At 63.0% G+C, this 57,671-nt stretch carries 54 protein-coding genes (2 of these 54 running past the window's edge); 33 read left to right on the forward strand and 21 right to left on the reverse strand.

Going from position 1 to position 57,671, the window contains the following annotated elements:
* The 3 genes from MF609_RS15250 to MF609_RS15260 form a co-directional block, all read right to left on the reverse strand.
* Positions 1-16, reverse strand: partial view of a tyrosine-type recombinase/integrase gene (locus MF609_RS15250; RefSeq protein ID WP_021224415.1) — the 5' portion only. 1,334 nt of this gene lie to the left of the window's left edge; 16 of the gene's 1,350 nt are visible here — the first part of the coding sequence; its start codon is at positions 14-16; the stop codon falls past the left edge of the window.
* A gap of 157 nt (positions 17-173) precedes the next feature.
* Positions 174-914 (reverse strand): ArdC family protein, encoded by a 741-nt coding sequence (locus tag MF609_RS15255; protein WP_242417100.1) that lies wholly within the window; start codon positions 912-914, stop codon positions 174-176.
* Between the two features lie 88 nt (positions 915-1,002).
* Entirely contained in the window at positions 1,003-3,270 is a 2,268-nt protein-coding gene (locus MF609_RS15260; RefSeq protein WP_066773340.1) for a ParB/RepB/Spo0J family partition protein, read from the reverse strand.
* Between the two features lie 189 nt (positions 3,271-3,459).
* On the opposite strand from MF609_RS15260, the gene MF609_RS15265 reads away from it, so the two are divergent.
* On the forward strand, positions 3,460-3,957 hold the full coding sequence (locus MF609_RS15265; protein ID WP_066773338.1) for a Ros/MucR family transcriptional regulator: 498 nt from the start codon (positions 3,460-3,462) through the stop codon (positions 3,955-3,957).
* A gap of 44 nt (positions 3,958-4,001) precedes the next feature.
* Here MF609_RS15265 and MF609_RS15270 read toward each other — a convergent pair whose 3' ends face one another.
* Genes MF609_RS15270 through MF609_RS15280 form a run of 3 tightly spaced genes read right to left on the reverse strand, consistent with a single transcriptional unit; the run spans position 4,002 to position 9,355 of the window.
* Positions 4,002-8,219 (reverse strand): strawberry notch-like NTP hydrolase domain-containing protein, encoded by a 4,218-nt coding sequence (locus MF609_RS15270; protein ID WP_066773335.1) that lies wholly within the window; start codon positions 8,217-8,219, stop codon positions 4,002-4,004.
* A gap of 36 nt (positions 8,220-8,255) precedes the next feature.
* Complete coding sequence (locus MF609_RS15275; protein ID WP_066773332.1) at positions 8,256-9,116, reverse strand: DUF7146 domain-containing protein; 861 nt, start codon at positions 9,114-9,116, stop codon at positions 8,256-8,258.
* Positions 9,113-9,355, reverse strand: a complete 243-nt coding sequence (locus tag MF609_RS15280) for a hypothetical protein (protein WP_066773330.1) — start codon at positions 9,353-9,355, stop codon at positions 9,113-9,115. Before MF609_RS15280 ends, MF609_RS15275 begins: the two co-directional genes overlap by 4 nt.
* A gap of 241 nt (positions 9,356-9,596) precedes the next feature.
* On the opposite strand from MF609_RS15280, the gene MF609_RS15285 reads away from it, so the two are divergent.
* On the forward strand, positions 9,597-9,866 hold the full coding sequence (locus MF609_RS15285) for a hypothetical protein (protein ID WP_066773327.1): 270 nt from the start codon (positions 9,597-9,599) through the stop codon (positions 9,864-9,866).
* A 40-nt stretch (positions 9,867-9,906) separates the two neighbouring features.
* Here the strand turns inward: MF609_RS15285 and MF609_RS15290 are convergent, their stop codons facing one another.
* Positions 9,907-11,199, reverse strand: a complete 1,293-nt coding sequence (locus tag MF609_RS15290) for a hypothetical protein (protein ID WP_066773324.1) — start codon at positions 11,197-11,199, stop codon at positions 9,907-9,909.
* Between the two features lie 27 nt (positions 11,200-11,226).
* On the opposite strand from MF609_RS15290, the gene MF609_RS15295 reads away from it, so the two are divergent.
* On the forward strand, positions 11,227-12,201 hold the full coding sequence (locus tag MF609_RS15295) for a lytic transglycosylase domain-containing protein (protein ID WP_231728698.1): 975 nt from the start codon (positions 11,227-11,229) through the stop codon (positions 12,199-12,201).
* 145 nt (positions 12,202-12,346) lie between these two features.
* Here the strand turns inward: MF609_RS15295 and MF609_RS15300 are convergent, their stop codons facing one another.
* The 4 genes from MF609_RS15300 to MF609_RS15315 form a co-directional block, all read right to left on the reverse strand.
* Positions 12,347-13,165: a helix-turn-helix domain-containing protein gene (locus tag MF609_RS15300; protein WP_082731323.1), complete on the reverse strand. Its 819-nt coding sequence runs from the start codon at positions 13,163-13,165 to the stop codon at positions 12,347-12,349.
* A 446-nt stretch (positions 13,166-13,611) separates the two neighbouring features.
* Complete coding sequence (locus tag MF609_RS15305) at positions 13,612-14,469, reverse strand: replication initiator protein A (RefSeq protein ID WP_066773312.1); 858 nt, start codon at positions 14,467-14,469, stop codon at positions 13,612-13,614.
* Positions 14,470-15,047: 578 nt separating this feature from the next.
* Positions 15,048-15,488, reverse strand: coding sequence for a hypothetical protein (locus tag MF609_RS15310; protein ID WP_066773310.1), 441 nt, complete (start codon positions 15,486-15,488; stop codon positions 15,048-15,050).
* A 179-nt stretch (positions 15,489-15,667) separates the two neighbouring features.
* Positions 15,668-16,129 carry a hypothetical protein gene (locus MF609_RS15315; protein ID WP_066773308.1) on the reverse strand — a complete coding sequence of 154 codons (462 nt, stop codon included), beginning with the start codon at positions 16,127-16,129 and terminating at the stop codon, positions 15,668-15,670.
* A 419-nt stretch (positions 16,130-16,548) separates the two neighbouring features.
* On the opposite strand from MF609_RS15315, the gene MF609_RS15320 reads away from it, so the two are divergent.
* The 20 genes from MF609_RS15320 to MF609_RS15415 all read left to right on the forward strand — a co-directional run bounded on the left by MF609_RS15320 (position 16,549) and on the right by MF609_RS15415 (position 36,102).
* Positions 16,549-16,869: a TrbC/VirB2 family protein gene (locus MF609_RS15320; protein ID WP_066708110.1), complete on the forward strand. Its 321-nt coding sequence runs from the start codon at positions 16,549-16,551 to the stop codon at positions 16,867-16,869.
* 59 nt (positions 16,870-16,928) lie between these two features.
* Complete coding sequence (traL, locus tag MF609_RS15325) at positions 16,929-17,219, forward strand: type IV conjugative transfer system protein TraL (RefSeq protein WP_066773306.1); 291 nt, start codon at positions 16,929-16,931, stop codon at positions 17,217-17,219.
* Between the two features lies 1 nt (position 17,220).
* Positions 17,221-17,793, forward strand: coding sequence for a type IV conjugative transfer system protein TraE (locus MF609_RS15330; protein ID WP_066773304.1), 573 nt, complete (start codon positions 17,221-17,223; stop codon positions 17,791-17,793).
* A gap of 59 nt (positions 17,794-17,852) precedes the next feature.
* Positions 17,853-18,608: a type-F conjugative transfer system secretin TraK gene (locus MF609_RS15335; RefSeq protein ID WP_066773423.1), complete on the forward strand. Its 756-nt coding sequence runs from the start codon at positions 17,853-17,855 to the stop codon at positions 18,606-18,608.
* Between the two features lie 3 nt (positions 18,609-18,611).
* Positions 18,612-19,955: a TraB/VirB10 family protein gene (locus MF609_RS15340; RefSeq protein WP_066773302.1), complete on the forward strand. Its 1,344-nt coding sequence runs from the start codon at positions 18,612-18,614 to the stop codon at positions 19,953-19,955.
* The gene (locus MF609_RS15345) at positions 19,942-20,814 is read left to right on the forward strand and encodes a DsbC family protein (protein WP_066773299.1); all 873 of its coding nucleotides are present in this window, start codon (positions 19,942-19,944) and stop codon (positions 20,812-20,814) included. The genes MF609_RS15340 and MF609_RS15345 overlap by 14 nt, the downstream gene beginning before the upstream one ends.
* On the forward strand, positions 20,811-21,833 hold the full coding sequence (locus MF609_RS15350; RefSeq protein ID WP_183937302.1) for a conjugal transfer protein: 1,023 nt from the start codon (positions 20,811-20,813) through the stop codon (positions 21,831-21,833). Before MF609_RS15345 ends, MF609_RS15350 begins: the two co-directional genes overlap by 4 nt.
* Positions 21,830-24,409 carry a type IV secretion system protein TraC gene (gene traC / locus MF609_RS15355; RefSeq protein ID WP_066773547.1) on the forward strand — a complete coding sequence of 860 codons (2,580 nt, stop codon included), beginning with the start codon at positions 21,830-21,832 and terminating at the stop codon, positions 24,407-24,409. The genes MF609_RS15350 and traC overlap by 4 nt, the downstream gene beginning before the upstream one ends.
* 5 nt (positions 24,410-24,414) lie before the next feature.
* On the forward strand, positions 24,415-24,774 hold the full coding sequence (locus MF609_RS15360; protein ID WP_066773545.1) for a hypothetical protein: 360 nt from the start codon (positions 24,415-24,417) through the stop codon (positions 24,772-24,774).
* A complete protein-coding gene (locus MF609_RS15365) occupies positions 24,771-25,472 on the forward strand; it encodes a TrbI F-type domain-containing protein (RefSeq protein ID WP_082731337.1) in 702 nt (233 codons plus the stop codon). The genes MF609_RS15360 and MF609_RS15365 overlap by 4 nt, the downstream gene beginning before the upstream one ends.
* Complete coding sequence (locus MF609_RS15370; protein ID WP_394427582.1) at positions 25,453-26,004, forward strand: S26 family signal peptidase; 552 nt, start codon at positions 25,453-25,455, stop codon at positions 26,002-26,004. The genes MF609_RS15365 and MF609_RS15370 overlap by 20 nt, the downstream gene beginning before the upstream one ends.
* Positions 26,001-26,639: a type-F conjugative transfer system protein TraW gene (traW, locus tag MF609_RS15375; RefSeq protein WP_066773540.1), complete on the forward strand. Its 639-nt coding sequence runs from the start codon at positions 26,001-26,003 to the stop codon at positions 26,637-26,639. The genes MF609_RS15370 and traW overlap by 4 nt, the downstream gene beginning before the upstream one ends.
* Complete coding sequence (locus MF609_RS15380) at positions 26,639-26,917, forward strand: hypothetical protein (RefSeq protein ID WP_066773532.1); 279 nt, start codon at positions 26,639-26,641, stop codon at positions 26,915-26,917. The genes traW and MF609_RS15380 overlap by 1 nt, the downstream gene beginning before the upstream one ends.
* 32 nt (positions 26,918-26,949) lie before the next feature.
* A complete protein-coding gene (traU, locus tag MF609_RS15385) occupies positions 26,950-27,930 on the forward strand; it encodes a conjugal transfer pilus assembly protein TraU (protein WP_231728706.1) in 981 nt (326 codons plus the stop codon).
* Between the two features lie 12 nt (positions 27,931-27,942).
* Positions 27,943-28,686: a type-F conjugative transfer system pilin assembly protein TrbC gene (gene trbC, locus MF609_RS15390; RefSeq protein WP_066773518.1), complete on the forward strand. Its 744-nt coding sequence runs from the start codon at positions 27,943-27,945 to the stop codon at positions 28,684-28,686.
* Positions 28,687-30,480: a conjugal transfer protein TraN gene (locus MF609_RS15395; protein ID WP_066773516.1), complete on the forward strand. Its 1,794-nt coding sequence runs from the start codon at positions 28,687-28,689 to the stop codon at positions 30,478-30,480.
* 34 nt (positions 30,481-30,514) lie between these two features.
* Complete coding sequence (locus tag MF609_RS15400) at positions 30,515-30,865, forward strand: hypothetical protein (RefSeq protein WP_066708155.1); 351 nt, start codon at positions 30,515-30,517, stop codon at positions 30,863-30,865.
* Complete coding sequence (locus MF609_RS15405) at positions 30,846-31,760, forward strand: conjugal transfer protein TraF (RefSeq protein WP_231728705.1); 915 nt, start codon at positions 30,846-30,848, stop codon at positions 31,758-31,760. Before MF609_RS15400 ends, MF609_RS15405 begins: the two co-directional genes overlap by 20 nt.
* Positions 31,761-31,852: 92 nt before the next feature.
* On the forward strand, positions 31,853-33,235 hold the full coding sequence (locus MF609_RS15410) for a conjugal transfer protein TraH (RefSeq protein WP_066773556.1): 1,383 nt from the start codon (positions 31,853-31,855) through the stop codon (positions 33,233-33,235).
* Positions 33,236-33,246: 11 nt separating this feature from the next.
* Positions 33,247-36,102 (forward strand): conjugal transfer protein TraG N-terminal domain-containing protein, encoded by a 2,856-nt coding sequence (locus tag MF609_RS15415; RefSeq protein ID WP_066773513.1) that lies wholly within the window; start codon positions 33,247-33,249, stop codon positions 36,100-36,102.
* Positions 36,103-36,105: 3 nt separating this feature from the next.
* On the opposite strand, the gene MF609_RS15420 is transcribed toward MF609_RS15415, so the two are convergent.
* Complete coding sequence (locus tag MF609_RS15420) at positions 36,106-36,297, reverse strand: hypothetical protein (RefSeq protein ID WP_156442303.1); 192 nt, start codon at positions 36,295-36,297, stop codon at positions 36,106-36,108.
* Positions 36,298-36,496: 199 nt separating this feature from the next.
* On the opposite strand from MF609_RS15420, the gene MF609_RS15425 reads away from it, so the two are divergent.
* Positions 36,497-36,664, forward strand: a complete 168-nt coding sequence (locus tag MF609_RS15425) for a hypothetical protein (protein WP_242417101.1) — start codon at positions 36,497-36,499, stop codon at positions 36,662-36,664.
* 491 nt (positions 36,665-37,155) lie between these two features.
* Entirely contained in the window at positions 37,156-37,353 is a 198-nt protein-coding gene (locus MF609_RS15430; protein WP_082731336.1) for a helix-turn-helix transcriptional regulator, read from the forward strand.
* Here the strand turns inward: MF609_RS15430 and MF609_RS15435 are convergent.
* Positions 37,350-37,613, reverse strand: a complete 264-nt coding sequence (locus tag MF609_RS15435; protein WP_066773505.1) for a hypothetical protein — start codon at positions 37,611-37,613, stop codon at positions 37,350-37,352. The genes MF609_RS15430 and MF609_RS15435 overlap by 4 nt on opposite strands.
* 85 nt (positions 37,614-37,698) lie before the next feature.
* Between MF609_RS15435 and MF609_RS15440 the strand changes: the two genes are divergently transcribed.
* Positions 37,699-37,905, forward strand: a complete 207-nt coding sequence (locus MF609_RS15440; protein ID WP_066773553.1) for a helix-hairpin-helix domain-containing protein — start codon at positions 37,699-37,701, stop codon at positions 37,903-37,905.
* A gap of 240 nt (positions 37,906-38,145) precedes the next feature.
* On the opposite strand, the gene MF609_RS15445 is transcribed toward MF609_RS15440, so the two are convergent.
* The 4 genes from MF609_RS15445 to MF609_RS15460 are packed head-to-tail and all read right to left on the reverse strand — an operon-like array spanning position 38,146 to position 44,166.
* The gene (locus tag MF609_RS15445) at positions 38,146-38,433 is read right to left on the reverse strand and encodes a hypothetical protein (RefSeq protein WP_058745473.1); all 288 of its coding nucleotides are present in this window, start codon (positions 38,431-38,433) and stop codon (positions 38,146-38,148) included.
* A 3-nt stretch (positions 38,434-38,436) separates the two neighbouring features.
* Entirely contained in the window at positions 38,437-41,700 is a 3,264-nt protein-coding gene (locus MF609_RS15450; RefSeq protein ID WP_066773501.1) for an error-prone DNA polymerase, read from the reverse strand.
* Positions 41,697-43,490 carry a DNA polymerase Y family protein gene (locus MF609_RS15455; RefSeq protein WP_242417102.1) on the reverse strand — a complete coding sequence of 598 codons (1,794 nt, stop codon included), beginning with the start codon at positions 43,488-43,490 and terminating at the stop codon, positions 41,697-41,699. The genes MF609_RS15450 and MF609_RS15455 overlap by 4 nt, the downstream gene beginning before the upstream one ends.
* A complete protein-coding gene (locus tag MF609_RS15460; RefSeq protein ID WP_183937299.1) occupies positions 43,405-44,166 on the reverse strand; it encodes an ImuA family protein in 762 nt (253 codons plus the stop codon). The genes MF609_RS15455 and MF609_RS15460 overlap by 86 nt, the downstream gene beginning before the upstream one ends.
* A gap of 86 nt (positions 44,167-44,252) precedes the next feature.
* On the opposite strand from MF609_RS15460, the gene MF609_RS15465 reads away from it, so the two are divergent.
* Positions 44,253-44,780 (forward strand): hypothetical protein, encoded by a 528-nt coding sequence (locus MF609_RS15465; protein WP_242417103.1) that lies wholly within the window; start codon positions 44,253-44,255, stop codon positions 44,778-44,780.
* Here MF609_RS15465 and MF609_RS15470 read toward each other — a convergent pair.
* Complete coding sequence (locus MF609_RS15470) at positions 44,777-44,953, reverse strand: hypothetical protein (protein WP_156442302.1); 177 nt, start codon at positions 44,951-44,953, stop codon at positions 44,777-44,779. The genes MF609_RS15465 and MF609_RS15470 overlap by 4 nt on opposite strands.
* Positions 44,954-44,994: 41 nt before the next feature.
* Between MF609_RS15470 and MF609_RS15475 the strand changes: the two genes are divergently transcribed.
* Together MF609_RS15475 and MF609_RS15480 are read left to right on the forward strand one after the other, a co-directional pair.
* A complete protein-coding gene (locus MF609_RS15475; protein WP_066773491.1) occupies positions 44,995-45,264 on the forward strand; it encodes an HU family DNA-binding protein in 270 nt (89 codons plus the stop codon).
* A gap of 45 nt (positions 45,265-45,309) precedes the next feature.
* Entirely contained in the window at positions 45,310-45,933 is a 624-nt protein-coding gene (locus MF609_RS15480) for an SOS response-associated peptidase (RefSeq protein ID WP_082731335.1), read from the forward strand.
* A 49-nt stretch (positions 45,934-45,982) separates the two neighbouring features.
* Here the strand turns inward: MF609_RS15480 and MF609_RS15485 are convergent, their stop codons facing one another.
* The 3 genes from MF609_RS15485 to MF609_RS15495 all read right to left on the reverse strand — a co-directional run bounded on the left by MF609_RS15485 (position 45,983) and on the right by MF609_RS15495 (position 51,372).
* Complete coding sequence (locus tag MF609_RS15485; protein ID WP_242417104.1) at positions 45,983-46,402, reverse strand: hypothetical protein; 420 nt, start codon at positions 46,400-46,402, stop codon at positions 45,983-45,985.
* 454 nt (positions 46,403-46,856) lie between these two features.
* Positions 46,857-49,343, reverse strand: a complete 2,487-nt coding sequence (locus tag MF609_RS15490; protein WP_184116618.1) for a DEAD/DEAH box helicase — start codon at positions 49,341-49,343, stop codon at positions 46,857-46,859.
* Between the two features lie 562 nt (positions 49,344-49,905).
* Complete coding sequence (locus MF609_RS15495) at positions 49,906-51,372, reverse strand: benzaldehyde dehydrogenase (protein ID WP_022676122.1); 1,467 nt, start codon at positions 51,370-51,372, stop codon at positions 49,906-49,908.
* 321 nt (positions 51,373-51,693) lie between these two features.
* On the opposite strand from MF609_RS15495, the gene MF609_RS15500 reads away from it, so the two are divergent.
* From MF609_RS15500 to MF609_RS15515, 4 genes are all read left to right on the forward strand, one after another.
* Positions 51,694-53,418 carry a GMC family oxidoreductase gene (locus MF609_RS15500; protein WP_066667186.1) on the forward strand — a complete coding sequence of 575 codons (1,725 nt, stop codon included), beginning with the start codon at positions 51,694-51,696 and terminating at the stop codon, positions 53,416-53,418.
* A 32-nt stretch (positions 53,419-53,450) separates the two neighbouring features.
* Complete coding sequence (locus MF609_RS15505) at positions 53,451-54,359, forward strand: transporter (protein WP_066667187.1); 909 nt, start codon at positions 53,451-53,453, stop codon at positions 54,357-54,359.
* A gap of 642 nt (positions 54,360-55,001) precedes the next feature.
* A complete protein-coding gene (locus tag MF609_RS15510) occupies positions 55,002-57,497 on the forward strand; it encodes a TonB-dependent receptor (RefSeq protein WP_183937294.1) in 2,496 nt (831 codons plus the stop codon).
* Between the two features lie 67 nt (positions 57,498-57,564).
* Positions 57,565-57,671, forward strand: partial view of a DMT family transporter gene (locus MF609_RS15515; protein ID WP_066667189.1) — the 5' portion only. The gene runs 739 nt beyond the window's last position; only the first 107 of its 846 coding nucleotides appear in the window; its start codon is at positions 57,565-57,567; the stop codon falls past the right edge of the window.

The raw sequence follows: 57,671 nt of genomic DNA on the forward strand, positions 1-57,671 counted from the left end.
CAGTAATGATCGACACCGGCGCGAAGCCCTCCCCCCGGACCCCCCACCCGGAAGCTGACCTTCACACCGATGCGCGCTATGGCCCGGCAGCTATCAGGCTGGCCTCCGCCAGCTCTTGGGTCAGCGCTACGGCCAGCCTGATTACTGCCTACCGTGGGCGTCCATCGCCGACCTTACTGCAATGTTGCGGACGGCGCAGACTGTCCAGATAATGCAACCAGCTCTTCGAGCGCGTAAGCCTTGTCACCAAATTTCTTCCCGAATGTTCGATCCAAGCGAGACTGATGCCCGGTCCAGTGAGCGTGCTCATGTGCGAGGATAGAGGCATGAGCGTCGGCGGACCTGAAGCTGCCGGCGTGCGGCATCTGGATGAAGTCGAAAGTCGGGCTGAAGAAGGCTCGGTCGCCGCCCCGACGCACTCGCGACGGTATCGCCGAGAAGAAGGCGTCGATGCGATCCTGTCGCGCCGACAACAGCGCAGGGGTCGGTGGGACCGGCCGGGCATAGAAGTAGCTCGGGAGGCCCTCGATCTCGTCGGCATTGAAGACGGTGTACGAGCGCAGGAATCGGATCAGCTTGTCGGCCGACAGGCCGAGCAGGTTCGGTTGCGCCTTCTTGCGGAAGGTGGAGCTGTAAACAGAGAACGATGGCTGCGCCTCACGGCGGACCAGTCCGCCAAGCTCCTCGGCCTGACGCGCCGTCATCCAGTAGCGGCTTTTGAAGCCGAGGAAGTCGGCCATCGCCCATAGCCAGATCGAGTTGATTCCGAGGTACGGAGTCCCTTCGTGGCGCAGCGGGCGCCCACCTTCTCCGGTCACCGACCACGGACGCTGCCATGGAACGGTGCCGGCCTCGAGCTTGGCGATGATGGTGTCGGTAATTGCGGCCGCGATGTCGCGAGTGCCTGCGGGCATGGCACGGCTCCTCGAATGGACGTGAAAAGAAGCTGCCGACGCTGCGGTGAGGCAGCGCCGGCAGCGAGGTTGCCCAGCGGGTGCGCTGTTACTCGGCCGCGACCAGGTGGTCGGTCGTGTCGTCGTTCTGGTTATCCGGGTGCGGGACCTCACCCGTGACACTGCCGTCGTCGGCCTCGGCGGTCTCGTCATCCTCGGTGGGTTCACCGTCCCCGTCGGCGATCAGTGCGCCAAGATCGTCGTCTTCGCCTTCGCCGTCGGCGTCGCCGATGAGCCCCGCAAGCTCGTCCTGGCCATCGTCCGCGGCCAGCTCGTTCGACGGCTTGTCATTGAACCGCATCGCCGAGGGCACCCAGGCGAGCGCCTTGTCCTTGATCTCGGTTTCGACGATCGCGTCACCGGCGAACAGCTTCTGGCACGACGCCGAGATGTCCGGCTTCTTGCTGCTCGCGTGACGGCTCGTCAGCGCAGGACCGCCGACCTCGTCGAGGAGCGACAACAGCGCGCCCTTGGGAACGCGGTCGAAGAAATTCTCCGACGTGGGACGCCACCAACTGGCAACGTCGATCTCGAGGATCGTGGCGAGGCGGTTCTGGAGCGGGATCTGCTGGGTGGCGCCGTAGCCTTCCTTCGCCTCGAACGACGTCGCGACGATCCACGCCATCCAGGCCGCCTTCGTCTCGTCGGCCAGCACTCGGAACGCCTCGAAGCGAGCGACCTTGTCGGTTGCCTCGGTCCAGGTCGCATCCAGACTGTCGTGGACCTCGGCGAGATAATCTCGCGCACGCGAGTTGGGCACGTTATTCGCCAATACCGGATCCTGCGGCAGCGCGGCGCGGATCGTCGTGCCGTTGCCGGTGCCGCGATGGCTGCGTGCTTCGATCATGGCGAAGATCATATAGTCCAGCGCGAGACCGGGGTTCGCCTGCAATGCCGCGCCGAGCACGTCGCGACGCTGGATGGCGAGCTGATCGAGGAGCACCTGGCTCATCTGCTTGCCGCCGGGGGCGGCGCGGTCGGGCTCGACGATCGCGGTGGTGCTGCCCCGGAAGCTCGACCGTCCAGTGCCCTCCTCGATGCGGAAGGTCGGGGTCTGGATACCACGCGGCGTGACCTCGCCATCGTCATCGCTGGTCGCGTCACCGTGCTCACCATCAGCCTCGCCAGCGACGTCATCGATCGCATCGGGCTCGACCATCGTGACCGTCAGAGGCGTCTCGCTGTAGAAGGTGTCGTCGAGCACCATCTCGCCCGCGTGCGACAGCGTGAGGAACGTGCCGACACGCGACGCGAGTTCGGGAGGCATCATTACCGGCCGATTTTCGAGGGCATGCAGTTCCGCAGCGAGCGCGTCGTACTGCTCCTCGATCGCGATGTACGCCTCGTCAGCCAACGTGCCGCTTTCGAGCTGCTCCTGCAGCGGCTCCAGCAACGCCTCGATCTCGACGGCGCGGGCGCCCTGCTCCTCGGTCATCGGCTCGGTCGGCAGGGCCACCGGATAGAGGCCGCGGGCGGCATCGTAGGTGCTGTTCGATGCGACCGGTCGGATCCAAGCCAGGCCGCGCTCGTCGCCGATGCGCTTCGCTTCGGCTTCCATCTTCTCGGCCGCGAGCTTCTGGACGATTTCGGGGTTCGACCAGCGATCGTCACCCTCGCTGAAGAGCTCGCGCTCGATGATACCGCCGGCGGCTTCGTAGGCGTCCGCGCCGACAAGCAATGCGACCGGATCGTTGCTGCGCATGTCGTCGTTGGCGATCATGCGACGGATCATGTCGGCGTTGTAGTAGCTGCTGTTGCCGTAGGTATTCCAGACCTTCAGCTGGCGGTCATGGCTGGCCGTCGAGCCGTATGCCTTGGCCATCTCGAGGCTGATCTTCTCGTCGGCGAGCGCATCGAAGATCGGCTCGGCGAGGTCGGCAAGCCGCAGGCGCCCTTCCACGAAGCGGCGGGTCACGCCGAACCGACGGGCAATACCATCGATGTCGCCGCCCTGAGATTGAATGATCTGGAAGCCGCGGCACTCGTCAGCCGGGTTCATCGCGTCGCGCTGGAAATTCTCGACCAGCGAGACTTCGGACAGTTCGCTCTCGGGGCCCGTCATCAGCTTGACCGGCACATCATAGTCGTCGGCGTTGATCTCGCCACGTTCGACCAGGAGCATCAGGCCCCGGTAGCGGCTTTCGCCGGCAACGATGCCGAAGTGACCGCGCGGCTTCTTCAGCGGCGTCACGATGAGGTTCTGGAGGATGCCGCGTGCGGAGATGCTCGCGGCGAAGCTCTCGGCCTTGTCGGCACGACGCTTACGGACATTGACGTCGGAGGGGACGAGCTTCGACAGCTTGACGGACTGGATCATGGGAAATCACCCTTATTGCTGAGCATCCGACATTCTCGCCGGACACCTTCTCCCTCCCCCTTCTCTCCCTGGCTCCGGCTGCTTCGGAACGTGACATGTTCCTGGCCCGTTCAGTGTTGCCGCGTGGGCGCTCCGGGCTATGAAGGTGACGTCGCGCCCGCGACCTTCCCCTGACTATCGGGATCCAAGATGAGCGAAGATACGAACCCCGTCGAACTGGCGACCGAGCTGACGATCGCGTGGCTATCAAACCCGAATACACGGACCTCGGCCGACGACGTTCCAGCTTTCCTGAAAGCGATGCACGAAGCGGTCGCGACACTAGGCGCCGGCCCGAATGAGGCGACCGCCGAGCCTGCTGCCGCTGAATATACGCCGGCTGTATCGGTGCGGAAGTCGCTGGCGAGCAAGGACCACATCGTCAGCATGATCGATGGAAAGCCGTACAAGACGCTGCGCCGTCATCTTGCGGGTCACGGCTTGACCCCGGATGATTATCGTCAGCGTTACGGGCTGAAGGCCGATTATCCGATGGTCGCGGAAGCCTACAGCGAAGCCCGTCGGGATATGGCCAAGAAGATCGGTCTCGGACGCAAGCCTGGTCAGAAGCCGGGTGCTGCAGCGGCCGAGGCCCCGGTCAGCAAGCCGCGCCGGACCAAGAAGGCTGCGGAAGCGGCCGAAGCCTGATTGGGTGGCCGGTCCGCCCGTCAGGGGTAGGATCGGCCAACCCTTCATGCCACCTTGAGGAGCTTCTCGAGGATCGTGCTGGCCTCGCCGACCGGTACGAACACGCGCGTCCGATAGGCGATGATCTCCGTGAAGCATCCCAGCGCCTTGAGGTAGGCAAGTTGCTGAGCTGGAGCGCGCTCGATCTCGATCCGCTGCGCACCGTTCACGAAAGAACGGCGGATCGTCATCTCGAACGGCCGAACCACGTCGACGCTGCGGCCCGACAGGACCGAATGTGCGATTGCCTCGACAGGCAGGTCCTCGCTCTTCGCGATCCCCAGCTTGGTGTAGAGCTGGACGACGTGTTGGTCGAACACGAGGCGGCCCAGCCACGAGTTGCCTTGTCCGTCGACGATACGGTTCACCGCGAGATGATCGGACGGGAGTGCCGACCAGATTGGCAGAAGCAGGCCCGTCGCGAGGCGGATCGTCTCGACCTCGGTCTGCCCTGCCAGTTCGGCGACCTCTTCGGCCCACTTGGTCTCGAACGTGGCGCGATCGATCACGTCCCAAGCGGACTCGAGCAGGTCGGTCTCGCCGATATATTCACGCCGGCACGGGCGCTGCAGTTCGAGCCGAGGGATCGGCTGCCCCTGTTCGTCCATCCACGGGCGAGCGTGTAGCTGCAACGCGACTTTGCCCGACCGCCCGTTCATGACAAAGGCCGCATCGCCGGCCCACTGCGCCGTTGTGAGGATGCGCTCCAAGGAAATCGGCGTCTTTTTGCGTGCGATCTCGATGGTGAGGAGATGGGACGTCGCGCCCGAAAGCGGGTCGGTGCGCAGCAGCGTATCATCGACGACGGTAGCGGTGTCCGCGGTGATGGTTTCAACGCCAACGTCGAGCGTGCCCGCTTCCCGGGCTGCAGCGACACGCGTTTCGACGAGCGAGAGGAACTCGTCGAAGATCACGTTCTGCAATCCGATCGGCAGGGCCAGGAGGCGATTGAGCCAGCGCTGGATAGGCGGCAGCTCTTCCTTCAGGCACCCGTCGCTGTCGTAGAGCTCAAGCCCGGTGCGCGCGCAGAAGTCGTCAAGAGTCGTGCTGGTCAGCTTACCTTTGTCGAGGAGGTGGAACCACGTAACGAGCGCGTCCTTGGCGTATTCGCTCTCGAGGTTGTCAGCCGGGTCGAAAAGGTTCTGCCCGCCGGTCTGGCGCTGCCCACGTGTCAGCGCGCCGAGGCTATCGAGCCGTCGTGCGATCGTCGAGGTGAAGCGGAGCTCACCCTTGCAGTCTGTCGTGACCGGTCGAAATAGCGGGGTCGAGGCTTGATGGGTGCGATGCGTGCGTCCGAGCCCCTGGATCGCTCGATCAGCGCGCCAGCCCGGCTCCAGAAGGAAGTGAACGCGCTGCTCTTGGTTCTTGGCGTCGAGGCTGGCGTGATAGGATCGTCCCGTCCCTCCAGCGTCGGAAAAGACCAGCACGCGCTTCGTGCCGGTCATGAAGGCCGCAGCCTCAACCTGGCTCGACCGAGCTGATCGGGTTTCGACCTTCTGGCGCCCCTCGGAGGTGCAAACGAGCCGTTTGGATCGGCCTGTCACTTCGGCGACGTGGTCGGTGCCGAAGTGCTCGATCAAGGCGTCGAGCGCGGACTTGATCGGCGGAAGCCCGCAGATGTGTTCGAGCATGGCTTCACGGGCGGCGATGGCGTCGGGATTGTAGACCGGATTGCCAGCCTCGTCTGCCATCGGCCGCGACCGCGCGGTGCCGGTATCGTCGGTATAGGTTTCCATCTGGCGCGTCGGGAACGCTCGCTGCAGATAGTCGGCGATATACTCGGTGGGCGACAGGTCGATCGTGGGATCGGCGCGCTCCTCTGCCGACATCTGGTTGAGCCGGCGATCGAGGATCGCTTCGGCGGTGGTCACCAGCTGAAGCACGACCGATTGCCCAGCCTTCAGGTGCTGTTCCACCGCGGCGATGACCGTCGGGAGTTTCATCGCGAGAAGGACCTGACCGAAGAACCGCTGCTTGCAGGATTCGAGGCGCGACCGGGCGGCCGCTTTTGCGCCGCTGTTGAGCGTCCCGCCTTCGAGGCCGTCGACGACGTTGGTAAACTCGAGCGCCGCCTCCATGTTCTGATGGATCACGCTCCAGGCCTGCGCATAGGTGTCGTAGATCTCGATCTGCAGCGGCGTCAGCTCGTGCTTGAGGACGTCGTATTCGACGCCTGCGAAGCTGAGCGCCCTAGCCGTGTAGAGCCCGAGCGCTTTCAGATCGCGGGCAACGAGCTCCATGGCAGCGATGCCACCTTTCCGGATCTCGGCGATGAACGTCTCGCGACCGGCGAACGCCGTCTCCGGCCCCCACAAGCCAAGCCGGACCGCATAGGCGAGATTGTTCACGTCGGATGCGCCCGTCGCGGACGCGTACAGAACGCGGGCGTCCGGGAGATGGTTCTGCAAAAGGACGCCGCAGATACCCTGCTGCGACCCATCCTTCTTGCCGAGCGCACCCTCGCCGCCCGCTACGCCGCCCATCTCGTGGGCCTCGTCAAATGCGATGACACCGTCGAAATCAGGCCCCGCCCAGTCTAGGATCTGCTGCAGGCGGCTGCTCTCGGTCCGCATCGAGCGCAGCGTCGGATAGGTGACGAACAGGACGCCCTCTTCGAGGCGGATCGCCTCGTCGATCTTCCAGTTAGAGACCGGCTGCACATCGCCCGCCATACCGCCCAGGGCGGACCAATCGCGCCGCGCATCCTCAAGGAGCGGCTCGTTCTTGGTCACCCAGATGTGGCGTCTGCGGCCCTGCAGCCAGCTGTCGAGAATGCACGCGGCCACCTGTCGCCCCTTACCCGCGCCGGTTCCATCGCCGAGGAAGAAGCCTTTCCGGTAGCTGCGGCCGTCCTCGTTCAGGGTGAGGCCAACGCCCTCCTTGTCTGGCTTGAACATCCCCGGGAGCATCTGCGACCATGCGTGTCCGGCATAAATCACGGTCTCGAGCTGCGACGAGGACAGCATCCGCTCCGAGACGGTGCGCTCGGGAAGGTGCGGGATATGGGCAGGGACCGGTGCCGGGATCGAGCCCATCGCGACCGATTCTACCAGCGCCGTCGGGTGCTCGCCGGCCGCGTCGAAGATGATCCGGCTCGGACGATAGGGAAGATACACTCCGACCTGGTCTGCGAGCGGTGCCGGAGCTGACAGGGTCGTATAGCCGACCGGCAGAACGGCGTTACGAACCGGCTTGTGGTAGGTGCGTGCCACGGCCGGCTTCGCGGTGCGTGCGGCACCGAAGAGACTTACCGCGGCAGCGGGAGCCCTCGCGCTCCGTGCTTCCGACACCAGCTCGGCTCGGGCAGGCATCTCAACCACGTCGAGGAAGTCGAGGACGGAACGACGCTGGATGACGGTGTGCGACGTACCCCCTGCCACCTTGTCGATGACGTAGAGCCGCACCGCGATGTCGGTGCCATGCTTGCGGTAGCAGCTTTCGAGCCGCAGCGACGTGCGGACGGTGCAGCCGGTGAGCACCGCTTCATAGGCAGCTTTCAGTTGCGCGCTCGGCGCGAACCAATCGGGCATGATCGCGACAATCCGACCACCCATCGAAACGCGGCGGATTGCCGCCTGCAGATGGCGGAGTGCCGCGAGATTGTCGGCGCCGCGGCCAATGCTGCGCGAGAACGGCGGGTTCATCAGAACGACGGTAGGCCGTTCCAACGAGGCATGGAGGCTCACGAGCGCAGCCCCATCGTGGCCGGTGATGATGGCATTCGGGAAGACGCTGGCGAGGCGTTCTCGACGGCGCGGATCGATCTCGTTCAGTTGCAGGCCGGCATGATGCGGCACCTGAACCGCAAGCAGCCCATTGCCGGCGCTCGGTTCCAGCACGATGTCGTCCGGTCCGATCGCGGCCATGACCGCTGCGAGCGCGCCGATATCGATCGGCGTCGAAAACTGCTGCAGCTCGATCTGCTCCTCGCTGCGCACGGTTTGCGTCGGGAGCCGTTCCATCAACGCTGCGGCATGCGTCACGCCGGCGATGTCAGCCAGTGGATAGGGCTGCTTGGCGACGTGCAGCGCCAAAGCGTGTTCCAGCATCTCGAAGCTGTCGCGCTGGGTCCAACGGCCCTCCGCGTCGGTGCCTCCGAACGCAGCCGTCATGGCGTTGTTGAGCGCGCGCCGCGTGATCGGCTCGCCAGACGCCAGTGCGAGCGCGATCGTGAGCGCGGCCGGTCGGTCGGTGACAGGCGGCAAGTCGAGGAGGTCGGACATGGAAGGCTCCCTTGGTCATGCTGCCATTCCGGCAGCTCACCGCCTCCCTCCCCCTCCCCTCTCTTTCGCCTCGAGCACCTCCGCCCAATCCTTGTAGGGCGCCGGCGGAAAGTCCGGCACGACGGTCAGGGTGTCGGACGCATATTGTTCGATGCTGCGCGCCACAGCGCGTCGCCCAGCGAGATCGCGATCCGCAGCCAGGATCAGCCGGGTGACCGACGATGGAATGGCCAGAAGGTCGAGTCGTCGTGACCCGAACGAAGACCAACAGGGGAGGCCACGCAGTCGCGACCATGCTTGGGCACTCTCGAAACCCTCTGCGAGCCCTATCGTCGAGGCCAGACCACCGCCACGCCACGCGCCATTGCCGAGGGTCCCGAGCGTCTGCTTCTCGGTGTAGGCGCTCGTTGCGGGATCGATGAAAATCCTTTGGAAAGCGACCAGGCGGTCAGCTTCGCGAACGGCGACGAGCAGTGCTGGCTTGAACACGGTGAGCGGCTTCGGCCCGAGTGGGCAGCGCGGGTGAAAGCGAATGTCGGTCGGCAGCGGTAGCAGGAAGCGCGACGCGAGATAGCGCTCCGCGCAGGTTCCTGGCACGCCACGAGCCTCATTCCATAATCGCTCGATATTGGCGGTGCCTCCTGCGCGGGTCACCTTGGGTGGCTCATAGCGCTGGCCTAGCGGTATGCGGTCGAGCTCGCGCAGGATGTCGGCAGGGTCGCAACCCGCAAAGCAGGTCACAAGGATGCCTCGATCGCCTTGTCGGAGTGACAGGCTTGGCGTCTTGTCCGTATGCGCTGGGCAGCGGCACGTCGCGACGTTCCGGTGCCAAGTTCCCCCGAGCGCGCCGACGAGGTCGACCAGCTTCTGTGACGGACGATTGGCGATCAGGGTCATGCCGGATCCCCCTCGCGTCGCATCGTCTTCGTCAGGCGCGCGATCACATATGCAGCGTCCCGCGCGGCGAAATAGCTGTCGATCGCGTCGTCGTCGTGGAGGGGGACGACATCGGCGTTCGGTTCGGACCGGCTCCGTACATAAGCCGCTAGGGCCGTGCGGGCCGATCGTTCACTGGGATGCACGTCGGTTTGATCGCGACCGTCGACGTCGCGGATGAAGAGCAGGAAGCGTTCCATGGCGAGCGGACCTCGTACCTGGCCGCCTGTACCGGCGAACCATTACCGCAAGGGAATGTCGGGCCACCCGAGCAGCCCATCCTTTCTCCCCCCCTCCGCTCTTCCTCTACCCCTGTTAAATCAGGGCTGATTTCGTATCCGTCCCGTTTACCCAGCGCTAAGCCCAGCCAAGTAGGGTGCTCTAGGAACTAGAATCGATCCGTGCTTGTTTGTCGACGCACGGCCTTAAAAAGAGGTGTGGATGTCTCAGTTTTCGCCAGTCGAGATCGCGAACTGGGTCGCCATCTATCTGGCGGCAGGAATCTGCTGCGGAATCGCCATGGTCATGTCAGTTTCGGTGACGCTTCACGAGATGTGGCAGGCCAAGGTCTGGCAAGATGCCCGCACGATCCGCGGTGCGGCTCTGCTGCTTCCGAAGACATGGTGGCGCTGGCAGAAGCTCTACCTACTTTCCACGCCCGTTACACTTGGCATAGTCTGTTACTTCGCCGCGACGATGAACTGGGGTTGATCCTCAGAGCCTGCAATTATTTAGCGGTCCAACGAGGCTTTTAGAGCCTCATCGCATTGGCGATTTGAATGCCCGCAGCATCGTCCTCGATATCACTCGGGCGTAATGTGAGCAGATCGCCCAGGTGGCGCATGCGCGGGTGGGTCACCGCCTTTGCGGCGAGATAATCGTCGTTGTCGAACCCCATCGCTTCCACAACGAGCGTGCGCAGCTCCCCGGTTTCGCGGGATCTCCCCTCGAGGACGAAGTCCGGACGACATGGGCCATCTGGTGTCATGGTATCGAAGAGCGGCTTTCCGATCGCCAGATCAATTGACTGCGAACGGAGAAGCCGTTGGGCTTCCAAGATCCGCTTGAGGGTTTTCCGCTCGAAATCCGACTCCACCGGAACGAACAGCCGGCCATTGTAAATCGGCTGTGCGTACCCCCGCAGCGGCGCATACCCATGGGCCTCCGGGTACTCGCCGGCGACAACCAGCACGAGGAACGGGCCGCTGATCCTGTTACCCCGCACCGATGGTGACTGAACCCGATTAGCGATTTCCACGGGAGGACCATCGGGCACGTAGATTTTGTGCCCTTGGATCGCGGTCGCATAGAGCAGGACGAAGCCTTGCGGCGCATGCGCCTTTGGCCAGTTTTCCGCGAGGCGTCGCAGCGTTGCATACACGACCTTGGCCTCGAGCGGCCGGGCGTGCGTCCAGATGGCGCGGCCTAACTCGATGCCGGGAGCAATCTCGATCTTTCCCGCCGCGCCGAGGATGGCGGCAAAGGCCTCCTTGATCGACCACTCCGGACCTGCGCCGATCGGCGGGACGCTGTTGGATCCGGCCGTGTCCATTAGCCGCCATAGAAGGCGAGCCAGCCGCGGCGTCGACGCGTTTCGCGTCCGATCGTCGTTGCTGTCTTCTTCCGGCCGTTGCGAGAGCTTCTCCGGCGCGGGCCTGAGCACCTCGAAAAAGCCAGCAGGCGGGTCGGTGGGCGTGTTGGGGGACCGGATCTCGGTGATCCGGTTGGTCACCTGGTCGCGGAAGAACGGGCAGTCTGCGCGATGCTCGGGACGTTTCTCGCTGGTCAGACGTCGAAGATAGTAGGTCTCCGCCTCGGACAGGAACGCGGGTGTGAGGATCGGTGGGGCCGCCTCCGCTCCAAGGCAATTGCAGGCGATCCAGCGGTGACCGATGCGCGCGTTCTGAACGAGCGTGATGCCGGCCTGCTCGTCGTGGAAGGTGCCTTTGCCCACGTACCAGCGTACCAGCGCCTCCCGCAGCGGCTGCGGAAGCTTGATGCGATTTGGACCTTTTCCGTCAGTGTCTCGATGGATCAACCACATGCTCGAAGAGCCTTTGGGCGACGTTTCTTGACCAGTTTCGCCCTCGGCCCCGGTCTTGACAAGGGCAAATCTCTTGATCTCCACTCTTTTAAACAGGGGGTCGAGGAGGTTTTTGTGCAGAAGTTTTACGCCGGTGTGGCGATCGCGAGCGTGGCGCTGGCCACATCTGCTTCGGCCGCGCCTGAAAAGCGCGGCAAGGTTCGGCGCGTTGAGCTGATCTCGATGACCACCGCGTCGGCGCTGCCAATGGCGGAGGGTGATGGCGGACCCGCCGATGACCTCCCAGCACCTGACCTCCCGCCTGAGTTCAAGGTGCACGATCTAAGCCGCCGCTACGTTGAGTTTCGGATGAAGCAGGAGCTCGCGTCGATCTTTCCCGAGGTCAGCGTATCCGACAGCCTGGCCCCGGCTGTAGCGGCGACGTCCTCCATCAGCGTGCCCGATTGGATGAAACCGGGCGTCGGATCGTTTACGGCGCCAGCCTTCGTTCCCGGCTGTGCTCCGCTCGCGTATCGGCCGTCAGGGTTTCTCTCGCGCGAGGCCGAAAGTCGGCGGGCAATTTACTATGGCATGATGAGCTCGATCGCCTGCGAACACGGCATTCCAACTGGGCTCTTCGACGCGATGATAATTCGCGAGAGCCGCTACAATCCAACAGCTCTATCGCCGAAAAACGCCTTCGGCTTCGCGCAGCTGATGCCCGGCACTGCGATGGGGCTCGGCGTGAACCGGTTCGATCCCTACCAGAACATGCGTGGCGGTGCCCGATACCTCCGCCAGCAGCTCGATAAGTTCGGCCGCGTGCAGCTCGCGCTCGCTGCCTATAATGCCGGTCCTGGCCGAGTGCGCGGGGGTCTCGTCCCCCGGATCACCGAAACGCAGGCCTATGTAACCGACATCATCGCCAATTGGTCGAGATTGACCGCAGCGCCTGGGTCACAAGCACTTCGTTCGACCTTGCCACAACCTGCCTATCGCTCGGTCGCACTCGCGCAATTCTGACATCTCAGCGTTCGCGCCCTGCCGATGATCGACGCCAGAAAACGCATGCTCCTTTCGGGAGCAATGCGACGGCGTAGCCGGCGCTCCGACAGTCAGTCTTCGGGCCGCCGTCGAGATGCGCGTTGCGGTTTCGTTGCTCTCGCCGTCAGGCGTGAACGCCTTGGCCGGCTAGGCCAAGTCTTTCTGAGCTAATGATATATGAATCTAGGAGCGGTTGCAGGCCAGGTTGGCACTCGCTCTCTTTGGCATCGATCGCGGCGCCGAGGCGCGCGAGAACCTTGCCTAGTTGGCCGTCGACCGTCGCCAACGCATATTCCCGACGCGACAGTGAGCTGAGCATCGCGGCCGTCTGCTCGATCCGCTCGGCTTCCTGCTGGACGACATCCGCGGGCAAAGGAGCCGGACGCAGCCAGCGCGGAAGGTGAGCCTCGATCCAGGCCGGCATGAGCATGCGGTACGCATTGCTGGTTTGCTTATAGCGTGGTCCAACGCCGTCGATCTCGACGCGTTTGAAGCGACGCTGGGCAAGAACGAAGCCGAGTTCGGTCAGAAGCGCAAGTGCGCGGATGACGGTGCGGCGTCCGATACCGACAGTCTCGGCCAGATACTCGAGGGTGGGGTACACACGGCCTGCTTGGACTCGCGCGATCCTGAGCAATGCCTCGAGGACCGCCAGCGTGTTACGGCTGAAGCGCAGGATAGCGGCCTCCCGCGGTGTCGGCTCTCGTTCTTCGTGCGCGATCCTTGCGCGCAGGTTCGCCCGTCCCGCGCTCAGCGCCGCAGCGCGCTTGTAGATCCGGTCGGTTTCACCTTTGCTGGGACGCGAAAAGAAGGCGTCTTCGAACGTACCAGCCTCGATGCTGTCGCGCCGCACGGGCGCCCCAGTGCGGTGGGTTGCGCCAGATCGCGACGGCTTCCGCTTGAAGCGGGCACCGCCGAGCACGGCCAGAGCCGCCTCTGCCATTGTTATTGCAGCCAATTTCCTGCCCTCACATTGGGCCGGGACCGGGGCAAAACTCGTCCGTGGCGCGAAGCGCGCAACCCTTGAACCGAAGCTCGGAAACCAGTATATCTTGAGCGTTCAACGGCTCTTTCGATGCTTGCCGGCATCGGACATAGCGGTCTCAGGGTGCCCGGCCTCGTGCCGGGCATTCGTTTATGTGGTCACAGCCATTCCCAATTTTTCCAGGCCGCGGACTGCGACCCAGGCGGCCGCATAGTGGCGCACGATAGCCATTCGCGAAACACGCGTGATTCGTGCTTTCGACAACATTAGGCGGCTAATGTTCGTGCTTTTGAAAACACGTAGGCTGCCCCGTCCCGCGCCACGGGACAACAATTCGTGCTTTTGGAAACGCGAGAAGTTGGTGGCGCCGTGTTTGGAGTCGGCTTTCGTCGAATCGAAAACGTCTATGACGAGAGGCGCTTCACCGTGCTCTCTGGAATGATTTTGACGAGGTATTCGCGGACTGTTCGCCCGGCTGCCGTCACCGTTCCGAGACCTTGATCCTCGATCTCAAATCGAAAGCCTGGGATCGGGTCCTCTTTGATGGTTTTCGTAAGTGCGAATTTGAATTGGCGCGAGGATCCTTGGTAGCCCATCTGCAGCCGCAGATCCTCAAGCGGAATGGTAGTCTGACCGTCAACGCACAGCGATCGGGCAACCTCATAGAGTCGACGTTCGACCGGGCCGAGCTGGAAGTAGGTGGATGCGTATTCGAGGACCTGGCGGTCGACCATGATAGCCCGATACAGCCAGTCACAGAGGCGAATTTTGACCGCCTTCAGGCGCTTCACGCCACCTTCGCCCTTGCTGTATTGCAGCTTGGCCTCTTGTAGCCACGAGAAAAAGCCCTCCTCGCCTTCCCCGCCTGCTTCGATGTTGGTCTTGATCTGTGTGCCTTGAAGTCGCTCAAGAGCCTCAGACAATCTTGTGTAGGACCTAGCCGACTTGTTGACGCCGGTGACGCTGAAAAGGTCGTTCGCACTGAAGCTGAACTCCTGCCCAATGGCCTTCCCTGCCTCTACCTTGGAAACCATTAGGCTGGCGATATAGAGCAGGATTTCCTTGTCGTAGATCGTGGCCACCCCTTTTGGTCCCGGCCCGATTTCGATCGAGATGTCACCCTTTTTATAGGTAAGCGGTTGCATCCAGGCCTTCTTCGCCAACGCGAAGAACGGCCATGCCATGAGTGACCGCTCTCCGCGGACTGGTCCGTGGAGAGGACTGTCGAGCAGAAAAAGCTCGCCCTGTTCTTGCTCCGCCATTGTCAACTTACCTTCATGTGTCTCGGCATTCGCCGAGGAGAGCGGATCGGGTTCAGCCGGGATCCCCAGTGACCTCGACGCTCTCGTGTTTTTGATAATTCGCTTCCGGCGCTCTCGCGTTTTTGAAAGCACGAAAATTCGGCCGCTGGCGTTTCCGAAAGCACGAAATCCGACCCCAAAACCGGCTTTCTAGGCCCTGTTTCTGCCGATTTCGGACAGGTCCAGGCCGCCCGGCCGCCCTTCTTCGTGCTTTTGAAAACGCGAGAGGCTGTGTCGGTGTAGCGGTCGGTAAGGGGGGTCTGGATTACGGAAGCGTAAGCCATGCCTTGCCGTAGCACCGTGTCGGCTTCGGCTCAAACGGCATCATCCCCGTTTGCTGATGCACACGGTCCTCCAGCCCGCGTTCAACCTCCCCCTCCCCTTCCGATCCCGGGGGGCGTCAGATGCTCTAGGAGCCCTAAGGGACGCGAGATGGCAGGGCGGCGGGAGGTCTGTCCGGGACGGCGTGGCGGTGGTGACAGCGCCAAAAAAAAGGCACCTGAAGCGGTGCCCAATCCATCATTTCAGTCGAGGTGCCGTTAGAGCCCGTCGGCCTCTCTCTTTCGCAGCCGGAGCCCCTTGCGCTCAGCTAGGTCCGCATACCCTCGCTCGAAAGTCTCACATACCAGCTGCTGGATCTGCTGGCCGTGCTCACCCTTCACGTCGCTTAGATCCAAGCCGCCGATCGCGGACACAGCGTTCGCCAATCTCGGCGCCAATCCGCCGAACATCGTCGCGAGGAATGACGTCAGGCCTGCGGCCTCCTCGCGATCGTCACCCGACATGCAGCCGAGCAGCTCGGTCCCGAAGAACGCTTCTGACTGCGTGATGCCGAGCGCGGCGCAGATCGCCTGGGCCTCGTCCACGCGCATCGGCCGGCGCTTGGCCGTGTCCGAATGCAGGATGCAGTGGAGCCTCGTCCGCTTCATCATCGGCGTTGAAGCCTCGAGCACGCGGAACGTGACCCGCAATTCCTTCATCCTCGCGAGGAGGAAGTCGGCAAGTTCTGGCTTGGCGCTGCTACTGCTTTCGCCAGAATTGTAAGGATTAGACGCTCCCACCTCAGGGCACTCCCCACCCGCTAGCTTCGACTCAGGTACGCCCGAAAATGACAGAATGGCAACCCTGCCGTTAACGTTAATTTCATGTTTCCGAGGTGCTACCTGATTGGAATCACGTTCGTTTCGGTTCTTTTTGCCGCAGCTCGAAAGGCCTGGGCGTCCTCAACGTCCAGCCCCAGCTTATTAATCACCTCCGTCGTGTTCTCCTCAACGATGAAGTCGAAGAGGACCAGTGAAACGGCGGACGCAAAACTTACCGATGATCCGATAACCTCTTGAAGGTCTGGGATCGAACCGTCGATCGCCTCAGCGCTGCTTTCGAGGATCGTCAGTGATAGGCCGACATCGCCATCAGTTGGGATGATCCGCAGATGCTCCTTCAACGAGCCTGGTCGGTAGGTATCCTTGATTTGGGCGGCCGAGGAAGATCGATCGTTGACCACGTCGTTGATCGAAAGAAGTCTCTTCTTCTTGTTCGAGAAAAGGCGGATGCTTTCGGTTACGAGCCGAAAGAACGTTTCCGAGATCTTTAGATCGAAGGCGCGTTCACCCGCCGTCATCTTAGAAGAAGTCCTCACCTTGATAGCACACCCTGAAAAATACCGTCTCCGCGGCGTTTTAGCACCATCGAGTCCGCGTTGTGTAACACAATCAAAGAGCGGAGTCGCATCGCGGGATTAAGGCCTTCGCGCCGCTGTCCTCGCACGCGGACGCGTGTCCGCCAATACGGACAGCTGTCCGCTATTACGGACAGGCGTTCGTAAACGCGGACAGATGTTCGTGGGGGCGGACAAGTCGTCCCGAAGCGCGGGACAAGAGCCTGATTGGTAAGCTGGCAAAGCTCATTTCGTCGCAATCGCAGAAAAAACTTACGGCAACCTTACCAGTTCCTAAACGCGCCGATTGCGCGAATTTTTTTCCCGGTCGAGCCTTTGGTTGGGCGCGCTGAAATGCGCTCAATCAAAGGAGACCTTTCGTCATGAAGACCATGCTCAAGATGGGCCGTCGCGTCGAGACGGCCGCACTGGCCACCCTCGGCGTCGCAGCGGCTGCGGCCGTGATGGCCTCGCCCGCCTTCGCGGGTGCCGACGGCACGTTCGATACCGCGCTGAACGCCTTCACCGGCTTCCTCGAGGGTTCGGGCGGCAAGATCATCACCGTGCTGTCGCTGGCCGGCGGTGTCGTCGGTCTGGCCTCGGGCCGCTTCTCGCTCGGCCAGGTCGCGATCCCGGTGGGCGTGGGCGTCGGCGCCGGCACCGGCGTTCCGATCGTCACCTCGACCGTCACCGCCACCATCTAACTCGATCCGGCACCGGCGGAGATAGCAGCTCCGCCGGCGTCGTCACTGAAGGTGGCGTGATGTCAGCCGATAAGTACGTGATCCCATCGCACTTGGACGACCCTGAGCTTATCGGCTTTTGGACGTTGGACGAGTTCCTAGCGATGGTCATCCCCTTCACGTGGGGGATCCTGTCCCAACACATCGTCATCGGGATCGGCTTCGCCGTCCTGGGCTGGTGGGCACTCCGTAAGGCCAAGGCGGGACGGGCGACATCTTGGTTGATCCACCTGGCATACTGGCACCTCCCCGGCGGCTTTCCGTCTCTCAGGGCCACGCCACCTTCCTATCTCCGACTGATGGTGGGCTGACATGGACTATTCCTACCAGCACGCGCAGAGCCAGCGTGTCCTTCGCCAGCGCAATCTTCTCGGCATCGCCGCCCTTGTGCTGGCAGGCGCCGTCGCACTCCTCCTCCTCATGTCCGCGACCCGTAGTCGTGAGATCGTCCTGCAGCCGGTCCTCGGATCGCCGGTGACGGTCTCCAGCAGCGGCGTGTCGCGCGAATATCTCGAGCTCGTCACCCGCGACACGGCGGTCCTGACGCTGAACCGATCGCCCGGCAGCCTCGACTATTGGATGAAGTCGGTCCTCGCGATCGTCTCCCCGAGAGCGCAGGGCACGATCAAGGCCGACCTGCTGAAGATCGTCAACGAGCAGCGCAATTCGAGCATGAGCCAATTCTTCACGCTCGAGGGCATGGAGATCGACGCCAAGCACCTGCAGTCTACCGTGACCGGCAAGCTCAGCACGGTGGTCGGCCAGAAGATCGTGTCGAGCGAGCCGCGCACCTTCATCTACGACTGGGAGTATTCGGGCATGAGCCTGAAGCTGGTCGGATTCAGCATGGCGCAGCCGAAGGGCCGCCTGGGAGGCTCGCTGTGACGGACGCATTCTACGCCTTCGGCAGCGCTGCACTCGGCACGGTGCTCGCCTCGCGCACAATGTGCTGGCTCAGCCGCATCGCCGGCGCGGCGCTCATCGCAGTCGCGGTCTTTGTCTTTGCCGCGCCTGCCTTCGCAGCCAGCGACCAGACGCTGATGGTCGCGGACGGCGCGCAGGTGTCGTGCACCGCGTCGGCCAAGGATCTGACGCGCATCAGCCTCGTCGGCGACGAGTTTGCCGGTGTCTCGAAGATCAACACGGGCAACCCGTCGGACGACTTCTCGGTCGTAAACGAGCCAGTTCGCGGCGACATCTACCTGTCCGTTCCTGAGGGCTTCAACCGCCAGACGCTCTCCTTCTTCGGCACTTCGAAGCGCGGCTATGTCTACAAGTTCGCCTGCCGCATCGCGGGCGACCAGGCGGTGCAGGTGTTCCTCTCGAACCCCGCGATCGCCAAGGCCGACGCGGCCGAGGCGGCACCGACCAAGGTCGCCGCTGCGTCGACTCCTGAGGACGCGGCGGTGTCGTTGGTGCAGGCGATGTACGCGAACAAGTCGGTCGATGGCTACGAGCTGCGCCAGCGCTCTTTGAAGCCGGTCTACGTCGGCGACCTCAAGGTCCAGATGATCTCGGAATATCGCGGCGAGGCACTGACGGGTCGCGTTCTGCGGATCGAGAACAAGGGCACGCAGGAAAAAGTCCTGACCGAGGCACAGGTCGCGCCCGCCAGCGCCCTCGCCGTGTCGATCGCCGAGCCCAAACTCGCACCGGGTCGGGTCACGACCGCCTACCTCGTCTCGCGGAACGGAAACTAAGCCATGGCCATCAAGGACATCTTCTCGCGGTCGCGTAAGCCGCTCGACGGCCCCGAGGCCGCTCCAGAGACGGACGGCGTATCGCCGATCGCGTCCGAGCTCGACGGCAACAACGAGACCAAGAAGAAGCAGCGCATGCTTCTCGCAAGCGTCGGCGCGGTCGGCCTCGTTGCCTCGTCGTTCTGGATCTTCGGCGGCTCGGACAACGCCCGCAAGGTCGACCCCGACAAGCCCGAGCAGGTGAAGGTGTCGGTCGGCGACATGGCGAACAGGACCCTCTCCGAGCAGGAGTGGATGGCGCTGTCGGAGAACCGCTTCCAGTCAGCCGAGAACCAGCTGAAGAGCGTCGACGGCACCAACGCCCGTGTGGCGCAGCTTTCGCAGCAGATCGACGCGTTGAAGGCGCAGAACCAGTCGATGTCGTCGGACGGCCAGCGTGTCGTCTCGGCCTATCAGGCCGAGAACGAGCAGCTGCGCAGGCAGGTGAACGAGCGCGCGGCCGCCCCGCCGCCTGTCCCGGCCGGTCCGCAGGCGATGTACGGCCCGGGCAGCGCTGCGGTGTACGGCCGCGGCGCGGGGGCGCCGCCTGCCGGTCCCGATCTCTCCGCGCCTCGCCTGAGCGAAGTGAAGATGGTCTCGTTCAGCTCGACCGATCGCGGCACTGCGTCCAAGATCGCCAAGGGCAGCACGGTCTACACCGACAGCCCCAACTACCTGCCCGCGAACAGCTTCGCGACCGCCAAGGTCATCGTCGGCGTCGACGCCGCGGCGGGCGTGAACAGCCAGACCGACCCGCTGCCGGTCGTGCTGCGCATCACTGGGCCGGCGCGCTCCGTGCTCCAGAACGGCAAGCTGCTCACCACCAAGATCCAGGGCTGCCTCATCAACGGCGCCGCGCGCGGCGAGCTGTCGAGCGAGAAGGTCTACATCAAGCTGCAGAAGATGACCTGCCCGCAGCCGGGCGGCCGCTATGCCGAGTCCGAGGTGAAGGGCTTCATCGCATTCGGCGGCAAGACCGGCGTGCGGGGTCGCGTCGTCAGCCGCGAGGGATCGCTGGTGAGCCAAGCCTTCATCGCCGGCCTCGTCGGCGGGATCGGGCGCGGCTTCGCGGCCAACACCAACATTGCGCTGCAGCCCGGCAACGTCGTGCTCGCCAACGGCAAGCGCCAGCAGCTCGGGCTCGGCGACATCGCGCAGGGCGGCGTCGGCAACGGCATCGGCGAGGCGGGCGACATGGTCTCCAAGTATCTGATCGAGCGCGCCGAGCAGTACCAGCCCGTCATTGAGATGCCGACGGGTGTCGACGTCGAAATCGTCTTCCTGGAGGGTGTGTATGTCCGCAATTGATTACATCGCCTTCTGGCGTCTTCGTCCTCGCTTCATCGCCACCATCGCGGGTTGCGCGGCTGTCGTCGGCATCGGTGCCGCTGGCGCTGCGGCGGATCTCGGAATCATGTCGCCGTCCAACCAGAAGGTCGCAGCGCTCCTCAAGGCACGGCTGCCAAGGACCGACGTTTCCAAGGTCGACTGCGGCGTCGTCGACGGCCTCTGTGAAGTGACTGCCGGCAGCAATCTCTTCTATGTCGATCGTTCGGGCCGCTACCTCATGATCGGCCGGGTCTACGACATGGAGACGCGGCAGGACCTTACCGCCACCCGGCTCCTCGAGATCAATCCCGACACGCTCATCGGCGGGGCGGCTAAGGCCAACAACGCCGCCAGCAGCGACGAAGCACCGCTAACGCGTGGTGCCGGGTCCCAGCCCACCGCACCTGCAGCGCCGCAGCACCTCTCGCTCACGAGCCTGCCGGCGACCGGCGCGATCGTCTGGGGCAAGCCTTCGGGCAAGACGGTCACCGTGTTCAGCGATTTCCGCTGCGGCTATTGCCGCGCGCTCTCCAACACGCTCCGCACGATGAACGTCCGCGTGATCGAGCGCCCCATCTCGGTCCTGGGCAGCCGCGACCTCGCCAATCAGGTCTATTGCGCCAAGAACCGCGAGGAGGCCCTGCATCAGGCCTACGCCGGTGAGCCGCTGCGCAACGCCGGCACCTGCGACACGTCGGGCCTCGACGCCAACGAGAAGTTCGCGCGCGCCCATGGTCTCTCCGGCACGCCCGTCATCGTCCGCGCCGACGGTGCGATGATCGAGGGCTACCGGCCCAAGGAGGCGCTCGCCGCCTTCATCGCGGGAGGACGGTCGTGAACCCTACCAAAATCGGAGCGCTTGGTCTCATCCTCGCGGGCACTGGCCTTGCCAGCTGCACGACGATGGGTGGCAACATCAAGGGCAACTTCTCGTGCGTCGCCCCGGATGGCATCTGCGCCCCGAGTTCGACGATCGATGATCGCGCATTGGCGATGATCGCCGGCGAGGACGGCGATCGCATGATTACGCCCGCTGGTCCCTACAGCGTGCCCGCAAGCGACGGTCGCGGCCCTCAGAGTATCGCCGCGCGCTCGGTAAGTGGCGGCTTCCAGGCCGCATCAGCCGCGCCGGCGCGTAGCCAAGAGCGGGTGCTGCGCATCGTATTCCCCGCGCAGATCGACGCGGCGGGTCGCCTTCGCGAGCAGACCGCCATTCATGCCGTGGTTGAGCGTGGCGAGTGGCAGCAGGCTCTCGCTGCGAACGCGGTTGCGACCACGCCCTCCGAGGTAGCATCGGCGACGGGCGGCGATACTCTCCTCGCCGCGGTCGATCGGGCCGCCCCCCCCGTCACCGCGTCCGCGGATCCCGCCTTTGATCCCGACATGCCGAGCGCGGCTGCGGTTGCCGCTGCGCGCGTGCAGGCCGATCCTGTTGGCGACATCAAGGACCAGGTCGCTCGCCAGCTCGCGCGCAATCCAAGACGCGTGCCGGTGGCCACCCGGCCCACGTTCCGCCCTGCGCCGACAGGGGTAGCCGTCCAGACTGCACCCGTGGCTCCTGCCTCCCCGCCTCAGGCGCGAACGGCGACGACACAGCCGGTCGGCCCCGCCAAAACCCCCGCCCCTTCCCCTTCCGCGTCTGTTCGCCCTGTCGCGACGACGCCAACGGCGACGTCGGCCGTCACCGTCCCGCTTCATGCAACCCAGGCGGGTCGGACCGCGATCGCATCGGTCGCGGCAAACCCGGCAATCCGTGCGGGGCTCGCGCGCGTCGAGCCTGACGCGCGCGAAGCCGCCAAGGCCAACGGCGTCGTACCGGTGCTGCGCGCTCCCTCATTCCCCGGAGTGGATCAATGAGCTTCCTAAGCGGCCTGCTGGCGATGATCCTTGGCGATAATGCCAAGCCTGAGGGCGGACGGCCCGACACGGCGGTGCCGCGCTTCGTTCACTGGCTGCCGTATCGCAGCTTCGACCCGAAGACGAAGATCTTCTACAATAGCGCGACCCGCGGGTTCGTCCTCGAGTGCACGCCGATGCTCGGCGCGACCGAGCAGAGCCATGAAATGCTCGCGCAATTCCTCTCTGAAGGCATTCCGACGCCGGGCGCGCTGCAGGTTCATGGCTGGATGAGCCCGCGCATCAGCGAGTTGCTCTCCAAGTGGTATCTGCCGCGCTATTCGGCGGCCGGCGTCTATGAGCGCATGGCCAAGCACCGTACCGAGTATCTGCTCGGTGGCGTGTGGAACTCGCTGTCGTCCGCAGCGCCCTTCCACATGCGCAATCACCGGCTCGCCATCTCCTATTCGACGCCGGAATCGAGCCGCGTGTCCAACGAGGAAATCGTCTCCGTGATGGAGGGCCTCGCGTCCGCGCTGGAGTCCATCGGCGTCCATTCGCGCGCCATGGATCCCAAGGCGCTCATCACCTGGATCGATGACCTGACCTCACCGACGACGGCACCGGGTGACGACACGATCACCTACAATCCGTTCGATCCCATCGCCGATCAGGCGGTACGGCACGATCTTGAGATGAAGATCGAGCCCGATCGGATCCTGCTCCGGACCGAACGGTTCCGCCCAACGGGCAAGACGGTCGATAATGCACCCGAGATCGGCGAGATCTACCCCGACACCTTCGACGTGCGCTCGTTCTCGGTGCGCAACTTGCCGCAGCGTTGGGCGCCGTGGGATATGGCCAAGCTCATCGGCGACATGTTCGCCGACAAGCTGCGCATGCCCTGCCCCGTGTCGACCAACCTGTGTCTCGACTTCCCGGATGCGGAGGCCGAGGGGCAGCGCGCCGGTCGCAAGTTCATGCGGACCACGAGCCTTGCGGACTCCAAGTCGGCGCGCATGCTGCCGCAGCTGAAGGATCAGTCGGCCGAGTGGAAGTTCGTCAAGGACGAGCTGCGTCAAGGCCGCAAGCTCGTGCAAGCCTTCTTCTCGGTCACCTCTTTCAGCCCGAAGGGCAAGGGTGACTCGAACGAGCGGACGCTGAAGTCGGTGTACCGCGCCGCAGGCTGGGACCTGCTCGACGATCGCTATCTGCAGATCCAGGGCCTGCTCGCCGCTATGCCGATGACAATGGCGAACGGACTGTCGTTCGACCTCAAAAACATGAAGCGCATGCGGACGGTTCTGACCACGACCGCAGCGAGCCTCATGCCGCTGCAGGGCGAGTATCTGGGTGGCCTCCAACCGCACCTCATGCTGGTTGGCCGGCGTGGACAGCCGTTCTTCTGGTCGCCGTTCGAGAACACCGCCGGCAATCACAATGTCGCAGTGTGCGGCAAGTCGGGCTCGGGCAAGTCGGTCGCTCTGCAGGAGCTGTGCGCCTCGATGGTTGGAGCCGGCGCGAAGGTCGTCGTGATCGACGACGGTCGCTCGTTCGAGCACTCGGCCAAGCTGCAGGGCGGCGCCTTCGTCGAGTTCACCATGGCGTCTGGCTTCTGCATCAACCCGTTCGCGATGATCGACCCTGAGCTTGCCGGGCAGGATGAGGACTATCTCATGGACTGCTTTGCGATGCTGAAAAGCATCGTGAACCAGATGGCGCGGCACATCGACAAGCTCAACGACACCGAGCGCGGCCTGATCGACGGTGCCATCAACAAGGTGTGGGCGGCGAAGGGGCGTAGCGGTTGCATCGATGACGTGATCGCTGCCCTCGAGGAGACGGGTAATCCGGTTGCGACCGACCTCGGTATCGCCATGCGCCCGTTCTCGAGTGCGGGCACCTATGGCCGCTTCTTCACCGGCGACGTGTCGTTCCAGCTGAAGGCGAACCTGACCGTCTTCGAGCTGTCGGACCTGTCGTCGCGCGAGGAGTTGCGCTCGGTCGCGCTCACCGCGATCATGTTCATGGCGAGCCAGGCGATGCGCCGGGAGGATCGCTCCGTGCCCAAGGCGCTGCTCCTCGACGAGGCCTGGCAGATGCTGAAGGGCGGCTCCATGGCCGACTTCATCGAGGCCTATGCGCGTACCTGCCGCAAGTACGGTGCCTCGCTCGTCACCGCCACGCAGAGCATCAACGACTACTACAAGTCGGATGGCTCCAAGGCGGCGCTCGAGAACAGCGACTGGTTCGTCGTGCTGCAGCAGAAGGCCGAGACGATCGCCGACTTCAAGAAGCACGATCGCTTCGAGATGGACGATTACACGGATGCGCTGATGCGCTCGCTGAAGCGCAACGGCGTCGAATATTCCGACGTGCTCATCAAAGGCCCGGAATCGATGGCGGTCGGTCGCCTCGTGCTCGATCCCTACTCCGCGACCGTCTTCTCGTCCTCACCGCGCACCTTCGCGGCGATCCACGACCTGCTCGATCATGGTCTGACGATGGAAGAGGCGATCGAGCGCGTCGCCTACCCCGAGAACCCTGAAAAGTGGAGCGACGCCGGCGACGACGCGCTTCCGATCGCCGCGGAGTGACCGTCATGGCAACGCACGCAAACCCCCTTCTCCCGCTCGCCGCGCCCAAAAGGGCCGGACGGGTCGACTATGGCTTCCTGCTCTACTTTGGGCTGCACATGGCGGGCTTTCTCGCCACGACGTTGCTCATGACGTGGGGGCTCTTCGTGCTCTTCTTCCTCGTCCTGGGCGGCCTGTCGCTCGATGGGATGATGCACCACCTCCAGAACATGACCAGTCGCTATCTGGCGGCCGGATCTGACCGCGTCGACCAGTTCAAGATCACGGTGGGTATAGCGCACCTGATCCTGTCGACCGCCCTCATCTTCTTCCGCCGGCACGCCATCCTGCCGCGCGACCCTGCCGCCCGGGAGCGCCAAGCATGACCGAAGCATCGAGTGTCGACCGCAACGACGATGGCCTTGGCCTGTCGCCCGGTCTCGAAACCACGCCGGTCCGTGCATCGGGCCGCGCGGTGCCGCGGCGGGCTGTCTTCGCGGGCTACACGATGCCGCAGCTCCTTGTCGGCGCGGCGCTCCTGCTGGCCCTGATCTGGGCCATGTGGATCAGCAAGGCCGTTATGGCCGAGAAGCCGCAGCACATCGTGAAGGCGGACCTATCGCGCATTGTCGGCGAATACGTGCAGGCGCAGGCCCGCAGTGCCACGCCGCCCGACCAGGTGCAGGCGCAGATGCGGACCTTCATGGCGGCGCTTGATACCGAGCTTCAGCGGCGTGGCGCCGCAGGGCAGGTCGTCCTCGTCGGCGAGGCGGTCCTGTCGAAGAGCGTCCCCGACATCACCGGCGAGGTCGCCAAGGCTGTCTATTCGACCGGTGTTCGCGTGCCGCAGCCCGCCTCTCCCGCTCAGATGGGTGCCATGATGCGTGGACAGGCTCCGACTGCTCCCGTTGCTGCCCCCGTCGCCGTTGCGCCTGAAGTCACGCAGATTCCGACTGGTGCTCCCGCCCCATCGCCCTTTGGCGCGGTAGGGATGGACACGGCTCAAGCGGTCCCCGCCCCGGCCCCCGACCTTAGCGCTGCTGGCGCCAGCGTCTCGACCTTTGGTGGTCCCAGTGGCCAGTAACGCGGTCAGCGCACCGGCGCCGACTGAGCGCTTTCGGCCGAGGAAACGGCTTTGGGCGGCGCTCGGCCTTTTCATCGCTGGTGGCGCGTCGCTCAATGCACTCGCGGAATGGCGCGATACCCACGCCCTGCTCATCAACTCGTCAGAGTCGTTGCCGAATTGGGCCTTCGTGATCCACAAAACTGCGACGCCAGCGCGCGGTGAATACGTCTTCTTCGTGCCTCCTGCCTCGCCGCTCGTCGTTCGGCACTTCGGTGCAAAGAAGCAGATGTTCGGCAAGATCGTCTATGGCATGCCGGGCGACCTGGTTGAGCATCGCGGCGCCGACGTCATCGTCGCCGGTAAGCTCGTCGCGCACATGAAACCGCTGACAAAGTTCGGCGAACGACTTGTACCCGGCCCGACCGGCATCATTCCGCGTGACTGCTATTTCGTCGGTAGTCCGCACAAGGATGGCTTTGACAGCCGGTATGCGGCGATCGGCTTCGCGTGCGCGAACAAGATCGTCGGCGTCGGAAAGCCGATCCTGTGAAGCGGGCGCTGGAGTCCGTCGCGATCGTCGCCCTCCTCTCGGTTTCGCTGAGCTCGGCGACCCGCGCGAGCGACCATGGCATCGTCGGGCAGACATTCCCGATCGTGGAGCCGGATCTGCTCGCTACGATCGAGGCGAAGCTCCAGCGGCTGCAGGCGAATGGCGACATCGATCGCATGAATGCGGCCTTCGCTCGCAGGGCGGAGGCCCGCGTGCGGCGTCCGAAACCCGTCGCCGGTATCACCCCCGCGACCGAAGCGCGGACCTGGGCCTATGACCCGACGATCACGATCGAGCGCGACGTTCAAGATCAAAAGGGCAACTACATCGCCCGGCGTGGTCAGACGGTAAATCCACTCGATTTCACCGCCGTCACCCAGGCTCTGGTGTTCGTCGACGGTGACAACAAGGCCGAGATGGCGTGGGCGACCGCCCAATACAGCGACCTCAAGGCCAAGATCATCCTCGTCAGCGGCTCCCCCCTCGAGGAGATGACGGCGCGGCAACGCCGCTTCTACTTCGATCAGGAAGGTCGCCTGACGGGCAAGCTCGGCATCCGGCACACACCCGCCGTCGCCGTGCAGGACGGCCGCGTCATGAAGCTCTCCGAAATCAAGCTGAAGGGAAACAGCTGATGCCTCTGTGGCTCGATCTCCTGAAGACGCCGATGGCAGCGCCGGAAACGGCGGAGCTGCGCGGTATGCGCCGCACCTTCCAGTTCCTGTGCGTGGCATCTGCGGTTGGCGTCCTCGCCATCTCTCCGCTTGTGAAGCTCTTTGGTCGCCCCGCGTCCTTCGTGGTGGCGGCCGTCCTCGCGACGACGGCCCTTCACACGGCGCTCTACGTTTTCCGGAAGAACCGCGCGGACAACGCCTACCTCGACGCCGCCACTTCGCCGGAGGAGGCCGCGTGAAAGGCCTGCGCCTCCTCACCCTCGCGCTCTCCGTGTTCGCCCTATCGGCGGTGTTGAGCCCGCGCGCGGAGGCGCAGTCGAAGTGTACCGGCAAGTTCGTGAACCCGATCACGGATGTGTGCTGGTCGTGCCTGTTCCCGCTTTCGGTCGGTGGCCTCAAGATCTGGCCGAGCAATCGTCCCGACACAGACAACCCCAGCTTGCCCGTCTGCGCCTGCGGATCACCCGTCCCGCGCATCGGTATTTCGGCCGGCTTTTGGGAGCCGGTGCGTCTCGCCGACGTGTCGACCAAGCCATGGTGTTTCGTGAACCTCGGCGGGACCAAGATCTCGCCCGGCTTCGACATCGGACAGGGCAATTTGTCGGGGCCGTCGCAGAAAGGTGGGAACGGACAGAACACGTCGAAGTGGCATGTCCACTGGTACGTATATCCGCTGCTCTACTGGATGGAGATCCTCGCAGACTTCGCCTGCTTCGAGCAATCGTCCTTCGACATCGCCTATATGACCGAGGTCGATCCGCTCTGGCAGGACGACTCTCTCACCGCGCTCATCAATCCTGAGGCGGTGCTCTTCTCCTCACCGATCGCGCAGGCCGCGTGTGCCGGTGACTGCATCGCAGCGACCGCCAAGCTGCCTCTCGATGCGACCTTCTGGTGCGCTGGCTGTCAGGGACCGATGTACCCCGTCAACGGCAACATCGCTGCCTCGATCGGCCACGTTCAGGCGTCGCGCCTGGCGCTTGCGCGCTTCGCCTTCAAGATCCACCGCGAGGGCCTCGCGTGGGGCACGATGGGCTCCAAGGGCCTCTGCAACAAGTACCCGATGCCGGTGCTGCGCAAGCAGCAATACCGCGTCCAGATGACCAACCCGATCCCGACCGTCAGCGGCAAGTATGCCTGCTCGCCTCTAGGTGCCTCGACCATGCCCCCGCAGGCTGGCCGGGCCTTCCCCGTGAAGGGCGAGGACATGGGCTACCTCGTCTGGCGCAAGCGCAACTGTTGCGTGCTGTGAGGAACCACTGACATGCGTCGCTTCACCATCGTCCTCGCTCTGGTCGCCACGATCGGCGGGATTCAGGCAATCGCTCAGACCGTCGACGGTCTGGATCTCGACGCCATCAAGCGCCGCTCGGCGGCCATGCAGGGCGATGCCGAGACGTTCGCCGACCACGTCCGCAATCGTGGCGACGCCTTCCGCGAAGAAGCCGTGGCGGTCCAGACCAAGGCCACCGGAAACCTCGTCGAGCTGGCGAAAGCCGACCTGCCGGTGAACGGCGACGGTGCTTTCGATTTCGATGAGATCATCAAGGGCGCCAGCCAGAACGTCTCGTCGACAGGCCGGGGCGACGCGCCTCAGTTCATAGCGTTCGCCAGCCTCTCGATGCCGGTGCCGGCGCTTCGCCAGCTGATCGCCGACACGGCGAAGGCCGGGGGTGTGGTCGTCTTTCGCGGTTTCCCTGGCAATTCGATGAAGGCGTTCAGCGAGGCGTTGAGCAAGGTCGTGACCGAGAAGGACCAGCTCTCGAACGTCGGCATTGATCCCCGGCTTTTCCGTGCCTTCGATGTTCAGGCCGTGCCGACCTATGTGGCGGTGTCCTCCGACTTCGACCTGTGCTCGGGCCTTAACTGTCGCACCGCGGTGCCCGCGCACGATCGCATCACCGGTAACGTCTCGGTCCGCTATGTGCTCGATACCTTCGTGTCGGCCCGCGGACCGGGTGCCGGTGTCGCCTCCGTCGCGCTGCGCAACATGGCGAAGGCCAGCTAGATGAAGCGGGTCGCCGCCTCCCTGTTTCTCGCCATCCTCGTGGGTGGCGCCAGCGGCGTCATCGCGCAGACGACGATCGAAGAGGCGCGTCAGCAGGGCAATGCCATGGGCAAGGCGATGCGCGCCGATGATAGCCTCGGCCCGAATGAGCTGAAGCTGCAGGAGCTGCCCGGGTATGGCGGCACCGATCTGCCAGAGAAGGGCTATTTCGACGATCCCGACAAGCTGACGATGGATGGGAAAGTCGCCGCGCCGACGAGCGACGCATACGGCACCGTTACCGACAAGGGCGGCACGCGGCCGAGCTTCAGCAATGCCGAAATCCTCGCTGCGACCTCGCGGGGCACCGCGATCGAGAAGGATCCCGAGACCTATCTCGGCGGGCAGGACATTGGCGGAAGCCAAGGCACCTGCACCGCGCTTCCCCCATCGGTGGGCTCGAAGGGCTATTACGAAGCGACGTGCAACAAGGGCTCGAAGGTCACGCAGGCCAACGAGATCTGCCGCGGCAATATGGTCCCGCACGTCGTCAACACCGCCCGCTATTTCTACTACGGCGTTCTCGACAAGAACGAGGGCTACGGCTTTGCCCGCAATAGCGTCATGCAGGCTCGGACCGCGGCCGGCGTCTGCCGTACCGAGCCGGTGTCGAAGCACATCTGCGACGCGCAGATCGACCTCGGCGCAGGCGGCACCAACGTCGAGGACTATCGCAAATTCTGTAAGGGCAAGCTGAGCGGCACGGCGCAGCTCTATTCCTGTTCGAGCGAGCTTCCCGCCAGTGACACGGGTAGCCACCAGAATTTTCGCACCGGCACGGTCTACTTGAAGAAGGAAGGCGAAGTCAGCGTGTCCGTCACTCGCAACGAGGGCACCTGCCCGTCGCTTGCCGCAGACACCAGCTGCACGCCGCAGGCGGCCGAGGTGTGCACCGAGGGCCCTGAAACACGCACGATTGAAGGCTTGCCAGTGACGCAGAGCTGCTGGGCCTGGTCGCGCACCTTTACCTGCCAACGGCTCGAACCGGCGAGCGACTGCGGCTCGCTGGACGACAACAAGCAGTGCAAATTCCTGCGCGACGAATGTCTCGACGATCCCCAGTCGGGGGCCTGCAAGGTATCGCAGCGCGTCTATAGCTGCCCGCTGCCGGATGACCCGGCGTCGACCGACAAGCAGTATGTCTGCGGCAACGACGTCTACTGCCTCAACGGCAACTGCGAGCAGATCGAGCGCGAAGCCTCGACCGAGTTCAAGGACGCGCTCGTCGCGCTTCACTCGATCGGCGACGCCGGCAAGCAGTTCGATCCGAACAACCTGACGGTCTTTTCCGGCGAGCGCGGGACCTGCAACAAGAAGATCTTTGGCGCGTCCAATTGCTGTTCGGGCAAGGGTGTGCCGTTGCTGACGCCTTGGCTGTGCAGCTCGGCCGAGAAGCAACTCGACGAGAAGGACGACAAGGGGCTGTGCCACAAGGTCGGCTCCTATTGTTCGGACAAGGTGCTCGGCATCTGCGTCACGTCGAAGGACGCCTATTGCTGCTTCGGCAGCAAGCTATCCCGCATCCTGCAGGAGCAGGGCCGCCAGCAGATCAACAAGCCGTGGGGCAAGCCCAAGGACGAGACCTGCAAAGGCTTCACCATCGAGGAGTTTCAGCGCCTCGACCTGTCGAAAATGGATTTCTCGGAGGTCTATGCCGAGTTCATGGACGCCGCGAAATTGCCCGACGAGGTCAGTGTCATGACCGACATCCAGCAGAAAATTCAGGGGTATTATGACCTTCACGGGGGCAAATGATGTGGAAGGTCCGGGGGGACCATGCGCCGTCGACATGTCGGTGCTCGACCTCGCCATCTTCCTGCGGATCCACCGCTCCGGGCGCGGCACGTCAGCCGGCGAGGTCGCACAGACGGTCGGGCACTGGTTCGACTGTCAGATCGACCCGCGAGAGATCGAGCGATCGTTTCCTCGCATGGTCGACGCCGGTTGGCTCGTGCGCCGCGACAGCGGGATGCGCGCCACGATCAAGGGCCGCAAGCACGGCCGCAGTCACCTCCGTGGGATCGTCCGCATGCTCGATCAGGGCACCAAGATGCTCGACGTCGCGCGGATGATGCACGTCCTTCAACTCGCAATGATTGAGCTCGACGGGGAGCACGACGATGATGACGATCAGGGATAACCGCCGCGGCCGCGTCGCCGCCACGCTTCTCATGCTCCTCGCAGCTGCCGCGCCGGTCGCGGCGCCGGCGGGGGCGCAGTCGCTCGATCTCCAATCAGTGGCGATGGCCGATGCCGGCGACGACGCGGAGAGCGAGGACCAGGTGCAGCCTGAGGTCCTCGAGGCAAACGTCGATACGCCTGTTCAGGGTGACGATTTCTACTGCGGCCAGCGCCGCCTCGGGCAGTGGTTCTATTGCGAGCGTCCGAAGACCCCCCCCAAGTCCCCGCAACCTGCCCAGCAGGCTCAAGCATCGGCGACGGACCGGATGAAGGCGATCTCCAAGCAGCTCAACGAGCTGAAGAACCGCGCCATCCTCGAGCCGACCGAGGCCAACGTCATTGCCTATGTGCGCTATCAGCGCGAGCAGTTGGATCGGGCCTCCACCTTCTCCGACACCTGGCAGCGCGCGCTCTGGCAGAACCCCGACATCGACTACACGCTGCAGCGACCGGTCTCCACCGTCGGCAAGCGTGCCTGGACCGATAACCGCAGCGCAACGCGCGATCAGGCGCTGTCTCGTATCGGCCAGCGGTACGGCATGTTCTACTTCTTCGCGCAGAGCTGCGCCGCGTGCGAGGTCTTCTCTCCGATCCTCCGCTCGGTCGCCGACAGTCATCGTATGACCGTGATGGCCGTCTCAACCGATGGTGGTCCGAGCCGAACCTTCCCCAATTACGTGGTCGACAGCGGCCAGCGCGAGCGCATGGGCGTGCCGCTGGCCACGCCTGCGCTCGTCCTCTTCGACACCGTGACCCGCAAGACCGTGCCCATCGGCTTCGGCGTCATGTCGGCCGACGAGGTCATGGAGCGGATCTTCATGCTCACCAACACCAAGCCGGGTCAGGATTTCTGATGACCGCTACCACCTGCAAACCCCGCCCCTCCCCCTTCCGCGTCTTCCTGCGGCGGTCCGCCGCGGTCGTCGCGTGCCTCGGGGCCGCGAGCATGATCCCGGTCGACATCGCGCGTGCCGACGTCGCCGGGCAGATGAATAGCTTCTTCCAGGACGCGGGCGGCGCCGCCAATGTCACTGGCCCCAGCGCATATCAGGGCCAGAGCGCCGGATACTATTCGATGGGCAATGTCTGGACCCGCTTCCCGCAAAAGAGCGTGCAGCCGCTCAATCTCCAGATGCCGAGCGTGCGCGCCGGGTGTGGCGGCATCGACATCTTCACCGGCTCCTTCTCGTTCATCAACGGCGCCGAGATGGTCGCTATGCTGAAGGCGACCGCGAACAACGCGCTCGGCTTCGCGTTCCAGCTCGCGATCGACAGCGTCTCGCCCGAAATCGGCAAGGTCATGGATGGCATGGCCAACAAGGCGCAGCAGATGAACCAGATGAACATCTCGTCGTGCGAGGCAGCGCAGGGCCTGGTGGGGGGCCTATGGCCGAAGATGGCCGGAGCGCGGTCCAACGTCTGCGCAGCGATCGGCAACAGCCAAGGTATCTTCTCCGACTGGGCGCGGTCCCGTCAGGAGTGCGGACCGGGAAATAAGCAGGAGTCGACGATCGACGCCAACACCGATCCCAAGGTGGCGGAGAATGCGGCCGGCACGCCGCGCAACTACACCTGGGACGCAATCCAGAAGTCCAATAAGTTCGGCACCTTCGATCAGGCGTTCTCGGAATACCTGATGACCCTCGTCGGCACGATCATCGTCAACCCGAAGGGTGGCGATGACGGCGGCCCGGCTGTGGTCTTTCATGGGCCTGCCGAGGAGGCGGTCGTCACCGCCCTTCTCGATGGTACGGGCACGGGCGGGCAACCGGTCAAGTTTCTGAAGTGCGACGAGCAGCTGAAGTGCCTCAAGGTCACCGAACAGAATCTTCAGATCGCGACCGGACTTCGCACGAAGATCAAGGGCATGATCGACTCGATCAACTCGAAGATCCGCACCGACAGCGCGCTCGACGTTGGGGAGCAGCAGCTCCTCAATATGACGACGATCCCGCTCTACAAAATGCTCGCGGTCCAAGCGATGGCACACCAGAGCTTTAATCCCGGTGAGACGAACGCTCTTGCCGAGATCGTCGCTGTGAACATGCTCTCGGCGATGATCGACAACATGCTCGATCGGATCAGCCAGTCATCGGTCCAGGTCCAGTCGGGTGACGTCGACGTCAGCAAGGCATGGCGCGAGCAGCTGGCGTCGGCACGTGACCGCTACTCGCAGCGCGACTTCAAGCTGAACGACAAGCTCAATCAGACGATCTTCCTCATCAACAAATCCGTGATGCTGGAATCGACCCTGCAGAACAGCATGTCGCCGGCGATGGCCGCTTCGCTCAATTTCTCGCGCGGGCTGAGCGCGCAGGGCCTCAACTAAGGACGAACGGCATGGTCGAGGTCTTCACGATCGGCGGTGGCGAATACATCGTCAACACGTTCAACGCCGTCGCAGCGTGGACGGGAGGGGGCGGCTACCGTTCGCTCCTTCGCGTCGTCATGGTCCTCGGCCTGATCTATTCGCTTCTGTGCGTCGCCTTCACGATGAACGTCCGCGTCTGGATGAACTGGTTCATTGGCTCGACGCTCATCTACATGTGCTTGATGGTCCCTACCGTGTCGGTGAAGGTGACCGACCGCATCAACCCGTCGCTGGCCCCTGCCGCCGTTGCCAACGTGCCCCTCGGGCTGGGCGTGATCGCGAGCTTCACCAGTCAGGTCGGTGACTGGCTCACCCGCACGGCCGAGACGGTCTTCACGATGCCAAGCCAGCTGAACTACTCAACCAACGGCATGGTCTATGGCGCGCGCCTTTTCGACGCGACGCGCAATTTCGAGATCCGCGACGCCGAGTTTGCGACCAACCTGTCGGCGCATTTCAAGAACTGCGTGTTCGGCGACATCATGCTCGGTCAGAAGTCGATGACCGACTTGGCGAACGCGAAGGACCTATGGAGCGCGATGGGGCCGGGTTCGGTCGCCCGGTCGCAGCCTTGGGTCAGCCGCAACGGTGCGTCGGTGACAAGCGACATCATCACGTGCAACAACGCCTACAACCTGCTCTCAGAGCAATGGACGCCGATGATCGCGGCGCACACGCCGATCTGGTCGAAGCAGGCCTTCCCCAAACTCTCGACCGCCGTCGCCTCGGCTAAGCTTCGTGCCGATGTTCCGATCGTCAATCAGGCCTTCACCGCCTCGAGCGCCAACTACGAAGCCGTGATGCGGCAGAACACGGCGATCAACGCGTTCATGCAGGCTCGCGACGGGATGGCCGGTGGTCCGGGCGCGGCGTCGATCGATACCTTCGCCACGACGCGGGCGGACATTCAGGCGCGCAACACGTACAACTCGATCGCCCAACAGGCGATGAGCTGGGTTCCGATCCTCAACATCGTGCTCACGGTCGTGTTCTACGCGATGTTCCCGGTGATTTTCCCGCTCTTCCTGATGCCTCAAACGGGGGTCGGGGCGCTCAAGGGCTATCTGACCGGGTTCTTCTACCTCGCGTCTTGGGGGCCGCTGTACGTCATCCTCCACATGATCTGCATGACGCGCGCCACCAGTGCCGCCCAGGGCGCAGCGGAAGGAGGTATGTCGCTAGGCACGTTCGCGGGCATCGGCGCCGTCAATGCCGAGACGGCCACGATCGCCGGCTTCATGCTGATGAGTGTGCCCTTCCTCGCGGCGGGTCTCGCCAAGGGCGCGATGAGTATCTCGGGTCAGGCGACATCGGTCCTCAACCCGGCTCAGAACGCAGCTGAAGCGGCTGCGGCCGAGCAGACGACCGGCAACTATTCTTATGGCAACACGAGCTTCGCCAACTCGACATCGAACATGCGTCAAAGCAACAATTGGCAAGACACACCCATGTTTTCGTCGGGTGCTGCCGGTTCGAGCTTCCGATTTGACAATGGTGCCACCGCAAGCAGCTATGGCAACGGCCACTCCGTAATTGATACAAACGGGGCAATTAGTCGATTTGAGAGCACGCCGACCCTCAATGCGGGCTTCCTTTCGGATATGAAGACCACGAAGAGCGCCTATGACCGATCTGCTGAAAGTGACGAGGCCTCTGCAGCGGCGTTGACGACATATAGCCAGACGGGTCGTTGGGCCACCGGGGTTTCTGCCGAGCAAATCCGAGGCTGGGAAACGGGATCAACCTCGCAGCATACTGCGACGGTCGACCGGAGCGTCCGTAACAGTCAGGGCACATCTACCGGCCTCGAGGATCAAAGCGCCATTACGCAATCGAGGCGGCTTACCGACGGCAACAATCGTAGCGCTGAGACAATCGACACTGTTCGTGGCACGATCGGAGCCAGCATCGGCGGGGGTGGCGGTCGCCGTTCCAGTCCTGCTCCGGAAGGGGCAGGCGCCAACACTCCAACGACGGGCCGCGGCGGATTGCTCGGTCGTGCCGTTGGTGCTCTTCCCTCGATTGGTGGAGAGGTCTCCAAGACCGGGATCCAAGGCGACCGCCTCAGTCACAACGCGGATCAATCTCGCGGCACTGATGATCGCAATTCGACGACGCAGAGCGTCCGCGACGACACCACTGTCGCCAACGGCGCAAGCATCGGCGATACCGACACAAACCGCTCCGGGACGTTCGCTCGCGGCAGCACCAGTCGCAGTTCGTCGCTTTCGCGCGAAGAGGCCCTTGCCCGGGCGCATTCGTTCGAGGAGCGCGCGCGCCAGTCGCGTGAGAGGGCACAGCAGCTCTCCCAAGATATCAGCTATGCCGAAACGCATAGCATGCAGATGAGCACCAACCTCAGTGCTGAGCTTGGTGATTGGTACGCCCGCGAGAGCCAGAAAGCCGGTGGGCTTGATGCGCCTGGGCTTCATGAAGTTGGCCTGACCGGTCATCGCCGGCAGGTGCGCGATACCTTGATCGCGAAGTTCCTTTCTGAACGTCAGGAAGGTATGTTCAACGAGGTACAGGGCCAGCTCCATCTAAATGACCCGCATGAGCTGAGTGGTCCGGCGCTGGCCGGCGCAGGAGCCATAGAGAAGATGTATAAGCCCGGCGGCCTGATAGATGCTGGCGGCCCTGGGCAGTCAGCCGCACCCGTCGCTGCGGCCGAGGCGATTGAGGCAGGGTCGGGCAAGGTGCAGGATGCGCGTAGTCTGGCTACGGCGCAGCGCTCTTCTACCGTTATGGCTGCGCAGCCCGTGAAGGCAGAGATCGACGAAAAGCTTGGAAAGGGCTTCTTCGTCGACCCCTCGCTGAGGAAGTGAAGCCTAACTCCAGAACCAAAGAAGGAGGCCGACGAAACATGCACCGTAGACTGCCAAATAGGCAAGCTGATGGCTTCGTGGTGCATCCGCAGCCGGAGCTTCAACAGCCGGGATTTCAGACGCCGGCGTCGCGATCACGCCGCCAGAGCCGCTCTGGTCTCGCGTAATCAGGTACTGGGTGAGGTCGTAGGCCATGGCACATTGCTCCCGCCGCAAGGATACAGCGTTTGTTAATGGCCATCAAGGCGTTCGCCGCACCGGAGTTCATAACGAAAACCCGTCAGCGCGACAGGTGTTTGACGGTGCGCTGCTAGGGTTTTCTTGGCTCCTGGTTATGATGATCGGACTCTTCCCGTTGGCAGAGGCATCGTTGAATAGATCACCATCGATAACGATGCCTACGACCATCGCCTTCTTCATCGCCGTCGGCAGCGGCATCTTGCTTCGAAAGCGGCACTCCTGGGTAGGTGTGGTACTCCACATCTACGGGCAGATCGCCATCTGGCTTTCCCTGTTCGTCATGTCGCTCGCTATCGTACTGGCCCTGCTGGGTCACAAATGATCCCATTCTGCCTGATCCTCGGTGACAGCACCGCAGTTGGCACCGCCGCAGCGTTGGCGATGTCGGGCATTCAGTGCGAGACGCGCGCTCGTGTTGGCGCATCTTCCAGTGACGCGCTGCGGTTCTCCCCTGAGACGTTGTCTGCCAGCCTCGTTGTCATAGCTCTCGGTTCGAACGATCCGCGCAGCCCTAAGCTTCTTCGAAATCTGGACGTCATCCGGCGTAGAACCACTGCGTCCCGGGTCGTTTGGATCGCGCCGTATAACCCGGCTGCCTCAGCGATCGTCAGGACTGTTGCCGTGACCTTCGGCGATACGGTCGTGCACCTGGACGCCTTTCGTACACAAGACGGCATCCACCCTGTCAGTTATAGCTCAGTCGCTCAGATGGTGAGTGCGCCACGACCAACACAACGCTCGCCAGGTGCCCGGTCAACCTCACCAAGCGCTCAGCGGCTCGTCCGCCAAGCCGTTGTTGTCACCTTCTAAGCCGTGGCGGGTCTTTGCAACAGGCTGAAGGTCCTCCGCAAAGAGCGTGGTTGGAGCCAAGCACAGCTCGCTGAAAGGCTTCAGATCTCACGGCAAGCGGTCAACGCGATCGAAACGGGGAAGCACGATCCATCGTTGTCTAGCGCGTTCCAGATTGCACGCCTTTTCAGTCGACCGATTGCCGAAATCTTCGGCGACTAGGTCAAGGTTTTCGGTGACGGGACGTAGGGATGTGCCTGGCGCACAACCTCTGCGGCTTTCGCAATGGCGTCGATCTCCTTCATCGTGCCGCTCTGATCAATCCTCCAATTTGACCGGGGATTGAATACGATGGGCAAAGCCGTCACCTCGCCTATCAGCTTTTCCCAGTGCGCTTCGGGCTTGCCAGTGACGCCAGCGAGTAAATGGGCGAGCAGCGCCCGAATATCGTTCGTGTCTTCCGGAGCGTCATGGTTGGCCATTGGTCACCCTTTCTCGCCGTTCTGCGGCAGTCTGAACCGGGAGGGGCTCCTATCGGTTTGCTACCGGCAAACGAAAAGGATGACCATGAGCGACGCATCTCTCGTCAACGTAAACACTGCGACGGCCGAGCAGCTGGATGCTGTTCCCGAGCTCAAAGGCCATGGTTTCGAGATTGTGCGCTACCGTGAGGAGCGCGGCAAGTTCACCGATCTTCGTCAGCTTGATGAGGTGCCCGGCATGGCCGGAAAGGCCGACGGCGGAAGGTCTGCACTGACCGTTGGCGACGCCTGATGCCTTAGCGGCGCAGGATCGGCACCGACGATACAGAAGCATGGCCGCGGCGACCGCATCCTCGGCATCGCAACCGAATGACCTTGGATGCCACGTCGCCGTCGCCATGAAACCGTTCGAGGATTTGGCCTGCCGGCATGTTCATGCTCCGACCGCAGACGCATGCAATCCGCATGTCGGCGCGATCGGCCGCCCATTCACCGAGCGTTTTGTACGGTGCCTCGATCGTCGGCCGTTTGCTCACAGCGGTGACACGTCCTCATACCGTCCCGCCTTGCGAAGCTGGCGAACGATCCCGTTAAACGCGGCCGTCACGCCTTGGGCTCTGCCAATTTCGTTCGTCTGGGATGCTGCATCCCAATAGAGCTCGAGGGGCCAACGTTCAGGGCAGTGGGGTAGAAGACAGCGTAGCGCGAGACGGACTTCCATGCCGTCGACGGTCGTCTCCGAACACCTGGCCACGCCGGCACGCAGGATGTGCACCGACAGCGCGATCACCACGCGCTGGTGCCGAGGCAGCGTCGACACGGATTAGTGGAAGTCGTGCGATTTGAAGCGCGCGACCTCCTCAGGATCCTTACCGTCCGCATGGGGCGGCCAGTATTGGTTGCGCGGCTCGGGCTGCCATCCCTTGTCCCCGCGATCCGGTGAGCCTGGATGTTGGCCCGCATCGCCGCGCCCGGTGCGGTGCGGGAAGGACATATCTCCGACACGGTGGAGCAGGTCGCCATGGTCGACGATCCGGTCGCAGATGACGTGGATCACCTCGCCTTCCTTCTGCACGCGCCCCTTTAGACCGACCATGGAGGCCGACATTACGGTTCGGCGCTGCGCCTCGAAGCGGTCGGGCCAAAGTATGCCGTTGGCGATTCCGGTCTCGTCCTCGATCGTTATGAACAGCACACCCTTCGCGGAACCGGGCTTCTGACGCACAAGGATGATGCCCGCGACTTCGACATGGCGGCCGTCGCGGACGCTGGCGAGATCCGCGCAGCGCGTCACGCCGCGACGTGTCAGCTCGTCACGCACGAACGTCAGCGGATGAGCACGGAGCGACAATTGCAGGTTGCGATAATCCTCGATCACCTCACGGCCATCAGTCAGCGCCCGCAGCTGCACCTCTGGCTCAATGCCTTCCGCGCTCAGTGTCTCGGCCGCGCGGTCAGCCGCGGCAAAGAGCGGCAGCGGAGCCTCGCCGAGCCCCCTCACCTTCCATAGACCCTGCCGGCGATCGGCACCGAAGCTGTGAAAGGCATCGCCGTCCGCCAGCTTCTCGATCGCGGCACGCTGCGCGCCGGATCGGCGCCACACGTCCTCGACGCAGTCATATGCGGTGGTGCTGCGCGCCGAGACGATTTTCGCTCCGTCAGCGTTCGATAGGCCGCGGATTACTCGCAGGCCAAGCCGCACCGCCAAATAACGCCCGCCTGTTCGCTCGAGGGTGCAATCCCACCGGCTCGCATTGACGCAAGGTGGCCGCACCTCGACCCCGTGCTCGCGCGCGTCGCGGACGATCTGTGCGGGCGCGTAGAAGCCCATGGGCTGCGCGTTCATCAGCGCGGCGCAGAACACGTCCGGATGATGGTGTTTCATCCAGCTGCTCGCATAGGAGATCTTGGCGAAGCTGGCGGCGTGGCTCTCGGGGAAGCCGTAGGAGCCGAAGCCCTCAAGCTGGCGGAAGGTGCGCTCCGCGAAGTCGCGGGGATAGCCGCGTGCGACCATGCCCTCGATCAGCTTCTCGCTGAAATGGCTGACCCCGCCGGTGAATTTGAAGGTGGCCATGGCGCGGCGCAGCTGGTCCGCCTCGGCCGGCGTGAAGCCCGCGCCGACGATGGCGACCTTCATGGCTTGCTCCTGAAACAGGGGAACGCCGAGGGTCTTTTCCAACACCGCGCGCAGCTCCGGGCGCGGGTACTCCGGCCGTTCCAGCCCCTCACGCCGGCGAAGGTACGGGTGGACCATGTCACCCTGGATCGGCCCCGGCCGCACGATCGCGACCTGGATCACGAGGTCATAGAAGCGGCGCGGTTTCATGCGCGGCAGCATGCTCATCTGCGCGCGGCTCTCGATCTGGAAGGTGCCGAGCGTGTCAGCCTTCTGGATCATGGCGTAGACGGCCGGGTCATCGTCCTGCAGGTCGGCCAATCCAACCCGAATGCCTTTGTCCTGTTCGAGTAGGTTGAAGGCCCGGTTCATGCAGCCGAGCATGCCGAGGCCGAGGACGTCGACCTTCATGAACTTGAGGGAGTCGATGTCGTCCTTGTCCCACTCGATGATCTGCCGATCCTCCATCGCAGCGGGCTCGATCGGCACTAGGTCGTCAAGGCGATCATGGGTCAGCACGAAGCCGCCCGGGTGCTGCGACATGTGACGCGGCACGCCGATCAGCTTGCGCGCGAGGTCGAGCGTCAGGCGCAGCCGGCGATCGGCGATGTCGAGGTTGAGCTCGTCGACCTGCTTCTCGCCGACGCCTTCGGCCGACCAGCCCCACACAAGGCCGGCGAGCGAGGAGGTCAGGTCCTCAGGCAGCCCAAGCGCCTTGCCGACGTCGCGCACCGCGCCGCGCGCGCGGTATCGCGTCACGACCGCCGTCAGCGCGGAGTGGTTGCGACCGTATGTCTCATAGATCCACTGGATGATCTCCTCGCGGCGCTCATGCTCGAAGTCGACGTCGATGTCGGGCGGTTCGCGGCGCTCCCCCGACACGAAGCGCTCGAACAGCAGCTCATGCTTGATCGGATCGATCGAGGTGACGCCGAGCACGAAGCACACGCAGCTGTTTGCGGCCGAGCCGCGGCCTTGGCAGAGGATCCCGCGCCGACGCGCCTCGCGCACGATGGCGTACACGGTGAGGAAGTACGGTGCGTAGCCTAGCTCGCCGATCAGCCGCATCTCATGCGCGATCTGCGTCGTGTAGGCCTCCGGCACGTTGCCGTCGAACATCCGCTCGACCGCTTCGGTCGCCAGCTTCTCCAAGGCTTCTTGCGCTGACAGCCCTTCGATCAGGCGCTCGTGCGGGTACTGATAGGCCAGCTCGCCAAGGTCGAAAGTGCAGATGCGCGCAATGTCGACGCTGGCCTGTAGCGCGTCCGGATAGGCGCGGAATCGCCGGACCATCTCGTCTGGCGACTTGAGCGCCCGGTCCGCGTTCACCTCCCGGCGATAGCCGAGCTCGTCGACGGTGCATTTCTCGCGCACTGCAGTCACGACGTCCTGCAGCAGTCGTGCCTCGGGCGCATGATAGAGGACGTCGCCTGTCACGACGGCACGGACGCCTGCCCCGCCCGCCTGTCGCGCCAGCGCATCGATGCGGACCGCGTCCCCCGGCCGACGCCGCTGGAACAGGGCCATATAGCCGCGACGCCCGTAGATAGCCTTCAGGTCCTTCAGCGCGGCGACGTTCTCCTCGTCCGCCTCGTGCGGCAGCAGGATGGCGACAACACCCTCGGACCACGGCTCGAGGTCGTGCCAGTGGAGGAGGCACCCGCCCTTGCCCGCCCGCTTCTTGCCGACGGTGAGCAGCCGCGTGATCCTCGACCAGGCGGGCCGGTCGGTCGGATAGAGCAGCAGGCGCCGGCCGCAGGACAGATCGACGCGCGTGCCCGCGATCGAGCGGACGCCTGTGGCTTTCTGCGCCTCCCATGCCCGTACGACACCCCCAACGGTGCCGATGTCGCTGACGCCGATCGCCGGGTAGCCGAGCAGCGCCGCGGCCGCGAACAGCTCCTCCGGCGACGACGCGCCGCGCAGGAGCGAAAAATGGGTGAGCACCTGTAGCTCGACATAGTGGGTCATCCGAAGACCCCGTGCATCCACCAGGACAGGTCGCCCGTATCTTCCTCGAAACCGTCACCGCGGCGGAAGACCCAGTAGCGGCCGCCCGCATCGTCCTCGACACGGTAATAGTCCCGCACCGCCCACACCTCGGCATCGCGGCGCCACCACTCGCCGTGCACGCGCTCGGGGCCGTCGCCGGCAACGATCTTGTAGGTCTTGCCCCGCCACTCGAACCGACGCGGTGGCTGGTCCGGCATCAGCGCCATCACGCGCGCCAGCGGTTCAGGCCGGGCAAAGAGGCGGATCGGGCGCTTCCATGCCGGCCATGATCCTGGCATCTCCACCGGGTCGGAGCGGGTGACGGCCCGCTCCGGCACATGGCTTTCGACGGGCGCAAGCCGGTAGACGGCATAGCCTCCAATCCTGCCGGCGATGACGTCGACGAGGCGCGCCGGGTCCCGCACCAGCGTCTCGCCGGCGAGGACCGCGCCAAGGTCGACCGCATCCAACGGTTCGGTATGCGGCGCGACCAGCCAGAATTGCTCGAGACCCATGCCAGGGTCGATCCGCTCGATCCTGAGCTTCAGGAGCCTGAGAAGGTGCGATACCTCGCGCGTCGGCCGCGACGTGCCGACACCCACGACCTGTTCCGTGCCGTCGACGCGCACGGCCGTGAGGCGGAGTGCCCGTGCGCCCAAGCCTCGCGCCTCCAGGACCTGCGCTAGATCGTTCAGCAGGTCGCCCATAACCTGTTCGATCGCCTCAGCTGTGCCGATCGGCTCAAGGAGGCGACGTTCGACGATCGGAACTTCGGCATCCTCGCGCGGGGTGATTGGCTCGGCCACGGCGCCGAGCGCCTGGTCCAGACGCGTGATCGCCGGCAGGCCGAGCCGACGCGCCAGCGGTCCGCGCGCGACCGGCAGCAGATCCGCTATCGTCTCGAAGCCGAAGCGTTTGGCCGCGCTGATGGCGCTCGGCGCCAGGCGCAATGCGACGATCGGCAGCGGCGAGATCGCACTGGCGGTTGCACCCGGCTCGACGCGGGTCAGCTCGCTGCGGCCGAAGCGAGCGAGGGCATGGGCCGCCCCTGCCGTATCAGCGACGGCCACGCGTGCGGTAAAGCCGGCACGACGGCAGAAGGCGATCAGCCGCCTGCAGAACCGCTCCTCACCACCATGCAGATGCGCGCAGCCAGCAAGGTCGATCCAGAGCCCATCGGCGGGCGTGACAGCAGCAATCGGAGACCAGCGCCGAACCGCGAACAGCGCCAAGCGGTCGAGGAGTGCAGCATCAGCCTCCGGCTCGGCCGGACGGAAATCGAGATCCGATACGAGCGCGCGCGCATGGGTCGCAGCCATACCGGGATGGATGCCAAGCGCCCGTGCGCCTTCGCAGGCAGCAACCACCTCCTCGCGCCGGCCAGCCTTCCCGATAAGCGCCAGAGGTGGAAAGCCATGGGTTTTAATATCCAACGGCGATGCTTTTGGCTCCGGATGCCCTGCGATCACGGTCTTATAGGGGTGGCTTGCTGCCTCCGATCGCCGGCCGAGCTCGCGCATAGGCGGCTGCGCATGTGTTGGCAGCGCCGCGATCTGCGTCTCGACGTCGACGCGGGACGGCAGGCCCTCGCGTGCCCACCGCGCACCTGGCCGCCAACCGCCGCCCCGCGGCACCGAACAGGCGCCGGGGTCGTCATCTACCGGCAGCTCGAGGACAAGCCGTTCAGGCTGCCGCGAAGCGGACCGTTCCAACCGTCTCAGCCGCTCGATGGCCAAGTCCGGCAGGAACAGCGAGACGACCCGTCTCATCGCTGCCCTCCACAATCAGGGAGAAGCCCTCACCACCACGCTGGCGAGCGCATTCCACCGTCCATCTCGCCCTTCCTACACCCGCGACCTCAAGCCGCTCGGACGGTGTGGTGCCGATCCGCCAGCGGGTCCAGGCCGCGGATGGTTCGGCAAGCGGATCCTCGTTGAGTCCGCGTCGACGGCGCAAAAGCAGGACCGGCATGTCAGCCTCGGCCGCGACCAACTGCAGGCGGCGGGTGGCGACCATGGAGACTTTGCTCGCCTCCGCGACGATGGCAGACGGTGTACCGTCGCGCACCGTATCCTCGATCACCGCCAGAAGGGCCGCGTCATCGCGCGGTTGGGCATGGATCACGGCTGCGCTGGGTAAGCCGATCTGCTCCAGCGCCGGCGCATACAGGTCAGCGCGGCAGCTCGCCCACAACACCGGCCCGCCTGTCGCAGCAGCTTCGCGCGCGGCGATGCTGGCGAGGAAGAGGGTCGTCGCCGCGTCGTCGACCATCGTGGCACTCTGTGCCGTCGCCTCGTGTAGCGCGCCCGCGCGAAGGCCCCCTGCCCCGAGCCGCCCGTCGATCGCATCGACACCGAAAGGCATGATGCGGAAGTCGGTCGCGGGTGTGGCGATCGTCCGAAGATGCGCTATGGTCGGCGCTGATGAATCAAGGGCGGCGGGCATAAGGGTTAGACTCTACTCGTTCCCTTTATGTTCCGTTACCGAGCTCTGTTGGTCAAGCCTCGATCCTCTCGGTTCATCGTTTCGCGGTGGAACACCTGCAAAACGGTGTGAAAACAAACGGCGAAAATCAGCTTTCCAAGGCTGGTCGCGTGACTCATAGAAATGCGATGCCGATCCGCGCCGAAAACCGTTGGCTTTACCCGATCGACTGGCAGCAGCTGTCAGGCACGATCCGGTTCGACCGCGCCGGCAGGCGCTGCGAGCAATGCGGTCGGCCGCACCTTCGGCGGGTCGCTCACCTTGGCGATGGACGCTGGTGGGATGCCGATGCGAGGTGTTGGCGGTCAGACCAGGGCAAGCGGGTTTCGATGAAGGGCGGCTTTACGCTGGCGAGCGTCCGGACGACCTATGTCGTGCTGGCATGCGCGCACCTCGATCATGATCCGAGCAACAGCGCCCCGGCTAACCTGCGAGCGCTCTGTCAACGCTGCCACATGATCCACGATGCGGCCGAGCACCGCTGGCAGCGCTGGTGGAATGGGTTTCGGCTGCGGGCGATGCGGGACCTGTATGAGGATCCGCGCATCACCCGCGAGCGACACGCTGCAAGTTAGAGGTCAATGTTTCGGTTCTTCATGGCGTCAGCCGCGATGTCAGCGATCGGCCCTATCCCGCCGACTGCCTCATAGATCACGGTAACATCGTGGTCCTCGAGCTTGTCGAGCATCAGCGCAACCGCTCGGGCGTTCGCCTCATCCAGTACGGTCTTTGTGTCGTCGCTCGTCATGAGTAAGGATTCCGCTCGTTTTTCTAGGGAGCATGAATAGCATGAACATCAGCGAGCTGGCCAAGGGCGTCGCCACGTCGACGGGATCGAGCGAAGCCGACGCCAAGAAGGCGATCACGGCGGTTTTCGATCAGATCGCGGACGCTGCAGCGAAGGGCGATGAAGTCTCGATCCCTGGTTTCGGCAAGTTTGCCGTCAAGGATCGGCCCGAGCGGCAGGGCCGCAACCCGGCGACCGGCGAAGCCATGACGATCGCGGCGTCGAAGAAGGTGTCGTTTACCGCCGCGAAGGGTCTGAAGGACAAGCTCTGACGAACAAGCGCCGGCGATCGTCGCCGGCGCCGATAGGAGGCGCTGATGTGTAATCGGTATCGATTAACGGCGAAGCAGGCCGAGGTGGCTGCGACGTTCGGCATCCGCACCCCCTATGAGGTGGAGGAGACGTTTCCAATTGGCGATATCTTCCCGACGGGGAAGAAGACGCCGTTCTATGGCGCTGTCGTTGTGCAGGATGGCGACGATCGCAGGCTCGAGCGCATGGAGTGGGGCGTGCCGACGCAGGTGCCGAGTAAGCGTGATCCGACGGTAAAGCTGACGAAGTACGTGACCAACGTGCGCAATCTCAGTTCCAGCTTCTGGCGGTCGATGCTGACCACCCCGGCTCGGCGTTGTCTCGTGCCGGTTACGTCGTTCTCTGAATATGGACTCGCGCCTGGTGAGGACGGCAAGAAGCCGCTGCACTGGTTCGACGTGCCCAGCCGACCTGTCTTCGCCTTTGCCGGAATTTGGAGACCGACGGAGCGCGGGAATGCTTATAGTTTTCTTACTACTGAGCCCAACTTCCTAGTCTCGCCTATACACCCCAAGGCAATGCCTGTCATTCTGCATGACGACGATTATGCTCGATGGCTCACTGGCCCCTGGAACGAGTTAGAGCCACTTGTATCTCCGTATCCGGCGCAACTCATGCGCTTAGAATAGCGCTGCACTTGCAAGCGGCCGCGCCGACTTTGCCTTTTATGCGGCACCGTTATGGGGATTTATGAGGCTTCGGCTTGGTAGGCTGCGGATGCGGATGTTGAATAGTGGTCTTCATCACAGTGAGGCCGTCGTCGCTCTTCACCCAATTGGCATTCCCCGATTGATCTATGACAATGATTTGCTGATCCGTCGGCATTGGATAACCAGAAATCCTCGATCCGCCGCTCGTAATAATTGATACGCAATCTGTTCTGCCGCCATTCGCCGCTGGTCTCTTTAGGCCAGCGCAAATCAAGGCACTCGATTTTGCTTCCTTCGCGAGCCGCATGCCCTCTTCGTAACCAACCGAGAGGACTGTACCTGATGCAAAGAAAAGACCGTACAGGATACCGAAGACGATCATGGCAACAAAGGGGCCGGACCCAATTATAATAGGTCCAAAGCAGCCTGCTGCCTTCATACCGTTCATGCCTGCTCGGCTGACCGCCCTTACGCGATGACCAACCTTCCGATCGATCCATCGTATTCTATCGATGATCGCTAGGCAGGTCATGCTTACAGCGCCGCCTAATATGCATATCAAGGTAACCGCCAGAAAGATCGCTGTCGCGGAGGCGTTCAGGATAGCGACTATTCCGGCTATGAAATCGCCAGCCGCAGTCTGGTCCTGCAAGCCGGATGGCAGGCCAAACTCATTGAACAACGAAAGCTGGGATGATTCTCCCACAAATAATATATAGGGAGGTATTAGCAGTGTGACGACTGGAAGCGAAAGGCGCAGGACCTTTACAGCGCGACCGAGGAAGCGCTGCCTTAAATTACCGTGCTGACCGTCTGCTAAAATAGGCACTTCCAGCCCTAACTCCGAAACGTCATATCGGTTCTAGGCGGGGCTACAGACACTCCGCCTCATCGATTTACGCCTATGCAAGTGGTACGGTAAACGCGTCTATAAAGCGATCTGCTGTCAGGTTATGTGTGGCGAGTTGTTGATGTACGGCCGCGGGGTCTCCAAGAACCTCCTCATTCGCCGCTTTAACGAAGTCCAAAAAGCTATCTCTAAGTAGCCGAAGCCGGTGCCCATCTATGACCCGGCAATCCGGTATAGCAGTGGCCTGCGGCCCTACATACGAGAGTGGATGAATGATAATCGGGATAAATGGCTCGGTATCCCCATATCGGTCTTTGAACCACTCGATTGATTGGCCGAGTTGGCCGAGGTCGCGCTTTTTTATGCCTTCCTCGGATCCAGCCTCATTTTTGCATTCTATGACCAGAAACTCCCTCCCTGGTAGCCGCCAGAGATTATCCGGACCTTCCTGATAGTCCTCCTCTGGCCGCTGCGAGAGCATCCCGATTGCTAGACCAAGCTGACGCACAGCCTCCTCAAAACGTTTGTAAGGCACGCGCTTAAAGGCAAGATCCTCCTTGACGTCCGTCGCGAAAAAGATCCGATCCTGATGCTCAAGACGGCGGGTCCGCAGGTAACGTATTGCAGACACAGCCTGAGCTTCGTTCACTGTTGAGAGGCGTTCATAGCTAAGCGCTTCGAGTGGGCGGGTTACGCTCCGGTTCAAAGCGTAGGCCGCCTTGGTTATTTTCTGCGCCTCTGCCCGATCGTGAAAGTGCGTAAGCTGCGCAAGGCGGCTCATCAACCAGGCCTTATTGTCATCGTCCGTTGCTGAGGTCACCACAGGTTGCAGCGTTGCGACTGCTCCCCTCGTATCGCCATCTCGAGCCAAGTCGATTGCGGATCGCAGGGTCACCTGCGTGCGGTCAAAGCGCAATTCATTTGATCCCTCGGCTTTCAGCAGTGCCGACCGCGCTGATTTTCGCCACCCGTCGTGCCTGCTCAGACAGTGGTCGACGACTTGAGCGACCTTTCCGATATCGATTGTCCCGCCCGCCGCCTTCTCGACCTGTTTCGCGAGTTTTAGAGAAAGGTCGAGCTGCGCACTCGTCGCGGCGGTAAGCATCGCCTTTCCGTCCGCAGAAAGAAGCCTCTCCGTCAACTTCGAGCCGAACAGGATGACGGCGCAAAAGTCGTCAATTGATCTCACGCCACGACCCATGCCTTGCTCTATCCGCTGCACCTGCCGGTGCAGAGTGACACCGGACGCGCTCAGCACTGTCATGTCCGCGCGTTCTACCAGCGATGCAGCCTCTGGCAGACCTACAATAGCGAGAACGCGGCACGCGTCGTCCGGGAGATCGATGCCGTCATATCTGTTCACAAGCACCGTCATACCGACGTGCGATTGCCTGAGCTTCGCGACACCGTCAGCAACATCATCGCCCATCAATATTTGGTCGGCGTGGTTAGCCCATTCCTCAGAAGCTGCTTTCGATGGAACAATAACGACGACGTTATGCTCCTTTGAAAGCTCCTTCAACATACCGCTGACGTCGTTGAACGTTATGTCCTTGTTGAGCTGTTGCGGCATCAAAATCATCCGCTCGCCCATTGTCGCGGAAGGCGTGGTTACCGCCACCTCCAGAACGTCAGGGTCTGCTCCAAAGTGAGTGGCTAGGATAGTGTCATCAGAGAGCGTCGCGGTCATGTAGATGCGCCGTTTGGCACGCCTAAAGGGGTTGACCAGGTCTGCCCAGGGATAGACGGCAGAAATCTCCATCTCTTGGCCGCCTATTATCACCCGGCAGAGCGCGAGGCCTTCGCCAAGGAATGGGACGACGTATTTGAAGGGCTTTTCGCTCTCGGCGTTGACTAACTCTGTCAGTAGTTCATCTGCAGCATCTTTGAGCGCCCAGTAGGGCACCTCAACGTAATCGCTGTGATCGTTAGCTTTAATCCGTTTGAGGCTGCGTGGGCTTTGTTGGTTGATTGCCTCCTCGAACCTGTTGAGAGCCCATTCGTAAACGGGATGGCTGGACGGGATCGTTAGCCGGAATTGCCGCTCAAGAGTGCGCAGGCATGCATGTGCATCGTCCACGACGATGGCGCCTATGGGGATCTTCTCGCCCTCTTTGGCGACGCCAAACACTGACATGCCATTAAAGACGTGATAGATGCTTGTAACGAGGATCTTAGAGCCGGCTTTGACATCAGGGTCCCGGGTGGCCGTAGAAACGGCGATACCCAAGCGATCTGCCTCCCATACTACTTGGTCGACTAGAAGGTTATCCGCGCATACAAATACGGCCGGATAAATTCCCTCATTAATCGAGCTTTGCAGAGCGAGCAGTCCGACGGTCGTCTTTCCGGATCCTACATTAAGCTTGATGACAGTGTCTTTAGACGTTCTCCGGGAGAACCACCCGTCGAGTACGTCCCGTTGAACATCCCGAAGAAAATCGAAATCCTTATGTTTGTCGAGGGTCTGGAATATCTCACGCGGGTTAATAGGTGCGACCTCGTCGTCATCCAGCAGCGCATCAAAGTCGATATCCATAAGGCACCCTCTTCCGATTAGAGTAGAGGACTCGCATTGATTACGCCTGCCCTGCAATGGGTAAATGTCTCTGCCTGGCTTCAATGTGTGCGGTCTGGTATGGGTATACCCTCTGCGTTCCTACTCTGGCCGGTCCGATTTCCGCCAAAATTGGACGTCATAAATTTGGCTCGGGTTGGCCCTTTGGTCCGCCTGAAGTCCTAACCAAGGAGGACCAAAGGGCACCCTACCAAACGGCACCGCAGAGCTCCTTTGAGGATTGAAGCTCTGCCTTATGTGCGCTCGCAAGACGGTGTCGGCGCGTTGAATTTACTGCTGGCGACTGTCCTACAAACGATAGGCCCGCGAGACAGTCGGGTGCTCCACCTCGATGCTTGGACACATGGGTGAGGTTATGTCTTAATCCTCGCTCTATGTAGATTCGTTTCAATGCGGCGTCGAACACCGCCTGGTACCGATCAGCGGCCAAGCGTTATGGGTTTGCGTGTGTTCATTGACGGGTATGCCACAGTCCTCGTGGCACACCTCACATTTCAATCGAACTATAATTTTCGAAGGCATTCTAGAAAGGGTAAGCGGGTGCTGTTCCCTTGATGGTCGTCCACTGCCAATGCGTAAACTCTTCCCAGTTCGCCGGGCCGCCGATCGATGTTCCGTTACCAGATGCTCCGACACCACCGAAAGGGTTAACGACGTCGTCGTTCACGGTTTGGTCGTTGATGTGGACCAGACCCGCCTGAAGGCGGTCACCAATGGCCATACCGCGTCCAACGTCGCGGGTGATGATCGCCGCGGACAGGCCGTATTCAGTGTCGTTGGCGAGCGCGATCGCCTGTTCATCACTCTCGAACGGTACGACAACCGCCACAGGCCCGAAGATTTCGTCGCTGAACGCAGGCATGTCCTTGCTTACCCCTGTCAGCACGGTCGGCTTGAAAAACAAACCATCGGACGTGCCACCCGCAGCTACCTTCGCACCTTGGGCAACGCTTCCATCTAGGACCTTGCGGGCGTGGTCGGCTTGCGTCTGGTTGATGAGCGGTCCAACCGCGACCTGCCCGGACATTGGATCGCCCACCGGCAGCGCTTCCGCGTGAGCTACGAGGCGCTTGGTGAACTCCTCGACGATGGTCGCATGCACCAGCACCCGCCCTGCAGACATGCAAATCTGTCCCTGATGAAGATAGCTCGCCCATGAGGCATTCTTGGCTGCCAGTTCGAGATCCGCGTCTTCGAGGACGATCAAAGAATTTTTACCGCCAAGTTCCAGCGAGACCTTTTTCAGGTTTTCGCTGGCCGTCTTGCCTACCATCCGACCAGCGGCGGTAGATCCAGTAAATTGAATCATGGCGACGTTCGGATCACGGCACAGCGCCTCGCCCGCGTCGCCGCGTCCCGGCAGTACCTGGAGGACGCCATTTGGTAGACCCGCAAGCTCGAACAACCGGGCGATCACGAAGCCGCCACAAATGGACGTGCGCGGATCGGGTTTTAGCACAACTGCATTGCCGACCGCGATCGCTGGTGCGACTGCGCGCATCGCCAGATAGAGCGGAAAGTTGAACGGGGCGATGATGCCTACGACGCCTAACGGTCGGCGACGGGCGAGGCTGATGCGCCCACGCTCGCTCGGCAGCACAAGCCCCTGCGCTTGCTGTGGCATGGCACCCGCAAGCGAGATCGACTTGATGGTTATAGACAGTTCGAATTCGGCCTTCGCTCTGACCGATCCACTCTCGCGCATGATCCACTCGACGATCTCGTCCCACCGCTCGGTTGCAACCTGCACAACCTTTGGAAAAACGGCTGCCCGATTATCCGGAGTATCGGAGGCCCATGCCTTCTGAGCGGCGCGCGCACTCGCGGCAGCCGCCGCGATGTCGTCGGGGCTGGCGATGCCGATCTTGCCTAACGTCGCTCCCGTTGCAGGTTCTTGAACGTCTGTCGTTGTCGACAGCGTTGTCCAGCTCCCGGTGAACGCCCCGCCGCTAAGCTGCTCGTCTCCGATCAGTTTTGTGCTGTCCGTCACTTCCGCTCTCCTAGCTTTTCGTTTGGCATAGCGTACCTTCGATCAACATCGGGCCGCAAAGACCGTTGAGGTCGCTCACCGATACCCAGTGGATATGATGACCCTAATTTAGGCGTTGTTTTCGGTCTACAAGCCAATTGGTGGTACGCAGGCGACCGTGGCGAGCTACCGTCAGGGTATTGGATAGATACAAGATCTGTATTGGACGGCAGTCGACTCTCGTCATTACGCTCCTGAAATCGACACGCACGAAAAGCGGCGATGCGTTCGGCTGGAGCCGAAGCGACACGATGCGGCGCCATTGCCGCAAGGAGAGGATTGATGAACGACGACGCGAGCATTCGGGCGCTCAACGCAGTCCTCGCCGCTGAGGATGGCTTGATGCAGGGGCGGCTCGAGCGGCGTGACTTCTTGCGAGTTGCCGCAATGGCGGGAATCGCTTCCACAACTGCTGTGAGCCGGGCCGCATTCGCGCAGGCCGCCCGCGAAAATCAGCTTCAGCTTGGCGCGGCACTCCAAAAGCAGTACGATTATATCGTTTGTGGCGCCGGTTCGTCCGGGTCGGTTGTCGCGCGCCGTCTCGCTGAAAACCCGGCGGTCAAAGTGCTGCTTCTTGAGGCAGGCGGCAGCGATCAGGTGCCGAGCGTTACCAATCCTGGCGTTTGGTTCACAAACCTCGGTAGCGAGCGGGACTGGGGCTTCAAGGGCGCGCCAAATCCCAAGATCAACAATCGCGAAATCCCATTATCGATGGGCAAGGTCCTGGGCGGCGGATCGTCGATCAACGTTATGATCTGGTCGCGTGGTCACAAGAACGACTGGGACTATTTCGCGAGTGAGTCCGGTGATCCGCGCTGGAGCTACGAGAACGTGCTCGGAATTTACCGCCGCATTGAGGATTACCAAGGTCCTGCCGATGCGCACCGACGAGGCAAGGGTGGTCTTGTATATGTCGGCGAAACACCAAATCCTTCGCCCATTGCGCCCGCGATGCTCGCATCGTGCAAAGGCGTTGGGATCCCGACTTTCCCTGATCAGAACGCCATCCTGATGGAGGGCGTCGGCGGGGCTGCGATCCCCAACGTTCGCTACAAGCCCGGCGAGCGCCTCAACGTGTTCAGCACCTATGTCCGGCCGATTCTGGATCGGCCGAACATCACGGTCCTCACGCAGGCGACGATCCGCAAGCTCACCACCAAGGGCACGCGCGTCACTGGGGTCGAGTTCACCCATGGCGGAAAGCTGATGACCATCGGTGCGACGCGCGAGGTAATTCTTTCGACCGGCGCGATCAACACGCCCAAGATCCTGATGCAGTCGGGCATCGGCGAGGCGGCGCAGCTTCGCAAATTCGGCATTCCTGTCGTCGCGGACCTCCCGGGTGTCGGCAAGAACTTCCAGGATCACGTGATGATCGCGGGTTGCGTCTGGGAGTACAAAGAGCCGATCGCGCCGCGCAACAATGCCGCCGAGGCAACTTTCTTTTGGAAGAGTGACTCCAAGCTCGACACGCCGGATTTGCAGCCGTTCCAGATCGAGATTCCCTACGTGAGTGAAGTCACGGGCAAGCAGTACAACCCGCCTGCTGGAAGCTGGTCGCTATCACCTGCCGTGGTGCGTCCGAAGAGCCGCGGTGAGATCACCATCACCGGTGCGGACCCCAGTTCCCCGGTCAACATTGCGGCAAATACCTTCGCTGAGCCCGATGACATGACGGCAATGCTCCGTTGCATCGAGCTTTGCCGCGAGATCGGCAATACCGGTCCACTCGCGGCTTTCAACAAGCGGGAGGTTATGCCGGGGAAGATCACTGGCGCCGACCTCCAGGACTTCGCCCGCAACGCGGCGGTGACCTACTGGCACCAGAGCTGCACCGCCAAGATGGGTCGGGATAACATGTCCGTCGTGGACGGGCAGTTGCGCGTTCACGGCATCCAGGGCCTCCGCATCGCGGACGCCTCGATCATGCCTCGCGTAACGACCGGCAATACCATGGCAGGCTGCGTCATCATCGGGGAGCAGGCTGCCAGCGCCATCACCGCCTAAACGAACACGATCAAAAAAGAGGGGAATGCACCATGCCGATTTCGGCAACGATCCGTGGCGTCCTGGCGACGTCCGCCGCCCTGCTGGGCTTTGCTGCCGCCATACCCGTTCAAGCTCAGACAGCGGTCGACCCCGGTGACTACACGGCGCTACCCCCCGGCACCGACCTCGCGCTGGTCTACGGCCAGTTCATCAACCGCGACAAGCTCAAGCTTCCAGGCGGCGGGGAGCTGAAGGACGACACCAATCTCAACACATCGGTCGCGCTGCTGCGCTACGTCCACTTCACGAAACTCGGGCCGTTCGTCGTCGATCCGCAAATCATCGTACCGGTGGGGTCGGTCCATGATGCTCGGGTTGGTGGGCAGAATCTGGGATCATCCACCGGTATCGGAGACGTTCTCGTCTTTGCGACGATCTGGTTTGTTAACAAGCCGAGCGATAACTATTCGACGTATCTCGGCTTCTCGCCGATCGTGGGTATCCCTACCGGGACGTACGACCGCAACAAGGCCGTCAACTTCGGCAATAATCGGTGGTCGTTCGATCCGCAGATTGGCTTCATCCAGGGGCTAGGCAAGAACGTCACCCTCGATCTCTACGGCGACGTGAACTTCTTCACGGTCAACAATGACGTCGGCGCGCTCAGCCAGCGGTTGACGAAGAAGCCCGTCTACCATGTCCAGAGCTGGCTTCGGTACGCCTTGCCCGACAAGAAGACGACGATCGCCATCGGCACCGCGAGTATGTGGGGAGGCAAGGAGCACCTCGACGGCGTCTATACCGGTCAGCGCTCTGAGCGTCAGCAGATTAGACTGGCGATCCAAAAATTCGTCGCGCCGAAGTGGCAGCTCGAGCTGATCGGCGGACGTGACGTACAATCACGAGAGGGCTTCAACGAAGCTGCCCGAATTCAGGTGCGGGTCCTAAAAATCCTCTGACCGACCCTGCGGAACCAAGCTCGAAGCCGAGGTGGGCCGGTCGCTGCGGCGATCGACCCACCTTCCTTATGTTCCCCCAGCGTCAATCTGCCAACTTCGCGCCGCTGAAGCCTCGGTGGTTGCCTCAACGCGTGAACACCCCTGAGCTATTGGAGGGCGCCAGCGACCACCTCGGTTGCGACTCCGCGCTGCTGCCGCATTCGCACTTCCGGCTTTGCAGGCGCCCCGCCCCGTGCGCGAACTCGCAAGCGTGGGGGGGGCATATCCAGCGCCGCCGACGAACGTTCCAAAGGGCTCACCCGCTTCTACAGATCATTGGTGTGCCATCGATTTACATACCATGCCGGTATCGGCTAAGAATTCTTTGGCGGGGGCATACTTGATATTCCCGAAAGACTGATTTGCCTTGTTGGTGTCACCGACCTCCTAGGTATCGATCGCATACCTCATCTGTATTGGACGTTCGGAAAGACTTCTTCCTAACTTTCGTCAACGAACGCGTTCTGACCGGGCGGAGCCCCGGCAGTCGAGCGAACGGGGAGGAAATACATGAAGGCTCATCGAAGCTACACGGCGACCATCCGCCGAACTGTGTCCAGCACGGCACTCGCGATCGGTCTTGGCGTGGTTCCCGCCCCTGCCTTGGCACAGACCACCATTCCCGCCCAAACGCCACCGGAACAGCCCGTCGTTGAGGCGGGCACCTCGGCAGCACAGGCCGCGCCGGCCCCGGCGGCCTCCGCCCCACCCGTACAGCAGTCCGACCCCATCGCCGAGGAACCTGGAGGCATTGGCGACATCGTCGTGACGGCGCGCCGTCGCGAGGAGAGCATCCAGAACGTCCCTATTTCCGTCGCGGCGTTCGGGGGCAGCGCGCTCGCCGAGCGTCAGATCGACTCCTCCGACAAGCTCACCCAGCTCGCTCCCAATGTCCAATTCAGCGCGGTTGCGCCCGCATCCGGCAACAGCTCGTCCTCCGCGATTTTCATCCGCGGCGTCGGTCAGACCGACTTCCTGGCCTCGACCGATCCCGGCGTTGGCTTCTACGTCGACGGCGTCTACTTCGCACGCGCCAGTGGAACCGCCATATCGCTACTTGATGTTGAGCGCGTCGAGGTGCTCCGCGGCCCGCAGGGGACGCTGTTCGGTCGCAACACCGTCGGCGGTGCCATCCAGGTCTTCTCCGCGCGCCCAAACTTCTCCGGCGTGTCCGGCAACGTTGGCTGGACGCTCGGTGACTATAAGCGCGCGGATCTGCGCGGCGTCCTCAACCTCCCGGTGAGCGAGACGCTGGCGGTACGGTTCGCGGCCACCAAGCGCATCCGCGACGGCTACGTCACCAACATCCTCGACGGACGCGACTTCGGTGACGTCAACACATTTGCGGCCCGTGCAAGCCTGCTGTGGAAGCCGAGTGACAAGTTCGAGGCGCTGCTGATCGGCGACTACACCAAGGACGACGTGAACGGGTCGCCGACCGTCTTCGGCGGGATCAACACCAGCGCCGCGTTCGTCCGCTTCGCCTCGGTAATCGCGGGTTGTCCCGGCTTCGCGCTGACGAACCCCGTCACGCCGGTGCCGGAGAACAACGATCGCCGCTGCGCCAACAACCAGTACTCGGCCCTCGGCCCCTTCAAGGTCGCCTCCAACGCGCCCAGCCGGTCCGAGCTGGAGATGTACGGCATCGGCCTGACACTCCAGTACGACGTCGCCGACTGGCTGACCGTCAAGTCGATCACTGCCTATCGCGAGACCAACCCTTTCTCGATCCGCGACGCCGACAACACGCCGCTGCGCATCCTCGAGACCGTCAACCAGGACAACATAAAGCAGTTCACCCAGGAGCTGCAGTTCCTTGGCGAGACCCCCAACGGCCGCCTCAAGTACCAATTCGGCGCCTACTATTTTCGCGAGACCGACTACCAGTTCTACCCGGTCTTCCTCCCGTCGCAGATCAGCGCCACCACCGGCGAGGAACTGCGCGTCGGCGGCCTCAACAACAACGCCGACATCAAGAATGAATCGCTGGCGATCTTTACGCAGGAGTCCTTCGCGATCACGGACAAGCTGAACCTGACGGTCGGCCTCCGCTACACCCGCGACAAGAAGGAGGCCACGCCGTTCGAGACCGCCGCCGTCAGCGGCTACGGCTACACGAACGTCGGCTACAACGTGGCCTATCCCGCGCCGCTGAACGCCCAGAACGTCTGCCTCGGGCCGCAGCGCACGGGCGCGGTGGCCGCGACCTGCACCGGCTCCCGGACCTTCCTCTTCAACCCGGTCCTCAACTCGAAGACCAACAGCAAGTTCACGCCCGCGGCGACGCTGCAATATCAGTGGACACCGGAGCTCATGACCTATGCGAGCTACTCGCAGGGCTTCAAGAGCGGCGGCTTCAACACCCGCATCGTGCAGCCCGTCATCTCGCCCAACGCGCCGACGGGTCGGGAATTTCTGCCCGAATTCGACCCCGAGCAGGTGACGTCGTACGAGATCGGCGGCAAGCTGCTCATCGGCCGCACGCTCCGGCTTTCCGCCGCAGCCTTCAAGTCGAAATACAAGGACATCCAGATCGTTGTGCGCGAGGGCGTCGCCCCGGTCGTGCGCAACGCCGGCGAGGCGACGATCAATGGCTTCGAGGTCGAAGGAACCGTCAGCCCGATCGGTCCGCTGCTGATCAATTTCGGCGTCGGATACACGGATTTTGGCTACGACAGCTTCACGAACGCGCTCAATGCCGGGCAGGCGAACCTTGCGCCTGGCGCGCTAGGTCGCGTCGACCTCGACGACATGCAGGCCTATACGCCGAAGTGGAGCCTCAACGGCGGGTTCGCCTACCGCATCCCGTTGAGCTCGGGTTCGCTCACTCCGCGCGTCGACGTCGCGTACCGCAGCAAGACCTACTTCGACGCGCCGAACACCGAGCAGATCGCCCAGAACAAGTATGCGCTGGTCAACGCGACCTTGCGTTACGCCGACCGGGCCGACCGCTACAGCATCGCTGCGGGCGTCACCAATCTGACCAACAAGGCCTATATTGGCAGCGGCAATTCGTCCCTCACCGCAGCATCCGGCTATGCCGAGGTGACGTACGGCCCGCCGCGCATGTTCACGGTCGAAGGCACGATCAATTTCTGAACCCTCTCTCCACGGGCAAGTGTCCGGTAGGTCCCGGTCGCTTCCCGACCTCGTTACGGTCGCCCCGATGCTGTTCGTCAGCATCTGGGCGACTGGCTTTTTGGTCGCACGCCTCGTCGCGGGCCACGCGGACCCGCTCACTTTCCTGACCATCCGCTTCGCGTGCGGTACGGC

The organism is Sphingomonas panni, from assembly GCF_022664435.1.
GTDB classification, from domain to species: Bacteria; Pseudomonadota; Alphaproteobacteria; order Sphingomonadales; family Sphingomonadaceae; genus Sphingomonas; species Sphingomonas panni.

Coding starts and splice junctions, on each gene's coding strand:
- MF609_RS15320 (WP_066708110.1), top strand. CDS start 16,549: ATGAAGACCATGCTCAAGATGGGCCGTCGCGTCGAGACGGCCGCACTG.
- MF609_RS15500 (WP_066667186.1), top strand. CDS start 51,694: ATGAACGACGACGCGAGCATTCGGGCGCTCAACGCAGTCCTCGCCGCT.
- MF609_RS15280 (WP_066773330.1), bottom strand. CDS start 9,355: ATGGAACGCTTCCTGCTCTTCATCCGCGACGTCGACGGTCGCGATCAA.
- MF609_RS15405 (WP_231728705.1), top strand. CDS start 30,846: ATGATGACGATCAGGGATAACCGCCGCGGCCGCGTCGCCGCCACGCTT.
- MF609_RS15260 (WP_066773340.1), bottom strand. CDS start 3,270: ATGATCCAGTCCGTCAAGCTGTCGAAGCTCGTCCCCTCCGACGTCAAT.
- MF609_RS15400 (WP_066708155.1), top strand. CDS start 30,515: ATGTCGGTGCTCGACCTCGCCATCTTCCTGCGGATCCACCGCTCCGGG.
- MF609_RS15290 (WP_066773324.1), bottom strand. CDS start 11,199: ATGTGGTTGATCCATCGAGACACTGACGGAAAAGGTCCAAATCGCATC.
- MF609_RS15265 (WP_066773338.1), top strand. CDS start 3,460: ATGAGCGAAGATACGAACCCCGTCGAACTGGCGACCGAGCTGACGATC.
- traL (WP_066773306.1), top strand. CDS start 16,929: ATGTCAGCCGATAAGTACGTGATCCCATCGCACTTGGACGACCCTGAG.
- MF609_RS15340 (WP_066773302.1), top strand. CDS start 18,612: ATGGCCATCAAGGACATCTTCTCGCGGTCGCGTAAGCCGCTCGACGGC.
- trbC (WP_066773518.1), top strand. CDS start 27,943: ATGCGTCGCTTCACCATCGTCCTCGCTCTGGTCGCCACGATCGGCGGG.
- MF609_RS15450 (WP_066773501.1), bottom strand. CDS start 41,700: ATGACCCACTATGTCGAGCTACAGGTGCTCACCCATTTTTCGCTCCTG.
- MF609_RS15480 (WP_082731335.1), top strand. CDS start 45,310: ATGTGTAATCGGTATCGATTAACGGCGAAGCAGGCCGAGGTGGCTGCG.
- MF609_RS15305 (WP_066773312.1), bottom strand. CDS start 14,469: ATGGCGGAGCAAGAACAGGGCGAGCTTTTTCTGCTCGACAGTCCTCTC.
- MF609_RS15455 (WP_242417102.1), bottom strand. CDS start 43,490: ATGAGACGGGTCGTCTCGCTGTTCCTGCCGGACTTGGCCATCGAGCGG.
- MF609_RS15270 (WP_066773335.1), bottom strand. CDS start 8,219: ATGTCCGACCTCCTCGACTTGCCGCCTGTCACCGACCGACCGGCCGCG.
- MF609_RS15255 (WP_242417100.1), bottom strand. CDS start 914: ATGCCCGCAGGCACTCGCGACATCGCGGCCGCAATTACCGACACCATC.
- MF609_RS15285 (WP_066773327.1), top strand. CDS start 9,597: ATGTCTCAGTTTTCGCCAGTCGAGATCGCGAACTGGGTCGCCATCTAT.
- MF609_RS15460 (WP_183937299.1), bottom strand. CDS start 44,166: ATGCCCGCCGCCCTTGATTCATCAGCGCCGACCATAGCGCATCTTCGG.
- MF609_RS15415 (WP_066773513.1), top strand. CDS start 33,247: ATGGTCGAGGTCTTCACGATCGGCGGTGGCGAATACATCGTCAACACG.
- MF609_RS15315 (WP_066773308.1), bottom strand. CDS start 16,129: ATGACGGCGGGTGAACGCGCCTTCGATCTAAAGATCTCGGAAACGTTC.
- MF609_RS15275 (WP_066773332.1), bottom strand. CDS start 9,116: ATGACCCTGATCGCCAATCGTCCGTCACAGAAGCTGGTCGACCTCGTC.
- MF609_RS15485 (WP_242417104.1), bottom strand. CDS start 46,402: ATGAACGGTATGAAGGCAGCAGGCTGCTTTGGACCTATTATAATTGGG.
- MF609_RS15330 (WP_066773304.1), top strand. CDS start 17,221: ATGGACTATTCCTACCAGCACGCGCAGAGCCAGCGTGTCCTTCGCCAG.
- MF609_RS15300 (WP_082731323.1), bottom strand. CDS start 13,165: ATGGCAGAGGCGGCTCTGGCCGTGCTCGGCGGTGCCCGCTTCAAGCGG.
- MF609_RS15335 (WP_066773423.1), top strand. CDS start 17,853: ATGTGCTGGCTCAGCCGCATCGCCGGCGCGGCGCTCATCGCAGTCGCG.
- MF609_RS15360 (WP_066773545.1), top strand. CDS start 24,415: ATGGCAACGCACGCAAACCCCCTTCTCCCGCTCGCCGCGCCCAAAAGG.
- traC (WP_066773547.1), top strand. CDS start 21,830: ATGAGCTTCCTAAGCGGCCTGCTGGCGATGATCCTTGGCGATAATGCC.
- MF609_RS15395 (WP_066773516.1), top strand. CDS start 28,687: ATGAAGCGGGTCGCCGCCTCCCTGTTTCTCGCCATCCTCGTGGGTGGC.
- MF609_RS15425 (WP_242417101.1), top strand. CDS start 36,497: ATGCCTACGACCATCGCCTTCTTCATCGCCGTCGGCAGCGGCATCTTG.
- MF609_RS15470 (WP_156442302.1), bottom strand. CDS start 44,953: ATGACGAGCGACGACACAAAGACCGTACTGGATGAGGCGAACGCCCGA.
- MF609_RS15420 (WP_156442303.1), bottom strand. CDS start 36,297: ATGGCCTACGACCTCACCCAGTACCTGATTACGCGAGACCAGAGCGGC.
- MF609_RS15490 (WP_184116618.1), bottom strand. CDS start 49,343: ATGGATATCGACTTTGATGCGCTGCTGGATGACGACGAGGTCGCACCT.
- MF609_RS15410 (WP_066773556.1), top strand. CDS start 31,853: ATGATCCCGGTCGACATCGCGCGTGCCGACGTCGCCGGGCAGATGAAT.
- MF609_RS15380 (WP_066773532.1), top strand. CDS start 26,639: ATGCCTCTGTGGCTCGATCTCCTGAAGACGCCGATGGCAGCGCCGGAA.
- MF609_RS15505 (WP_066667187.1), top strand. CDS start 53,451: ATGCCGATTTCGGCAACGATCCGTGGCGTCCTGGCGACGTCCGCCGCC.
- MF609_RS15475 (WP_066773491.1), top strand. CDS start 44,995: ATGAACATCAGCGAGCTGGCCAAGGGCGTCGCCACGTCGACGGGATCG.
- MF609_RS15365 (WP_082731337.1), top strand. CDS start 24,771: ATGACCGAAGCATCGAGTGTCGACCGCAACGACGATGGCCTTGGCCTG.
- MF609_RS15440 (WP_066773553.1), top strand. CDS start 37,699: ATGAGCGACGCATCTCTCGTCAACGTAAACACTGCGACGGCCGAGCAG.
- MF609_RS15345 (WP_066773299.1), top strand. CDS start 19,942: ATGTCCGCAATTGATTACATCGCCTTCTGGCGTCTTCGTCCTCGCTTC.
- MF609_RS15435 (WP_066773505.1), bottom strand. CDS start 37,613: ATGGCCAACCATGACGCTCCGGAAGACACGAACGATATTCGGGCGCTG.
- MF609_RS15310 (WP_066773310.1), bottom strand. CDS start 15,488: ATGAAGGAATTGCGGGTCACGTTCCGCGTGCTCGAGGCTTCAACGCCG.